Source organism: Larkinella fluvii (assembly GCF_051857545.1).
Classification (GTDB): domain Bacteria; phylum Bacteroidota; class Bacteroidia; order Cytophagales; family Spirosomataceae; genus Larkinella.
On the sequence record NZ_JBPZHB010000002.1, the window covers coordinates 346,029 to 403,699 of the forward strand.

The following is a 57,671-nucleotide window of genomic DNA, read 5'->3' on the forward strand; positions in this document are numbered from 1 at the left end:
TCGAACGAATTGCGGCCCTGACCGACCCGGTGGTTCGGAACCTGCAGATTACGCAGTGTTACTACGAACTTTCGTCGGTTTTTGCCGAACGCTCCGGCGCGGGAGCCAACTGGTGTACCTACGCCACCTGGGCCTCCAAACAGGCCGGACAAACCATCCGCCGGGAGGACGTGGTTCGGGAACTGGAAGCGCGTTTGCGCATTCAGTCGGAAGCCGGTGAGGCCATTCAGAAAATCATTGGTCTGGTGCGGCAACTGGGTGCCAAACAAAAGCCGGATGCCATTCGAAGCGTTATCTGGAACACCGTCGTTATGACCGCGCTCAACCGGGCAAGCGAGGCCGTGAGTCGGGGAAACCGGAAGGTATTTATCGAAATTGGGCGCGAGTTTGCGCGGTTTATGGCGATTTGCCAGCCTGATACGGTTTACGATCCGGCTCATCTCGAACAGTTTTTACGGGAACTCCGGCCCGGCAACCCACCCGAGGGACAGCAATATCTCCGGCAGGCTTTCACGTCGTATTACCAGTCCTGGTTTGAAACCGATCCGAAGCAACAGGCCGAACTCCGGCTGCTGGCGAATCTCCGGATCGGGTTTCACGAACAAACCCGCTTGCAACCCGAAATTGCCGAATCGCTCAACATGGCTCCCATTGATCCGGCGGTGCTGAAAAACCGCCTGATGGAACTCGTGTTTCCGGCGGGCAGTGTGCTGGGCCGAATGCGGTTGCTCTTTCTGGAAACCATCGGTCAGATTGCCCCCCTGGATCGCGCCATCGAATCGCTGGTGGCTGCCATCCATCAGCAGATTCGGCTGGTGGTGACCGAACAACTGATGACGATGTCCTTTCCACCCAATGTACGACTGCGGCTGGGCCGCGATTTGCTGGTGGATTTTCCGGCTTCGCTCCGGCTGATTACCAATCCGGATTTGCAAACGCTGCTGCTCCAAATCGACCCGACGGCCAACAGCTTGCTGGAAACCGGCGCGCGCGACTGGGCCGATCTGACCGAGCGAATTCACTTCATTGCCGACCTCTTCCGCTGCTACCACGAATCGACGGCTCTGTACGAGGCCCCCTTTTCACCCGATCAGGTGGCGGTTTTGGCGACGGGTAAACGACCCACCGGCCGACTTTGAACCTCTGTCCGCCATTGATGGTTATCAAAAGCAGGCAGTCAGGCCTGCTTTTTACATTTTTAGCAACGATTTATCGTCAGAATGCGTAAAATTGCAGGCTGAAAATCAAGTACCTGAAATTAGTAATTCGCTTAATCCAGTTTCAAAATGCTTTTCAACGTCTATCCGCTCTACGACATCGAACCCATTCGGGCGCAGGGCAGCTATTTATGGGACACCAAGGGGGATCGTTACCTCGACTTATACGGTGGTCACGCGGTTATTTCAGTCGGCCATACCCATCCCAAATACGTCAGGGCGTTGACGGAGCAGTTGAACCGGATTTCGTTCTATTCCAATTCCGTACGGATTCGGCAGCAGGAAGAATTGTCGGAAAAACTGGGCACGATGTCGGGCTACCCGGATTACGCGCTGTTTCTGTGCAATTCCGGGGCCGAAGCCAACGAGAATGCCCTGAAACTGGCGTCGTTCCATACGGGTCGGAAAAACGTGGTGGCTTTCAAAAAGTCGTTCCACGGCCGGACCGCCGGAGCCGTAGCGGCTACGGACAACCCGTCCATCGTAGCCCCCATTAACTACAACGAACACGTTACGTTCCTGCCGTTTAACGACATCGAAGCCGCAAAGGCTGGTATTACCGACGAAACCTGTGCTGTCATCATCGAAGGCATCCAGGGTGTTGGCGGGATTCAGGTCGCTAGCAATGCGTTTCTGCAAGCCCTGCGTCAGAAGTGTGATGAAACCGGTGCCATTTTGATCCTGGACGCGGTTCAGTGCGGTTATGGTCGTTCGGGCAAATTCTTCTCCCACCAGTTCAGCGGCATCACGCCGGATCTGATCACGATGGCGAAGGGCATGGGCAACGGTTTTCCGATTGGCGGGGTGCTGATTTCGCCAAAATTCCATGCGACGTACGGTTTGCTCGGCACCACCTTCGGCGGCAACCACCTGGCCTGTACGGCCGGAATTGCGGTGCTGGACATCATGCAGGAAGAAAACTTGATCGAAAATGCTGCCCAAATCGGTGAATATATTATGGACGGCGTTCGGCAGATTGGTGGTTACAAAGACCTGCGGGGCCGGGGTTTGATGATCGGGATTGAATATGATTTCCCGGTCGAATCATTGCGGAATTCGTTGCTGTTCGAACACCGCATTTTTACGGGCGTTGCGGGAAAAAATACCATTCGCCTGCTGCCTTCGCTGGCGCTGGGCCGCGAGGAAGTCGATGTATTTCTGGAAGCATTGAGCAAAGAAGTGCGCGTAGTTTCTTAACCGCTTAAACCTGACTCTGCTACTAGAAATGACCAATTTTTTAGCGTACGACGACGTAACCGATTTGAATGCCCTCATTCAGGAGGGATTGAATGCCAAACAGAATCCTTTTGCCGATCAGTCGCTGGGCCGAAATAAAACGATTGGCCTGATCTTCTTCAATTCCAGTCTGCGGACCCGCATGAGCACCCAAAAAGCCGCTCAGAACCTCGGCATGAACGTGATCATGATGAACGTGGGGCAGGATAGCTGGGGGCTGGAAATGGAGGAAGGAACCGTCATGGACGGCGACAAGGCCGAACACGTCAAGGAAGCAGCCGCCGTGGTCGGCAAATACTGCGATATTGTAGCCGTTCGGGCCTTTGCCGGCCTGAAAGACCGCGAACAGGATTACCGGGAAGTGGTGATGAACCAGTTCAAAAAATACGCCGGGGTTCCCATCGTCAATCTCGAATCGGCCACGCGCCATCCGCTGCAATCGCTGGCCGACTGCATCACCATCGAAGAGTTCAAAGTCCGGAAACGTCCTAAAATCGTGTTGACGTGGCTCCCACATTTCAAACCGCTTCCGCAGGCCGTGGCCAACTCGTTTTGCGAGTGGATCAACCACATGGATGCCGAGTTTGTGGTGACGCACCCCGAAGGCTACGACCTGGCACCGGAGTTTGTCGGCAACGCCCGCGTATCCTATAATCAGGACGAAGCCTTTGAAGGCGCCGATTTTATTTACGGCAAAAACTGGTCCTCCTACCAGCAATACGGGCAGGTGTTGACCCAGGATGCGTCGTGGATGGTGACCATGGATAAAATGAAGCTGACCGACAACGGAAAATTCATGCACTGTCTGCCGGTTCGTCGCAACATGAAAGTAACGGATGAGGTGCTGGACAGTCCGCAATCGCTCGTGATCGAACAGGCCGCCAACCGGGAATGGTCGGCGCAGGCGGTATTGAAAGGCGTATTGCAAGGATTATGAACAGTCTGACCATCATTAAAATAGGCGGAAACGTCATCGACAACCCCGACGCACTGACCCACTTTCTGGCTTCGTTTCGCGGGATTCACGGGCATAAAATTCTCATCCACGGGGGTGGTAAAATTGCCACCCAGGTTGCCGAAAAGCTGGGCATTTCGACTACGATGGTCGAGGGACGACGGATTACGGACCAGCCGATGCTTGATGTGGTAACGATGGTTTATGGCGGACTGGTCAACAAGCAGATTGTGGCGAAGCTACAGTCCCTTGGCGTCGATGCCATCGGGTTGACCGGTGCGGATGCCAATACCGTCCTTTCCAAAAAGCGGGCGGTTGGAGCCATCGACTACGGTTTTGTTGGCGATATTGAAGAGGTCAATTCCGGCCAGATTCAGTATTTTGTCCGGCAGAATCTGACCCCGGTTTTTGCGCCCCTGACCTACGACCGCACCGGAAGTTTGCTCAATACCAATGCCGACACCATGGCATCGGCGATTGCCGTGGACATGGCGATTCGTAACGAGGTGACGCTGGTGTATTGTTTCGAGAAGAAGGGGGTTTTATCCGATCCGGACAACGACGACAGCGTGATTGCCGAACTGACCCCCGAAAGCTACGCCGACTACAAAAGCCAGGGAGTCATCAACAAAGGCATGATTCCCAAGCTGGACAACGCCTTCAAAGCGGTGGAAAAGGGGGTGAAACGCGTCATTATCTGCCACGCCAACCTAGTGGCTGAAGCCGTGAGCGGGAGTGGTGTCGGCACGGTTTTGCGTTTGGGCGTTCCCGCCTAGCCAACCACCCGCCGGATGCCGACGTACCGTTGTTGGTAGTAACTCGCGTGCAGCCAGTCGTAACGCACCCCGCCGTTCCAGGCCGAATGGATGAACTTGATGCGGTCGCCCACAATCTCGACAATCATGCCGACATGTCCGATGTGACTGCTGCGTGAGCTGTGGCCTTTGAAGAAAATAAGGTCGCCGGGGCGGGCTACCTCCTGATCGATTTTGACACCGACGTTGCCCTGAGCGGCACTGGAATGCGGTAAGGTAATCCCGAATTTACTGAAACAAAACCGGGTGAAGCCGGAGCAATCGAAGCCGCGGGGTGACGAACCGCCGGAGCGATACCGCGAAGAAATGTATTTTTTGGCGTAGCCGAGAATGTCGTGAACGAGGGGAATCCGCTCGTAAAAAGCGGTTTGATCGGTGGTATCCGCCGAAACGGGATGGTTTACCGGGTGCTTTTTTGCGATTCGTTTTAGCGGGCGATGGGCTTGAGCAATGCCAAACGAGACAACGCAAAGCGCTGTCAGGAGCACTTTTCTAATCATAAATTAGTAGGTCAAGTCAAGTTTCGATTTCTAAAAATAGAACCGTTTGCTAAAAAGTCCAAACAATTTACTGCTTTTTACACAGTGGTAACAAATAAATAATGGTAGGCTTTTAGATACCAACAGGCGTAGGGGTAGGGCTAAACTGCTGAGGGCAAGCGGTTTTTGAGGCCCTTTAGCGTGGCGGAAATGGAGGAGAACTTGATGCCGCTTACTAAAAAGTCAGTTGGGCTGCATTTCGAGCAAAATGATCTGGGTCCACTGGTTTTTGCCGGTATTATCGTCCGACATCACCACCAGGATTTTCCGGCCATCGACGTCTTCGCCCCAGGCCATGCTCTCCAGGTTGTCGGGCCGAAAACCGTTCCGCCCGTTGAAATCGAAAGCCGGTTTATCTTTCCGTTTGAGGAGTTGCCGACGGGTTTCGTCCACCTGCGCTTCGTAGAGTTTCACGGTGACGGCCTTCGTGGTTTTTTCGTAACAGCGTTCCAGGACCAGCAGCCGGGTTTCGTCGCCCGGAACCGAAATAATCTCCGACACCCCGCCGAGGGCTTCGTTGGAGTCGCTCGGGCAGACATTCCGGTCGATCTCGTAACTGAACTCAGCGTCGAACACCACCGAGCCGTTGCTTTTTTTATACCGGTAAAAATGAATCAGCGGATGGTCGACCCGGGCTTCTTCCCGCGAACCGGCTTCGGGGGCAACCCACAGATACTGCGGAGTTACGGCGAGTCCTTCGATGCCTTTGTTTTTTTTGGGGATGGGCAGGACGTGGGGCAAGGTCAGTCGCCGGATGGAATCGCCCGGCTGCGGGAGCGAATGCGGTTTAAAACCGACGTAGGATTCCTGATCGTTTTCGACGGCAAAAAAATAGGTATCCAGGGAGGCATCATACCGCACGGCTTCGAGGAACAGGCCCGTTTGAAAGTTTGAATCGGGCTTGCAGACCCAGTCGGAAAGCTGATGAATGGTTTTGAAAAGGTGGTATGCTCCCCGGTCTTCGGCCAACTGCCATTCCTGCCGCCCCGAAATGTATTCTATTCCGGAAATATTATGGAGGTTACGGCTGCGGGGCAGTGTCAGGTAGTCTTTGAAAGCAAAAGATAACGTTTGGCTGTGGGCCGAAAGGGTACAGACAAGACCGAAGACAATGCCCAAGAGGTTTTTCATAAAGCAAAGTACGGTGTGTGGTACCAAAAGACAAAATGCAAAAACCGCCCGTCCTCACATCATTATGGGAGGGCCGGGGGCGACGACTTCGGCCTGGGACGCCGGAACCAGACAACGAACGGTGATCGTTGTGCCTTCGCCGGGCTGCGAGCGGATGTCGATCTCACCCCCAAGTCGGGCCATACGCTGGTGCATGTTGGTCAAACCGCTGCCGGTTCGGGGATTCTTCGGGTTAAAACCCACGCCATTGTCGCGGATCACCAGCCCGAGGGTTTCCTGGGTTACCGTCAGATTGATCGTAACCGTGTGGGCGTGGGCGTGACGGACGATGTTGTGCAGAATTTCCTTGTAGATCAGGAAAAAATCGCGCCGGTGCTGGGGGGAGAGCAAACCCGCCGGGAGGTTCTTCTGAAATGTTATTTCCAGGTCTACGGGCGTATGTTCAAACAGATTATAGGCGGTTTCTTTCAGGCGCAGGCTCAACTGTTCCATCGAATCCTGGGTAGAGTTCAGGCTCCAGATGATTTCCCGCATGGCCGACATGACGTTTTGAGTGGTTTCGCCAATGATGGTCAGGGCCGTCCGTACTTTTTCGGGCTGGTGGTCGAGTTGCCGGATGGCCACGCCACTGAGGATGCTGATGCCGCTGAGGTCGGAGCCAATTTCGTCGTGCAGGTCGCGGGCGATGTCGTCGCGAATCCGCTGAAGTTGCTGCTGTTTGCGTTCGTTTTCCTGCAATTGTTCAATGAGCTGAGCCTGAAATTGAATTTTTTCCCGCTCGGTTTGCCGGTTTAGCAACGAAATGCCGACCGAAATGCAGATGGTTTCCAGCACAACGCCAATCTCCATCGGAATCATCGGAAAGGTAAATGGCGCATCCGGCTGGCGGTTGTCCCAGCCAAACTGGTGCATAACCAGGCCCAATAGCGCTCCCGAAACGTAGAACAAGGTGCCGGTAATGAAAAATGATACCACCTGATTTCGCAGCCTAAGAATGCGGGGAACGGTCGCCAGGGCACAAAAGCAGACAAAATACCGGCTTGCGATGTAGAATGCCCGCTGGAATGGGCCATCCGTTGTAGCCGTCAGAAATGTGATGGAATCAAAGACAATCAGCAGCAGAGCCAGGGCGGCAATCGCGTTGATCAGCCGAACGCTCACCCGATCGTTTGTCCGCAGATCCATCAGTGCAATGGCAAAACGGCCATAGATGATGAAAGAAAGGCATTGCACGACGCTTTCGGCCAGCAATGTCCGGTTGGTCAGGTCATCCGGGGCATGGGTGTCGATATAAAGATGACATAAGTCGTTGAGATGGAAGTAGCTCAACAGGCTGATGATGTAGGCACTATAGAGAAAATGAAGCCGCTTTCGGTGCCAGACATACGAAATCAGGGTGTAGATCAGCATCATAAACAACATGCCATCCAGAAAAATACGCAGGGTTGGGTAGTCGGGGAAACGGTTCATGCGGGGTAGAGGCAATCGATCCTACAAACTACACAGGATGGTCTGTTATTTTGCTGCCGTTTACAAAAATGCGTATTTCTACGTAATCGCCAGGGGTTTGTCCCGTCACATGATCATGGGATTGACGGGCGTTCCGGGTGGGCCTACCTTTGGGCTGGTTCTAACAAACGACGGCTTTTCGCCTATATCCCGGCCATGAAACAAGTCCTTTACCTCACACTTTTTGTCGTAGTCATTTTTACCCTGTTTCAGTGTAAGAAAAGCACCGACCCTGTCACCCCCGGCAGCACCACGCCCCCCGGCAGCGGGACATCGGTGACGGGCACCAGCACCGCCCCTCTGGTCAACACGGCCACCGCCCCCACCACGTCCGCTGTGGCATCGACCTCGGCCACGGCATCGGGAGTGATCAGCGGCAACGGCGGTTCGGCCATTAGCCAGCACGGTTTTGTCTACAGCAAAACCAGCCAGACGCCCACCACCGCCGACAGCAAAACCGAACTGGGAGCCACCAGCGGGCCGTTTCCGCTGACGATCACCGGTAAGCTGACCGGCCTGGAAGCCAACACAACTTACTACCTGCGCGCCTATGCCACCAACGACAAGGGAACCGGTTATGGAACCGTGGCCCAGGTGAAGACAGCGGCTGCTACCACGACCGTGCCCGGAGAACTGAGCGGGACCTGGGTTGAACGGGCCAAATTTCCCGCCGATCCGCGCAATGATTTCTGGTTGGTAGCCGTCAACGACAAGGTTTACCTGTTAGGGGGTTACAGTGCTACACAGAGGTTTTACGACGCCTGGGAATACGACCCGGCGGGCAATCGCTGGACCGAAAAAGCCAAAACCGCTTTTACGCAATCGGCCATTTTCTTCCCGCCCATTCGACCGCTGGTTGCCAACGGAAAGATCTTTTTCCCGGCGGGGGTTGGCCCCACACCCGCCGATGTAAAAGCCAACGTCCATGAGTTTGACCCGGTTGCCAATAAATGGTCGGTCAAAGGCGCTTTGCCAGCGGGCTTCGACCCCTTCGGAACAGCCACCTTTGTGATCGGTGATAAGGCCTATTTTGCCGGGCATAGCAGTTCGACCGGTTTTGTCAAGAAAGTGTGGGAATACACGATTTCATCCGACAAATGGACGCAGAAAGCCGATCTGACCGGTCCGCTACAAGGCGGTTCTATCGGAGCTTCTATAAACGGAAAGGGGTTGGTCATTGGAGCCTCTGAGTCAGGGCAGCCGATTTCTACGCTGTCGTATGACCCTGCAACGGACAAATGGACAACCGCATCTACCCGGGATTACCTCGGTGCGGGTGGCAGTTCAAAGTCGCTCGGATTCAGTAGCGATAGAATCGTGGAGTACAACACCTGGACGGGACAGCAATACCGGGATGGCGTGATGCCCATTGTCCTCACGCTGGACCCCCTCAAGGTGACTCCTCAATTAACCAATCTGTTACCCTATCCCAAAGCCTGCGATGCTTATCCGAGAAGCAGTCTGAATATCGTGCACGTTGGTGACCGGATTTTTGCGGTGATTAGCAACACCAAACAGGTTGCCAATCTAACGGCCTGTGATAAGGAGGAAATGGGCAAACTCTATGAGTTTGTAAAAAAATAAGCGACTGACTCTGACCATTCCATCTAACTGATTCCTTCATGAGAACGCGTCTGTTTTCGCTTGTGATTTTCACAAGCCTGGCGATAGCCTTGCTCCATTGCAAAAAATCGGAACCCGATCCGGCGACGCCCGGCGGCACAACGCCCCCCGGCAGCAACACCTCGGTGACGGGGGCGGCCACCATCCCGGTTGTCAAAACCGCCCCGGCCATCACCGGCATTGCCAGCACCTCGGCGCAGGTGTCGGCGGTTCTGGGGAGTAATGGCGGGGAAGCCATCACGCAGCACGGCTATACCTATGCCGAAACCGGAAAGGAATCCAAACAAGTGAGCCTGGGGGCTACGAGCGGCCCCTTTCCGCTGACGGTCACCGCCAAACTGACCAATCTGTTGCCCAATACGGCGTATACCGTTTACTTTTTTGCGGTGAACAAAGTCGGGCAGATCAGTATGAAAGTGGATTTCAAAACCGAAGCACCCACCTCAGCGACGGTGTCCACGGGCGGGGTGGTGAGCAAAGCTAATTTTCCGGGGCAAAGCCGACGGCTGTCGCGCGTGTTTACGCTGAACGGGAAGCTGTATGTGCTGGGAGGAACGGATGAAACCAAATCGCCGAAGGTTGAACTCAATGATTTGTGGGAATACGATCCGGCTCAGGATAAATGGAGCCAGAAGGCGGCTTTGCCGGTAACGAACGGTTTTAATGTGAATTACACGCTTCCCGTCATGTCCATCGGAGGGAAGGCGTATACGATGCTCACGCTTCTGGGGGGAGCCAACATCACGACGTCCACGATGTATGTCTACGATCCCGCAGCGGACAAATGGACACCCAAAGGTTCGGTTCCCTTCATCGGCAACTGGCGGACTACGATGGTGCTGAATGGCAAAGGGTATGTCGTTGGCGGTGGATACAGCAAAACCGGGTCCAATACGGCAACGCTAATAGAACCCGGTAAAGCGGTTTATGAATATGACCCAACCACGGACAAATGGACCAAAAAGAAAGATTTTCCCGGAGAGGCTCGCTTTGGGGCCTATGGGACGGTGTATAATGGAAAAGGGTATATAATGGGCGGGAGTACTGAAAATTTCGGGAGTTTCAAGGATTTGTGGGAATACGATGCCGTTGCCGATGTCTGGACTCAGAAAACCGCTTCCCCGGTGGATATACAGGGGGGGCGTATAGTGGCAAAGCCTACCTGGTGGGTGGAAAGCTGACGTTTGTGCAACAGGCCGATAAATACTTTACCTATGATTTTGCTGCACAAGCGTGGTCAACGGCTCAGGCACCGGATGCCATCTACCGATCGCCCGCTGGCGGAGCAGGATGCACGACGTATGAATTTCAGGTGGAATCTCTTGGCAATAGCGCCTATTTATTTCACCAATACCGGAGCGTTTCGGGGACTCCCTGCACCAATCTAATGGGCCAATTCTGGCAATATACTCCTTAAACGATACATACTATGAAATACGGTTTCAATCAATTTCGACCTGGGTTTCTGGTCATGCTGGGTGTTTTCGCGTTGGCAGGCGGTTGCAAAAAAGACAACGAGCCCACCAGTGGTCTTTCGGCCAAGATTCAAAATATCGTCCCGCAGGCCACCATGGACGATCTGAAAGCCAAGGGGTTAGTTATTAATCAAGGGTCACAGCCACCCAATATCGAAGGTGTTTTTGAAATCAGCCCATACCGGTTGCTGAGTCCATACGGTCCCAACGATAATTTCAGGCAGGGGCGGGTGATCGGAAATTACAAATACCGGTTTTATCAGCAGCAGGGCGATGTGGTTCAGGTCGATTACAAAAACGCTTCAGGATCGGAAACGGGTACGGGCAAGGGGGCTTTGCTAGCCGGATCGGGCAATAAATTCACGCTTTTTCTGGAGACAGCGGGTACGGATTCCGGTATTTCGTTCAAGGCGCTGGACGTCGTATCGGGTGAAATTGGTCCCGACGGTATTCTGAATTTTCAAATCGGATTAACGATGACCCAGAAAACCGGCGACGACAAGAACACCAGGCTGATTCCGATCAATCAGGCCCGCATCTGGGAAGACGGCGACCAACTGGCGAAGAAGGTGACGACGTATTGAAAAACCGCTCTTTATCCTCTCCTGATCATGAAAAACAAAATTATTGCCTCCGTATGGCTACTGGCCGGAATCGTATTGAGTTCCTGTAGCCGAACGCAACTACTGCGATCGACTTTTGAAAATGATGCGGTAGGATCGCAGCCCAATCTGGAACTTCCCGGAGACCCCGTCGGCGATCGGATGCAATACCAAGATGTCATCGCCCCCCGGATACGGGTTCAAAATTCAACTATTGCTGGCGAAAAAGCGTTGCATTTTTCTCAAATACGAGTTGGTACGGTTGTATTTTTACGGCAATGGTAACATTAAAAGTGTTAGTGACATTGCCACAGATGCAGGAACCACCAATGAGAAGCCGATTGATTTAAAAAAGGCCCATGCGGTTTTTGTTGAAATTGACCTGCGTACTAAAAAATATGACTTGAATATTGTTACGGCTGATAACACAATTAATTTGCGCACACAGCCACTTGCAACCCTTAGCGGCACAATGCAAGCCTATCCAATTCCATTTAATCCCAAAATAGCTTTTCGGCTGGATCAAGGCGTAAGTGACTATCGGAAATACATTCTGGAAAGTGTGGAAATCTCACAGGAAAATTAGCAAAGCCGAAGTTAGGCGCATCGAAATTTCCGGTGCGCTCAACTTCGTTTACCGGTTTTCGCTTCCCGCTCCAGCCGTTGGTAAACCGTCTCAAAATTGTCACCGGCTTTAAGCTGGTCGACCAGTTTCATCAATCCATTGCGGCCCACCACCGCCAGCCAGCGGGACACTTCCCGACCGGCGGTCATATACGCCAGCATAACCCGGTTGGAATTGCCCGAAAAAAAATCCTTCAGCGATTCCAGTTCGGTCAGCTTCAAAACCACCTGCTGACCGTGCGATTGCTCCTCCCAGTGATCCTGAAATTCGTCGTGGCGACGCAGGCTGTCGTTGGCCGTTGTAAACCGCTGGTCGATCAGGAGTGCCAGCCCCTCGTTGAACCATTGCGGAATCTGGCGTTGGGTTTTCAGCCAGCCCAGGCGGGTGTATAGCTCGTCGTGGCACATCTCGTGGGCCAACACATCGGGGTTGCGGCCATACGGATTGATGATGATCCACGATTCGCCCCAGGGTGTTCCGAGGCTGCAGCCCGCGCCTTCTCCATCATGGCAATACTGCTGGTATTGCTCGGGCGACTGACAGAAAATCACCGTTGCCCGGCCTTTCGCCGGACTGTTCCACAACTGTTCCAGCCGCTTCTTCGCTTCATTGATTTCAAAAAGCAGATAAACACGCTGGCGTTCCGAGGTGCTGGCGTCGACCCATACATTGGCGGTGAGCCGCTGAAAGTCAGCCGTATATTCCAGAAGTTGACAGCGGAAAATCTGCGGAAAGGCCGCAAAGTACGCCAGCGGCAAAATCAGCAGAAACACCAGAAAGCGGACAAACCAACGCATTGAAATCAGGTTTTGGGTATACGGTTTACAGTATTCGGTTTACGGTTTTCAGTTTAAGGCGGGGAACCGCACCGTAAACCGTAAACTGAAAACCGTAAACCGGTGCCTATTCAACGGTTCCATTGGCCATGATCAGCTCGGCGACGTTCCGCCCGGTTTGCATCGCGGCATTGAGCGACGGATAGGCGGTTTGATCCCCGCATTGGTACAGATTTTCGGCGCGTTTCAGCGGAGCGTGCTGCGTTCCCGGATAGTAGGTTGGGAGGGCTTCCGGAAGGTGGTAGGTTTTCAGCCAGCGCCATTGGTCGACCTCATGGCCAAACCAGCCGACCAGTTCTTTCTGAATCCGTTCGGCCAGGGCTTTTTCGTTTACCACATCCAGTCCGTGCGTACTGACCGAAATCAACGCCTGGCCGTCGGGGGCGTAGGAGGGAGCTACGTCGTTCAGGATGGCAATGTTGTGAAGGGCGGATTGGCGGTTTTCATTCAGCAGCAGCAGTTTTTCAGCACCGGACGGTTTTGCTTTGGGCGATTGGGGGGCCGTAAAATAGGTATTGGTGGTGGCATTGAACAGCCGCACCGGGTTTTCAAGGCCCAGCAGGCGGTTGGCGGCAGATGCATCGACGGCCAACACAATGGTGTCAGCCTGAAGGCTTTCACCGGTTTCCAGCGTGAGCGTAGAATCCCGGATTTGCCGTACCGGCGCATTCAGCCGGATCTGAGCCGGATTCAGTCGCCCGGCCAGTTGCTGCGGAATGGCTTCCATCCCGGCGGCTGGCAGGGCCGCGTCACCCGTATAAAAATTTTTGAAACAGAACTGAAAGAAATTACTCGACGTCGCCAGGGCATCTTCCAGAAAAATACCGCCGAAAAAAGGCCGGAAAAACCGGTTGATGATCTGTTCCGAAAATCCGAAATCTTCCAGAAACGTCTCGGTATCGGTGGCTTCCTGCTGAAAAAAAGCCTCGCTCGAGAGGCCCGACACGTACCGCATCAGTTCGATAATCCGCAGTTTATCACTGAAGGTTCCTGCATCGGAAGCCAGGGTTTGAAACAGGCCCGACGGTTCGCGCAGCGGATTGATGAACGGAATCCAGCCGCCCGCGGGCTGATGGATCAGCGCACCGGAACGAAACGGCTGTAGTTTCAACGCACCGTAATCCAGCAACCGTTGCGCTTCGGGATAGGCTGTCAGCAGGATTTGAAAACCCCGGTCGAGCCGAAAACCGTCGACAACATCCGTCCGGATGCGGCCACCGACGCCGTCGGAGGCTTCCAGTAAGGTGGCCTCGATACCGGCCCGGCGGAGGTAAACGGCGCAGGTCAGGCCGGCCATGCCTGCTCCCACAATGACTACAGAAGATTTGGACTGCATCAGGATTCAGTTCGTTTTTTTACAAAAATACAGCTTACCGGATAGGATGATTACTTTTGTACTTTTAGTTTCTCATCCCCCATGCATTTACTCGTACTGGACAACATCGACTCGTTCACCTACATGCTCGTCGACTACCTGAAACAGGCCGGGGCGACGTGTCGGGTGGTGCGCAATACGGCGTCGCTGGACGAAATCACGGCGGAACCGTACGACGGCGTGGTTTTGTCGCCCGGCCCCGGAACCCCCCGGCAGGCGGGGTGTCTGTTAAACGTGATCGAACACTACCACGAGCAACTTCCGATGCTGGGGGTTTGTTTAGGTCATCAGGCATTGGGGGAATATTACGGTGCCCGGCTGGTCAGGGCGGCCAAACCGATGCACGGAAAACTATCGGTGATTAGGAAATCGTCCGAGGATGCTTTAGTAGCTAATTTGCCGGACGAGTTCATGGTTACCCGGTATCATTCGCTGGTGCTGGTGGAACTGCCCGCCGAACTGACTGAACTGGCCACTACGATTGAAGGCGAAAACATGGCGTTTCGGCACCGGAATCTCCCCCTTTGGGGCATTCAGTTTCACCCCGAAGCGGCATTGACCCAGTACGGATTAGCAATTTTAAAAAATTGGATTACCTTTGTGAAAACAACTAAATAGTGACCATTTCGTTGTATTTTTCCAATTTTTCTACGACAAAACCAAGACCGCTATGAACTATCGTGTTCGGAAAGAAGGTAACTTCCGTTACATTGATGAAGGACAAGGCGACGTATTGCTTTTACTTCATGGATTATTCGGCGCTTTAAGCAACTGGGACGGTGTAATCAACGCCTTCGCCGACCGGTATCGGGTAGTAATTCCGGTGATGCCAATTTATGAAATGCCCATCCGGGAAGCCGGACTGGAAGGACTTGTGAAGTTTATTGAAGACTTTCTGGCTTTCAAAGACCTGGACAATCTGACGCTGCTGGGAAACTCTCTGGGCGGCCATGTCGGGCTGTTGTACACGCTGAAACATCCGGATATGGTGAAACGGCTCGTGTTGACGGGCAGCTCCGGGTTGTTCGAGAACTCAATGGGCGGTTCGTACCCGAAACGGGGCAGCTACGATTACATTGCAGAACGGGTTGCTTACACGTTCTATGACCCGAAAGTAGCGACGAAAGAACTGATCGACGAAGTCTTCGAAATTACCAACAGCATTCCGAAGTGCCTGCGGATCGTGGCCATTGCCAAATCGGCCCAACGCAACAATGTGGCGAAGGAAATCCAGCATATTACCGTACCCACCCTCCTGATCTGGGGGCTGAACGATACCATTACCCCACCGGAAGTAGCCCACGAATTCAATCGCCTGATTCCCAACTCAGAATTGCACTTTGTTGATAAATGTTGTCATGCTCCGATGATGGAACATCCGGATCGTTTCAATACGCTGCTGACCGATTGGCTCATCCGACAACCCCTGAATGCCACCAGCCGGCAGAGCGATCTCACCATTGCCTGATGGAATTAAGAAATTTCCGAAAAGATTTTGAAACTCTAACGGAAATTTCTTAGTTTTCAACTATACTGTTCCAGTTACACGACACCGGAGATCTCTTCCAGGAATTTTCCGGATGCTTTTGAACGATAAACAGGTACAGAGTAGTAAACAACCGACACCGATGCTGGCCTCCGAACTTATAGACCCGATGATACCGGCCCTGAAGCCGACGGATACCGTTGGGCAGGCCCTCGACTGGATGCAGGAACACCGTGTTGGTCAATTGGCCATTGTCGATCACGGCCAGTATAAGGGCCTCGTCAATGAAGACCTGCTGATGGATGTGCCGGATGATACCCACCAGTTGAGTGAGGTCATGCGGCTTTTCGAGCACCTGTCGGTCCATGAATCCCAGCACCTCTACGAACTCCTGAGTTTAATTACCGAACACCGGCTGCAGGTGATTGCGGTGGTGAACGACGAACAGGAGTTTGTCGGGACGGTTTCGGCCATTGAACTCCTCAAACAGTTTGCCCAATTGCTGGGCGTCCAGGAAGCGGGCGCCATCCTGATTCTCTCCATCAACGAACGCGATTATTCGATGGCCGAAATCAGTCGGCTGGTCGAGTCGAATAACGTCCGGATCATCAGCAGCTACTTCGCGGGGGCAGCTTACGGGATGCCCGATAAATCGCGGCTCACGCTCAAACTCAATCGAAAAGACATTACGCCGGTGGTGGCCACACTCGAACGCTTTGGCTACTCCATCGAAGCGGCTTTTGCCAATACCCCCATCGAATCCATCGACCAGGGGCGACTCGATCTGTTGCTCCGGTACCTGGATTCCTAAATCATCCGGCATTCCGTCGGCAGTCGATAGCAGATTCTTGGACTTTTCTCTCATCTTTGCAAATCTGACTGACGAACTGACTGACGATTTTTATGAAAATTGCTATTCACGGACGCAATTTTGCCGACCTGGCTACCCCGTTCATCCAATCCATGTTCGATGAGCTGGCCCGGCGGCAAATAGAAGTGCAGCTATCTGAAATCTACCGTTCGTTCCTGGATTCTGCCGGTATCGCCCACCATTCTACCTTGACGTATACGTCGTACCTCAATATTTTCGACGCCGATTTTGCGTTCAGCCTCGGCGGTGACGGAACGCTGCTCGAAGTGCTCACCCACGCCGGGCCGCGCGGTATTCCAATTGTTGGCATCAATATTGGCCGACTCGGTTTTCTGACCACCATTTCACCCGAAAATCCGGAAATGCTGCCAAGACTGCTGCAAGCGCTGTCGATCGGCGACTACCGGCTCGATGAACGGACACTGGTGAATCTCCAGTCAGACGAAGACCTTTTCGACGGGGTTCCGTTCGGACTCAATGATGTGACCATTACCAAAACCGAAACGTCGTCGATGATCACCGTTCACACCTACCTCAACGGTGAATTCCTGAATTCCTACTGGGCCGATGGCCTGATCATTTCAACGGCTACGGGTTCGACCGGGTATTCGCTGAGTTGTGGAGGGCCGCTGCTGCTGCCACACAACAGCAACTTTATCGTGACGCCCATCAGCCCGCACAACCTGAACGTCCGGCCGATGGTAGTGCCGGATTCGGCGCAATTGTCGTTTGAAGTGGAAAGTCGCAGCAACACGTTTTTGGTTTCGGTAGACTCCCGTTTTCGTACCATCAACACCGGTACCCGTTTGAGTGTCCGGAAAGAAACGTTTGCGGCCAAACTGGTCAAGATGAGCGACGACAGTTTTCTGAATACGCTGCGAAACAAGCTGAGTTGGGGCTGGGATATTCGAAATTAGACCATTAAAAATACCTTTACCGTGTGCTGGAGCCTTCTTTCGCTCAGAATGCGCAACAGTTTTACCGAGCGACCCAATAAAATACCAAAAACGGGCGTTTCAGAGGAGGAGCTTGACCAAACCGGTCAAAATTCCAATCGATGAATCAGAGGCTCCGGGTTTCCGGTGCGGTAGTAAGCAAAGAAACATGAAGAATAACCTACTGATTACCAGTTTGATTGCTGCCACCTGTCTGGCGATGCAACCGGTCGATGCACAGGCGCAAAATGGCAGAAATCCCTTTGTTCCTTATTCGGAAGTGGGTGTGGGACTGGGAACCGCCAGCTATTATGGCGAGATTGCCGGGTACCGCAAACCCCTTAAATCCACATTTCTAATGATGCGCTGGAGCGCGGGGGCCATGTATACCCGGCACTTTACGCCGAAGCTGGCCGCGCGTGCGTCGTTTACCTGGGCGCGAATCGCGGGTGACGATTATACGTACAACCGCAAAGACCTCAATTCCGGCATTGTTCAGTATGCCCGGAACCTGCATTTTCGCAATGATCTGAAAGAATTTGCCCTCTCCGGGATTTATCAGTTTGTGCCGGATGGACGCAATCCGAATTACCGTGCCAAACTGACGCCGTATGTATTTCTGGGGATTGCGGCCGTTGCCCACAGCCCGGAAGCCCGGACCCCGGTTGGTTTCGGCACCACGCCCGATGATACGGAGCAACGCTGGGTAAAATTGCAACCGCTCGGGACGGAAGGGCAGGGACAGAACGGCGTAAAACCGTATTCTCTGGTAACCCTGGCGATTCCGGTGGGCTTTGGGGTGAAATACCGGCTGAACGACCGGTTTGGTCTGGCCGGTGAAATTGGATTCCGCTATACGACCAGCGATTACCTGGACGATGCCGGCGGAGCCTACCCGGATCCGACCATCCTGAAAGACGACCTGGCGCGGGTGATGTCCGACCGCCGTCTGGAGCCGATCGCTGCCCGGAAAGGGGGTGATCGTGTTGCTGAACTACAAAATTACCTGAACACGAACGACCCTATGGGCGTGCTGGCCGCCGACCCTGCCTATGCGACGCGGGGGGCCGACGGGGTTTTCAACGATGGCTATATGACCATTAGCTTTCAGGTACATTACGTTCTGACGCCACGAATTAAATGCCCACCGATCAAATAAATTACCCTTTGTCTGTCTGCCCGTATTTTTTGGTGCCTGATCGTAAGTCGGTCGTCCGTTTTCTGACGGATGGCTGGGTGATAACGGTTTTTTGTCTGGTGATGAATTCTGGCGCATGGGCGCAATCGACCCCTACTTGGGAGGTGGGTGCCGGCCTGGGCGGAATGATTTACAAGGGCGACCTGGCCCCCAGCCTGATTCCGGGAAACATCCGCCCCGCCGGTAATTTGCTGGTGCGCTACAATGTCAGTCAGCCGTTTACGGTGCGGATCAACGCCGGTTTAGGCCAGATTGCCGGGAAAGACAGCCGGTTTAACGACCCGTTTCAACAGGCGCGCGATCTGTCGTTTAAGACCTCGATCCGGGAGCTGAACGTGTTGATGGAATACAACTTCCTGAATTATGCCAGCCAGCGCAAAGTGAAGAACTGGACGCCCTACGTATTTGGCGGACTGGGCCTGTTCACCTTTAAGACCAACCCCCGGAGTCCGGGCTACCAGCGAAAGTCGCTCTTCAATTTCCCGCTGGGCGTGGGCGTGAAGTATGAATTTAAACGACCCTGGAGTCTGGGGCTGGAATACGGAACCCGGTTTTCCGGATCCGATTACCTGGATAATTTCGGAGCAAATACCTTTAGTGATACGGATAAATTGCGGAACGGCGACCCCGTTTCCAAAGATACATACACCTACCTCGGCGTCACGTTGACCTACCGTTTCTACCGGATTACGTGCCCTGAATAACCATATTCGGGACTTTTTGCGTATTTTCGGCCTTCAGCGGATCGAATACAACTCGTTATTGTGAAATCAGGATTTTGGGAAACTATGCGGTGGATCGGCGTCCTAAGCGCTTTGTGGATTGGATTGTCAAATTCAGCTTCGTCGCAAACTGTGGCCTGGGCCGGGTCCGACATTCCGCCGGTCGATTCGATGTGTTATCAGTTTCAGCGGCTTTATACCCAGATTCGGGAAGAAAGTGTGCTACCGGATTCGGCCCGCAAACTCTTTAGTGACATTATGTTTGGCCTGCGCGGCAAATTTCGCACCGCCGAACCTTTCCGGCTCGACAGCGCTCGGCGGGACAGCATTCTTCAAACCGCCTATTTTTCGTTTCCCCTTCGCAACTACTCCCCCGACGCCATTGGTGGTTCACACGGGGAAGGCTACCGGGCCAGGGGCTTCGACCTATTCGATTACAACGTTCGCGGCAGCCACCCCGCGCAGGACATTTTTATCTCCGACCGTAACCAGGACTGCATCGACGACAACACCGACCGTCCGGCCGATGTGCTGGCCATGACCAGCGGGGTGGTGCTGGCCATCGAAACCGCCTGGACGCCGGGGCAGGAATACCGGGGGGGCAACTGGATCTGGATCTATGACCCCATTCTCGACGGGCTATGGTACTATGCCCACAACAACGCCATTGTGGTTCGCCCGGGCGACTGGGTACAATCGGGGCAAAAGATTAGCGAAGTAGGCCGTACTGGTTTCAACGCCTACGCAACCCGTTCGCCTACGCATCTGCACATCATGTACCTGCAACTCCAGGCCGACGGACTCCCGCAACCCCAAAACCCCTACGCGTGGCTGTTAACCGCCAGGAACTTTAATTAATTAAGAGTGAAGAGTTAAGAGTTAAGAATGAAGAATTAAATGGAATGCGTCAGCCAACTCTTAACTCATCACTCTTAACTCTTAACTCTTAACCGTTCAATAATACATCGCTTCGTTTCACTCTTTCATCGGCTGTAGGTAGCTATTCGTCTGGCTGGTAAAGCATTGCCCGATCCCACGGGCGGTTGTGATTAATTTTGATCCATTAATCACCAACAACATTTACTACTGCCATGAAAAAAAATGTTTTAGCACTGGTCATGCTCTTTGCCATTGTTAGCTGTAAAGATTCCAACGAAGTAAAACCGGAGGATTTAGGCTCTTATCTGATTTACACTAGCCTGTCGGCTTCAAAGTTTGACCAGGTAGAGGTGAAACTGGACGGAAAAACCGTCGGACTGCTCTCCAAACCGTATCTGGCCACGACCCAGCAAAGTGTGCCGCCCTGCGGGTCTGAAACGGCGGGCGTCGTTCTAAACATCAGCCGGCCGGTTGGCAGTTACTCGCTCGATGCGGTAGCAACGCTGAATGGCAAGCAGGTGACCAAATGGTCGAGTTCGGTGCGGTTTGAGGTGGGCAGTTGCAAAAGAACCCGCCTGACCTCCGACCTGTAAGCCTCAATCGCGTCTGTCAACCATCTTGACGTACCGCGTACCCATCGTTTTTATCCATACCCGAAAACCAGACGAGCCACACTGCGCAGTGTGGCTCGTCTGGTTTTCGGATAAATCTGAAAAATCATAGGAAGTGATCGGTTCGTTATGACCGCCCAAAAGCCATTTTCATCGGTTCAGGATCGAACCCCATTGTGATACCGCGCCATCCTTTGTACCTTGATTGTCGTCATTCTATTCCATCGCAATGCTTGTTTACCTGCTCTTTCAGCGAAACTATGGCCTGATCCGGCTCCTGATCGGATTGGTGAGTTGCGGTTGGACGGGTGTGGGCGTGGCCCAGCAATTTTCCGACCGAACCTACGGTGTCTACGACGGTTTGTCGTACGTCTATGTGTCGGGTTTGTATCAGGACCGCGTCGGCAGAATCTGGATCGGCACGTATTTTGGACTCAATTATTTCAACGGCGTTCCTCCGATTATCAACCAGCGCCAAATTCCGGCCTTGCCGGACGGGGGCGACAATCTGACCGATGCGCCCGACGGAACGGTGTGGGCCTGCGCGGGAAACCGCCTGTTCCGGATGAACGACATCACCACAACAGGACTGACTATCAAGGAATTTTCGGTCAACTACGGCCGGAAAGAACCCCGGCAGCAAGTGGTTTTTATGACCGCCGACCACGAAAACAAGCTGTGGTTTGCCGCCCGAATGGAATCGGGAAACATTGGTCAGCGGCTGTATTGCTGGGAGAAAGACCGGATGCAGGATGTGACCCGACGGTTTTTTGCCAATCCGGAACAACGGTTTCGGGGCATCCTGACCGATTGGCCCAATCGCCGGATTCTGTTGCTGACCGATGACGGCCGGTTGTGGGAAGTGAAGAACAACCGCCTGACCTTGCTGGTTGACCGGCTTGCCTTGACACAGTTGCTGACCGATCCGGCGGGGCGTTTTTATGCGATGGCCGGGTCGGCGGTTTACCGGATTGAAAACCAGGCGGTGAGCAAATTGTATGATGTGCCGGTTCCGGTTTCCGAAGTATCGCTGTGTGCCATTGGCCTCAATGGCGAACTGGCTTTTCAGAAAACGAAGGGTGATCTCGACATCTGCTGGTATGACGGCAAAACGGTGACCAACTCCCACATCAGCTCATCACCGGCCAACCGGCTGCTGTTCGATCACCGGGGTGATCTTTGGGTCGGCACGGCGCATCATGGGCTGATCAACATCAAAATGAGTGGCTGGCAATATTTTGACAACTCGGAAGGCTGGCTGGAAGAAACCAACAACGTGGCCGAAGACCGGAACGGCGTTATCTGGTTTGGTTCCTGGGGAAAAGGGCTTAGCCGCCTAACTGAGAAGGGCATTGTAGCCGACCGGACGTATCGAAAATCGATGCCAGCCGACTATTTTCAGCCTGCAAGCCGGATGGATGCCGATGGAAACATCATTCTGGTGGCCGAACCGAAAAAAGGAGTTTTCCGCTTCGACGGCCGGGATTTCCGTCGGTTGCCGGGTTCAGATACGGCTACATTACCGTTGGGTTTCTACGACGATGTCCGTCGAAACCGCTATCTGGTGGTTTCCAACACGAATTTGTTCATTTACAACCGCCGGACGCTGGCACTCCTGGATGTGGTGGCAATGCCGCCCGACCAGTACGAAAACATCGAAACCGACCGATTTGGGCGTTTCTGGATTTCTGGTTTAAATAAAACGCTGCTGTGGAATGGTGTCGGCCGATCCTTCCGGCAGCTTACCCAAAAAAACAAAGGGTTACCCGCCCAGACTCTGGCTGAAGTCCGGCGTGATAAACGCGGAAACCTGTGGCTCTCGACGGGGGATGGACTCTGGTTGTACGATTATAAAACATACCGGCGGATCGCTCCCGGCTTCATCCAGCGAACCATTACCTATTGCCGACCCATGGGGCGTTTCCTGCTGATTGGGACGCTGGAAGGCTTGTTTGTGTTCGATATGGAGCGGTTTTATGAAACGGGCGAAGAGTGGCTCGCGTATTTTGACCGGGAAAACGGATTTCGTGGCAGTCAGTGTATTTTCAATGGTATTCTGCTCGATTCACGCGGACGGCTGTGGGTTGCCACGCGCGACCGCATGATGATGATTTCGGAAAAGCGGCTTTTTCAGTTGTTAAAACCGGTGCCAACCCGCATTCAGGCATTTCGGGATATGCGATCCGGACGAATGGTGGAGACGCAAATGGGTGAAATAGCGTTCAAATCCAGCGAAAACGACCTGGAAGTTCAGCTTCAGAAAACCGGCGACACGGATTTACTGGCAAGTACGACTTACCAGTACCGCCTGGAACGTCTGGACGGCAACCCGACAACCCCCGAATGGTCGGAACCGATCCGCGAAAATTCGTTCACCCTGCAAAACCTGGGCGACGGCTCTTATCGGCTGACCCTTCAGGTGCTGCGCGCCGAAGGCCTGTGGAATACCGAACCCATTGTGCAGGAATTTCGCATTGCCCCGCCCTGGTATGCCACCTGGGGCTTCCGAACGCTGGTGATCGTTCTGGTGGTTGGCGGGCTGTTTTACGGGCGTCTGCGGCAGGTGCGGGTGCTGGCGCAACGCCGGTTAAAACAGCTCCAGATTCAGCGACGGGTGGCGCAACTCGAAGTAGAAGCCGCCAACCGGGAAAAGCAGGAGTCGGAAATCCGGCGTCAACTGGCCGAAGCCAGCCGGAAGCGGGCCTTACTGGAGGTGAAAGCCATTACGAATCAAATTGATCCGCATTTTGTCGCCAACTTCCTGACCGCCATTCAGTCGATTACCTACGAGTCGGACCCGGACACGGTGGTGAGTTATCTGGCCAAATTTGGCTCTATTTTCCGGAATCAGTTGATGACCCGCAGCCGGGTTTTCTGGACGCTTCAGGAGGAACTGGAGTTTGTGCGGAATTACCTGGATCTGGAAAAATTGCGGTTTGGCGACCGGATTCAGTTTACCATCGAGGTGTGCGAAGGCATTCCGATGGAGACCAACCTGCCCAAAATGCTGATTCAGGGCTATGTTTCCAACGCCATCAAACACGGGTTGGAACACAAACCCAAAGGTGGAACCGTGCGTCTTTTCGTTTGCCAGTCAGCCGGGTATCTGCAAATTAAAGTGGAAGACGATGGGGTAGGGCTGGTGAAAGCCCGGCAATACCGGCGCCGGAGCACGGGCCGGGGGCTGGCTATCAACCAGGCGGTTTTCGACCAGCTTAACCAGTATAACGCATTGAAAAGTTCGCAGCACGTAATCGATTTGACTAACTTTGAAACCGGCGTGTCGGGGGTTCGGCTGGAGGCTCTTTTACCCCTCCACCCGGTTCTGCCACCGGAAGAGAATGTGGTCGATTCCGACGAACCGGTTGCCTGATTTTTTTAAATGACTCGCTATGAACGCATTGATGGTACGATCGGTCATTATCGACGACGAGCTTCCGGTTCGTCGGACGTTGCGCAGCATGTTATCCTCCGTGCCGGAAGTGAGCGTGGTGGGCGAGGCCGGCAATGTGACGGAGGGGCTGGATTTGATTGCGGAACAAAAACCGGATCTGATTTTTCTGGACATCAAGATGCCCATCCGCAGCGGTTTTGAATTGCTGGATGAACTCACCTTGCAGCAGCAGTTTTACGGCGTTATTTTCATTTCGGGCTATCCCGACGATGCACTCACGGCGGTTCAAAAGGCCGCCCCGCATCTGCACTCGGATTTTGTGGTAAAGCCCATCGATCCGCTGATTCTGAAAGAGAAGTTCCGGCTGTTTTACCACAAGTGGAAGGCCGACAAAGAGCATGAATTTGAGCTGACGGCTCAACTGGAAAGGGCGTTCAGCCAGAACCCGGAGTCGGCGGTTTTGTCGGGTCCCCGGTTTCTGACGTTTCAGAATTCGGTGGCGCTCCACCGCATCGAGGTCGCCGACATCATGTACTGCGAATCGGCCAACAAGCAGATCAACGTCTATTGCTCCAAACAGGAGCACCTCAATGTGCCGAATTTAACGCTCGATGCGCTCGAAAAACTTTTGCCACCGGATCATTTCATCCGGATCGGGAAAAGCCACATTCTGAACCGGGAAGCCATCAGTTACCTCGAAAAAGGCGCCCGTCCCAAATGCCGTCTCGTCCTTGGCCACCGCGTCCGCGAGCTGCTGATTTATGCGAGTAATGTGTGGAAAGTTGAGGAAAGCTATTCTTTGTAAGGAACGAACACTGAATATTGAATAGCGAATATCGAAGTACGGTGCAGGCATGATTTCGATATTCGTTATTCAATATTCAGTGTTCAATATTGGTAATTATTGCCCCAAAAGAATCTTATTCGTCATTTCCTTATCGATCGTGATATAACCGGGATAGTTGACTTTCTTGTTCCCCAGCGCAAGGGTTGGCTTGATTTTGATCGTCAGCATCGACGGTTTGGCGCTGTTCGAACCGCTCATGTTCCGGACCAGGTCCGTGAATGCATCGCGGGTTTTTTCGTCGGTCATCAGTTTGTAGGCATTGGCGTTTAGCTTGATCGGAACGCGCGTTGAGCCGCCACCGGGAGCCACTTCGATGCGCTGGTTGACAAACCCGTTAAAAAGCTCCTGTTCCGCCAGCATAATTTTGTATTCCAATTGGTCGATAGCCGCCGTTTTATTGGTCGGATTGGTGATGTCGATGTTGATCCGGGCGCTCAGCGGAATGCTTTTGGTCATGAATCCCGTGGCCAGTTGCGGATACTTCATGGGATTGAGATCTTCCAGATTTTTCAGTTTCCGGACGTCGATGCCCGACAGGTAAACGCTGTCGGCTGATGTGATATTGAATTTGCAATCGCCCAGGGCTTTGGCCTGCGTGATCTGGCGGTTGACGCTGCATTGGCTGAAAGTCAGTGCGAAGGCGGAAATGGCTACGAAAAACAACAGTTTTCTCATGTACTTGCTATGCTTGATGGATGTTCCCTTTAGATAGACGAAAAAGGGATTGGTTTAGTTTTAAAAATGCCAATTCCCGCTCATTTTTACCGCTATTCGTAACCACAAAATTTTGCTGTCCATTGTTTTGTAGGTATATTTATACGTTAAGCCGAACGGGGCTAGGAAATGACCCGAAAAATTTGTATTTTTACTATCCGAAATCGTCCTTTTAACCGCATTTCTTATAACAATTCCGTAAAACGGAGCTATACTGATTGCATTCTATGACAAACGAATTAATTGAAGCCGACATCACACCCGAAGAACGTTCCAGAGGTAATTACGATGCAGACAATATCCAGGTCCTGGAAGGTCTCGAAGCCGTTCGGAAAAGACCGGCCATGTACATCGGCGATGTTGGTATCAAAGGGTTACACCACCTGATCTGGGAAGTAGTTGATAACTCCATCGACGAAGCTTTAGCTGGTTATTGTGATACCATTCAGGTTACGATTAACGAAGATAATTCGATTACGGTGAAAGATAACGGCCGGGGTATTCCGACCGGAATGCAGACTAAATTAGGTAAATCAGCCCTTGAAGTGGTCATGACCGTGCTTCACGCGGGGGGTAAGTTCGACAAGGATACGTACAAAGTGTCGGGTGGTTTGCACGGCGTGGGGGTTTCCTGCGTGAATGCACTCTCGACGTTTCTGCACGTTGAAGTACACCGCGAAGGCAAAGTGTTCGAGCAGGAATACCACATCGGGCAGCCGGTTTATCCCGTTCGGGAAATCGGCACGGCAACGGATACCGGAACAACAGTACGCTTCAAACCCGATGATTCGATTTTTACTGAAAGCGTTTACAAATACGATACCGTCGCCGGTCGTTTGCGCGAGCTGGCCTTTCTCAACAAACGCATCCGCATTACCCTGACCGATTTGCGTGATATGAATGAACAGGGCGAACCGCTGCACACGGAGTTCTATTCGGAAGGCGGTTTGACCGAGTTTGTGAAGTATGTGGATGAAAGCCGTCCTTCCCTGGAAGGCATGTCGCCCATTTACATGGAACGTGAGACCGGGACAACGCCCGTTCAGGTGGCGATGGTTTATAACATGGAAGCGGGCGAAAACATCTCTTCCTACGTCAACAATATCAACACAATCGAAGGCGGCACGCACGTGCAGGGATTCCGGACCGCCTTGACGCGGATTCTGAAAGGATATGCCGAACGCAATGCGCATTTGTTGGGGAAAAACTCCGGTAAAGTGACCTTCGACGGGAGTGACTTCCGCAAGGGCCTAACCGCCGTTATTTCGGTGAAAGTGGCTGAACCGCAGTTTGAAGGGCAGACCAAGACCAAACTGGGGAATAGCGATGTCGTTGGAGCCGTTAGCTCGACGGTGGCTGAAATGCTCGAAATGTGGCTGGAGGAACACCCGAAAGAAGCCTCGTCGATCGTTCGGAAGGTATTGATTTCAGCACAGGCCCGGATTGCCGCCGATCTGGCCTATAAACGCATCATGACCGACCGCAAGGACTTCATGAGCGGGATGGGTCTGCCGGGTAAACTGGCCGACTGTTCGGATACCAACCCGGAGAATTGCGAAATCTACCTGGTGGAAGGGGATTCGGCCGGCGGTTCTGCCAAACAGGGCCGTAACCGCGCCTTCCAGGCCATCCTGCCGTTGCGGGGAAAAATCTTGAACGTGGAGAAAGCCCTGGAACACAAGATTTACGAAAACGAAGAAATCAAGAACATCATTACGGCGCTCGGGATTCGCTACGAACGCGTCAATGGTGAAACCGTGATGAACCTGGAGAAACTGCGGTATCATAAGGTAATCATCATGACCGATGCCGACGTCGATGGCAGCCACATCCGGACGCTGATTCTGACGCTGTTTTTCCGCCACATGCGCTCGCTGATCGACAATGCGTTTCTGTACATCGCCCAGCCGCCGTTTTACCTGGTCAAAAAAGGCAAGGAAGAACGGTATTGCTGGACGGAGCAACAACGTGAAGCCGCTATTCGGGAACTGGCCGGATCGGGTCGTGAGGAGAACGTGAACGTGCAGCGGTACAAAGGTCTGGGAGAAATGAATCCGGAACAGTTGTGGAGCACGACGATGGACCCCGAGAAACGGAGTCTCAAGCGGGTGACGATCGAGTCGGCCGCCGAAGCCGATCACGTCTTTTCGACCCTGATGGGCGATGAGGTGGCCCCCCGCCGGGAGTTCATTGAGCGAAACGCCAAATATGCAAAAGTAGACGTGTAAGACAGAGCGGGCGAATAGCCCGCTTTTTTTTTGTTCGCTCAGGAACGGTTATCCGGAATGTTCCGGTAAACCCCTGCTGGTAAATACCATAATCCGGAAGAACGACAGAATTTTCTGTTTTAGGGGCGGTTAGAAAAATAACGGATCAAATCGGGTAGGCTTTCGATAAACCAGTGAATGGTAAAATAAACCAGAATTACTGAAAAAAAACGCCAGGGTATTCTCGATTTTAGCCACATAGTACGGAAGGGGTTAATTTGATTTTATTTTTTGGAGTAACGACCATTAGAATTAAGGGCTTGGTGCCACAGGAAATTTTTAATTGCTACCCAAAAGGTTCAATGAATGGCGCATGTTAAAGGGCGACAAAAAGAATTGGATCGTAGGTATACTGCTAAATCTGAGCAGATAGAGAGGCTAAACAACTCATTGCTGCTTAGCATGAAAGGCTGTTAAAGACCTGTTTTATTGGAATAGATCACCCTGAATTAAATAAACAGAATGTAAAAAAAGGCTATGCGGCACTAAAACAGCTTTTTGATGCGGTTCTGGGTGTTCACTATTGGGTTAAAAAATTCCAATTTTTTGCTGGTATTGCCGATAAAACGATTTATTTGATTTTTTATTGTTAAGCTAATCCACTGCATAGTAGATAAATAAATGGTGATAAGGGATAGACCCGAATATCCGGGTTAGTATTCGGCGGAATGGTATGTACTAATCATTATAAGCCAGTCTATTTTGTAGATCAGTCATTATAAAAACCGATACATTGCGTATGCTATTAGATTAATATTATACAATTCCCGTACCAAAATTTCTAAAACACGACTGAAGGTTTCAATTATAAATGAATTATTTTTGCGTATACAATAATAGAAAAGATATAACATGGAAAGAATTGGTGCGAAAAATGCTTCGGCGTTCTTCTTTGCCGTTTTTTTGAGTGGACGACCCTTTTGGTACAGAATCTGTTTGTATGAAGTGACAGACAGGTGCCATAAACTAAAAAGTAGCGTACGAAGTTGTCATACTATGCGTTACTTGAATACAATAAAGTTCATCCCTACCTATGACCGGCAAAAGTCCTTCACAAAAAGATAATATGGAAAGGAAGGGTTCTTTCGGGAATCTTTTCTCGTTTTTCTCAGGGCGTAAAGTAACTTTACCATCCGATTCGGAAGATGGTAAGGCTATGAAAATAAACGAAAAACTGGCGAACGTCATCGACCAGAGCAACTACATCAGCCGTGACCTGAGCTGGCTGAAATTCAATGACCGGGTACTGGATCAGGCCCGCACGCCAGAACGCCATCTACTCGACCGACTCAAGTTCCTGGCCATTACGGCGTCGAACCTGGACGAGTTTTTTACCATTCGCATCGGGAGTCTCTACAATTACCTCGACTACGGAAAAGAGCGCGTCGACTACTCCGGTTTGCGGGAAATTCCTTTCCGAAAAGCCCTGATGACGGCGGCACAGCAGTTCAGCCGGGACCAGCGTGCGGTTTTCGATGAATTGAAGGCGTCGTTCAAGGACATCGACTTTCGGTTTGTCGGACTGAGCGACCTTACCGACGAGGAGCGGGTGAAAGCGGTCGATTATTTCGACCGGACCATTTATCCCATGTTGACGCCGATGGTCTACGACTATACGCACACCTTTCCGATGTTGCTGGCAAAGGTGCTGATTTTCAGCGTCGTAACCCAGGACCCCAGCCGCCCCGTGAAAGCCGGGGATGATGACGAGAACCAGCGGTTATCGTTCGTTCAGATTCCGGCCAATCTGCCCCGTTTCATGCCGTTTGAGCGCAAAGACGAAACGTGTTTTCTGCCGATAGAAGAAATTATCCGTCAGGAAATCAAGAAGTTATACCGGAATGTGGAGATCGATTCGGTTAATCTGATGCGGATAACGCGAAACGGTGATTTCACGCTGGAGGAAAGCGACGATATCGAAAACGATTTTATCGACGAAATCAAGCAGAAGATCAAAAACCGCCGTCTGGGTCGCGTGGTTCGCGTTGAAATCGAACCCAATGCGTCGGAATGGATGGTGAATCTGTTGAAAAAGCGTTGGGAAATTGATGACTACAATCTGTTTGAAAATGCGCAACTGATTGATTATACGAGCCTTTGGCAAGTCGTTCGGCACCCGGAATTTCGCGATGAACTGCCCACGCCCCCGGCCCCCGTACCGGCTTTGGGAATGCGTCGGGAGAAAAATGCAGACATCTTTGAGTTGATGAAAGAGCGGGATATTCTGCTCCATCATCCGTATAACAACTTCGAGCCAGTGATGTCGCTGCTGGAACAGGCTGCCGAAGATCCCAATGTGCTGGCCATCAAACTCACAATCTATCGCCTGGCCAAACGGTCGCGGATTACGGAAGCCTTGCTGAAAGCCGCCGAAAACGGCAAACACGTCTCGGTTTTGTTTGAAGTGAAAGCCCGTTTCGACGAAGAAAACAACATTCGGGAAGCCCAGCGGCTGCAAAAAGCCGGGTGCTTTGTGATTTACGGGATCAGTAGTTATAAAACGCATACCAAACTGCTGCTGGTGGTTCGGAGTGAAGGTTCGCGTGTGGTTCGGTATGCCCACCTGTCGAGTGGAAACTACAACGAAGAGACGTCGAAACTTTACACTGACATCGGTTTGCTGACCACCGACGAGGTGTATACGCACGATATTTCCGAATTCTTTAATGTCATTACCGGACATTCGCTGCCCAACGATTACCAGTATTTGATTACCGCCCCGCGCGATATGCGGAAGCAACTGGTCAAGCTCATCCGGGCCGAATCCGAAAACGCCAGAGCGGGGTTACCGAGCGGTATTTGCATCAAAATCAACTCCCTGGAAGATCAGGAGGTGATTGATGAACTCTACAAGGCGTCTCAGGCGGGGGTGCCCATTCGGCTCATCGTACGCGGTATTTGCTGCCTGCGGCCCCATCGGCAGGGGTTGAGTGAGAATATTACCGTCCGGTCGATTGTCGGCGACTTTCTGGAACATACGCGTCTGTTTTATTTTCACAACAACGACGATCCGAAGATTTACGGCGGCAGTGCCGATGTCATGGTGCGCAGTTTCGATCGGCGCATCGAATCGTTGTTTTTGCTGGTGGACAAACGGGTGAAACAGCAGGCCATTCACCTGCTGGATTACAATCTGCGTGACAACGTCAACGCCTATGAACTTCACGAAGACGGGGTTTATGTACGATGTTGCGTAGAGGAAGAAACCGAGCAGCCGTTCAACATTCAGAAGAAGTTTTTTGAAGTGACGCAGAAAGAAGTCATGCAGGCGAAATTATTCGTGAACGAAAAACCAATCGAGCCTGAGCCACCCCAACCGGAAACGCAGCCGGAAACGGAGGTTCAGACGAGTTGATGCGGTTTACGGTATCCAATTTACGGTGGCTGACGCGTGTGAAGCGTGCGTCAGCCACCGTAAACCGTAAACTGAATACCGTAAACTAATACTTGCAAAACTCCGGTGAGGCAATTTCGAACGCCAGCGTGTTGTGGTCGGGCACAAACCGGTTTTTCTCCAGCGGCCAGCTTGCTCCGCCATCGGTGCTAACCCGAATATCATACGGTTTTTTAACTTGCAGCTTATAGGACACGGTCTTGGTACTTTTCCGATCCAGGGTAACCAGGTCGCGCCAATCCCGTTTCCCGGCGTCACTGTATTGCAAACGGATCCGGGCGGGCAACCTGGATTCGTCCAGTTTTGTGGGGGGCGGACAGGCAAAATTAAAACTTACGGTGATGGGCGGTGGAACCGCTAATTTTTGCAAATCCAGGACTTGTGGGCTGCGGTTGCAGGTTTGCTGGGGCGTGGTTTCAAGCACCGGCTGCCCCGGATTACCGCTGCTGTATGCATCGTTGAAGGCAAAAACCTGCAACCGGACTTTCCGGTTCTGCAAAAGATTCGTCAGGACGATGCGGCTACCATTGTTCAACGGCGTATAAAACGAGCTCAGTTCCTGCCGCGTATCGGCATCGACCACCTTGCAGAGGTACTGGATGTCAACCTGATTCAATTGACTGCTTACCGTAAAAATGGGCCCCTCGTCACAAACCGCCTGGGTCCAGCCAGCCACCCACAAGGCCGGATGCGCGATCGAAAGGGTACACTCCGGTTGTCCGGTGGAAGCATTGCGGGAAACCACTCCCGGTTTTTCCTGCTGCCAGTGGTTGCTAACCCGGTCATAGCGATACAATGGGATTTCGTCGCCCGGCTGAAGCGGGCGACCCAGGGCGGGGTTGATGGTGGCTGGATTGAGCGTCATGACGCAGGAAACCGGTTTCGAAATCTGTTGAACCAGTCGGAATTGGTCATCATGGAATTCCAGCGAGAAAGCCCCCGCAATCTGGCTGAGTTGCAATGGTCCCAACTTTTCTCCGCCAGCAGTGGTAACCGACGACATGATGGTACCGTTCGGCAGAAAATCGGCGGGGTTGTTACCCCGGTTTTCGATGTGGAGCAAAGCCGCCGTCAAAGGGCCGCTCAACAGGGTTCCATCAGCTTCCTTAAAATCAGAACCGGGTTCAATGCGAGCGGTTACATTGTCCTGTTTCTGGTTGATAACGGGCGTCTTGATGGCTAAGCCGGCAACCAGCGGTAGTTCGATCGCATCTACCTGCGTCGCCGACAGGTGGGTGGGCGGGTCACTCAGTTTGAGCCACTTTGGTGACAGGCTGTATCGGCCCGTATCAGCCAGTTTAACCGGCTGAATAATGTCCAAGTAACCCGCCGATTTGGCGGCAACAACAAAATGGAGCGGATCGTTTTTCGAATACATGGCCTCGGGTGAAGCCGCCAGAATCAGCACGCCATCCGCATTTACTTTGTAATTTGTCGTATTGAGAGTTGTCACAATTTGGTCGGCATCGGCCCCGGCCACCGCTAGCTCAATCTCTTTTGGCATCGGTCCTTTCAGACTCCGGAACCGGAACTCAACAATTCCGTTTTCAATGGGGTCTTTAAATCCAATCCCCACATCATCCAGCGGATTCTGGCAGGCATTGCTGAGAAATAGCAGCATTGTCAGAAAAAAAGAAAATACTATCTTTTTCATATATCCAATAATTATTGAAATAATTCAATTTAATTCCTTGGTAATCAGAGATAATAAGATAACAGATTTTCTTTGTTTTTGTCTGATAATTAACGAAAAAAAGAGAGTAACAACGGGATGAAAGACGCTGAACATCGGAGAAAGCACGACATTCACGAACAGGAAATAAACCGTTATCCGATGAGAAAACCGGCTAATTCGCATTCGGGACCGGTCATTCCTTCTTATCTTCACAAGTTTTTTGTAAACTACCGTACACTTCAACTAACCAGCGTATTGAATGAGCCGTTTTACCGGACTGATCGGCATCGTATTGATTTTGGGCATCGCCTATGCCATGTCAAACAACCGCAAAGCAATTAACTATCGAACTGTGGGAGTTGGGTTGTTACTCCAGTTTGGATTGGCGGTTTTTATTCTGAAAACGGACATCGGTCAGCAGATTTTCCAGACATTGGGGCAGTTTGTCGACCGGCTTTTACAGAAATCAGTCAAGGGCGCTGAATTTGTTTTTTCTCCGTTGGTCAACCGCGAGTTGCTCAGCAAAGCATTCGGTCCCGAAAACGGCTTTATTTTCTTTTTTCAGGTCATCCCAACCATCATTTTCGTAGCGGTTCTGGTCAATATTTTCTACCATCTGGGCATCATGCAGCGGGTTGTAGCGGTGCTGGCGCGGTTCATGAAATGGTTGATGGGCGTCAGTGGTGCCGAGGCATTGTCAAACGTTTCGAGTACGTTTGTCGGACAGGTCGAAGCGCAGATCATGATCAAACCGTATCTGAAAACCATGACGCAATCGGAATTGCTGGCGTCGATGACGGGCAGTTTTGCCTGCATTGCCGGGGGCGTTCTGGCGGTCTACATTTCGCTGGGCGTACCGGCACCGTATCTGTTGGCTGCCAGTTTGATGGCCGCACCGGGTGCGCTGGTGATCAGCAAAATCGTTTTTCCCGAAACCGAAGTCTCGGAAACGGAAGGCATCGTGAAGCTGGAAATCAAAAAAAGCCACGCCAACCTGCTCGATGCCATTGCTTCCGGTGCGGCTGAAGGGCTGAAAGTGGGATTCAATGTGATTGCCATGCTGATCGGTTTCATCGCTCTGATGGCCTTGCTCGACAGTATTCTGTTCCGGATCGGGTATTACATTTTCGGATTTCCGAACCTGAGTCTCAACTTTTTGCTGGGCCATGTCTTTTCCGTCTTTGCCTGGGCCATGGGCGTTCCGTCGAAGGATATTCAGGCTGCGGGCTCGTTGATGGGGACGAAGATGGTGGTGAACGAATTTGTTGCGTATCTCGACCTGGTGAAAATCAAAAACACACTCGACCCCAAAACCATCGCCATCACCAGCTTTGCACTCTGCGGTTTTGCCAATTTTTCGTCGATTGCCATTCAGGTGGGCGGTATCGGTGAACTGGCGCCCTCGCGCCGGAGCGATCTGGCCAAACTGGGTTTCAAAGCCCTGATCTGCGGAACGCTGGCGTCGTATATGTCTGCGACCCTCGCCGGTTTGCTGCTCTAAAATAAAACCGCTACAGAACGGCAGGATTTGACTGAAATCCTATAATTTCAGCAGGATTTTCTTGTCTTATTGCTGGCCTTTGTCGGCCTTCCTATCCCTATTGTGATGATTGCCACGAAACTGATCCCCCGCACGGCTTCGGCTCAGGAGCAACCGCTTCTGGTAAAAACAATATTGGCACAGTCGCTCAAATACGAGCCGCAGCGGGAAATTGTTTACCGCGACCTGTTCCGTATGAATTACGTAGACTTCAACCAGCGGGTTCGTCGCCTGGCCAATTTGCTGACTTCCAGCGGGGTGAAGCCGGGCGATACGGTAGCGGTTTTCGATTGGGACAGTCACCGGTATCTGGAGTGTTTTTTTGCCATTCCGTGCCTGGGTGCCATTCTGCACACGATCAACGTGCGGTTGTCTCCCGCGCAGATTCTGTATTGCATGAACCACGCGGAAGACAAGGTAGTGGTGATTCATGAAGACTTCCTGCCGCTGCTCGATGCGATCAAAAGCCAGCTCACGACGGTAGAAACATTCATTCTGGTGAGCGATAAAGTATATCAAAACCAAGAGGTCGTGATTCCGGACGGTTTTGTCGGCGAATACGAAAGTCTGCTGAAAACCGCTTCAGATCAGTATGATTTCCCGGATTTTGACGAAAATACCTGGGCTACGACGTTTTATACCACCGGTACCACGGGCAACCCCAAAGGTGTTTATTTTTCGCACCGGCAGTTGTTCATGCACACGATGGGGCTGGTGACCTACATCTGCGGGTATGAAGCCGTCGCGTTTCATTCGACCCATGATGTATACATGCCCATCACGCCCCTGTTTCATGTCCACGCCTGGGGTTTTCCGCTCCTGGCAACCATGCTGTCGGCGCGGCAGGTGTATCCGGGGCGGTATGAACCCGAAATGCTTCTGACATTACTCCTGAAAGAAAAAGTAACCCTCTCGCATTGTGTCCCGACGATTCTGACGATGCTGGTGAACAGCCCGGTTGCCAAACAGGTGGATTTGAGTCGCTGGAAGGTCATCATCGGCGGCTCGGCACTGACGAAAGGGCTGGCAAAAGCCGCTCTGGAACTGGGCATTCAGGTCTATGCGGGCTATGGACTGTCCGAAACCGCTCCGATTCTGTCGCTCACCTACCTGAATGACACCGAGCGTGCGTTGCCCATCGACGAGCAGGTGGAGTTCCGGACGCGGGCCGGTCGCATTGCGCCCTTTATCGACATCCAGTTGCAGGACGATGAGGGACAGCCGGTTCCGCACGACGGCCATTCGCTGGGCGAACTGACGGCGCGGGGCTCCTGGCTTACGCAGGGCTATTACAAGGAAACCGAGCGGGGCGAAGAACTCTGGCACAACGGCTGGCTCCACACGGGCGATGTGGCCGCCATTACCCCCGATAACTGGGTGATCATTGCCGACCGCACCAAGGACGTCATCAAGTCCGGTGGCGAGTGGGTTTCGTCGCTGGCAATTGAAAACTGTCTGTCACAAATCGAGGGCGTGGGCGAGTCGGCGGTGGTCGGGTTCCCGGACGAAAAATGGGGCGAACGCCCGCACGCCCTGGTGGTGCTGAAACCGGAGTATGTAGGCAAAGTAACGTCTGAAACGATCAAAACCGCCTTGCAGGGTCAGATTTCGAGCGGGGACATCAACAAATGGTATGTGCCGGATCGCATTGTGCTGGTCAATGAAATTCCGAAAACCAGCGTTGGTAAAATCGACAAAAAGAAGATCCGGGCCGAGATGAAAGCACTAATCTTCTCCTGAAAATGACCCTTACAGTGCAGAAAAATCCTGCTCGCTACCGTTCTGTGTTCGGACTCAATGAGTGCATCATTTTTAAAAGTTCATTGACGGTTTTCCAGTTTCGGGTCGTGGCCGTTACCTTGAGCTTGTTTTCAAAAAAGGTATTGCTCAGTTTGGTGTTGCCATAACCGCCCGGGCAATACACGTATATTTCTTTTCCGGAGAGAGCAAACCGGTCAGTGCCAACGGCTAAATCTTTTATTTTGTCAAGATTCAAGGTGTTGGGGGCATTCGATAGAAACGTGACATGAAGCTTATCAACCTCAGTGTGGTCTTCCTGTAGAAAAGGATTTTGGGCAACGATGTCGGCCAATTTGCTCAATGACCGGGTCAAAACCGGCACCTGAAAGCCAAATGTTTCAACAATTTTCTGCTCAATTTGCCTCGCCAATTGCTCCTCATCGGTAGCAGAATGGGTGAAGACGACGTTACCGCTTTGGATGTACGTTTTGACCTGCTGGCAATTCAATTCCCCGAACAAGTGCTTCAATTCGTTCATAGGGACTTTTTTTTGACCACTGACATTGATGCCACGGAGAATCGCAAGGGTGGTTTCCATACAGTGGAGCTAATAAGTTGTGCGTAAAATAACAGGCGCATTTTAGGTAAACCAGTCCAACATTCAAAGAGGAATGAATATCTGTCGAACTCTTTTCCCGCTTCTGTGTTTCTTTTTATAGAGAATACTTATAAATGCAGTACACGTTATCGTAAAACGGTACCATCACTCCTGGTAAATTGTAATGATCGGAGAAAAAGCAGTAACTATTTGCAAATTTGGCCGTTTTTACGAATTATATTTGCATATTTCCGATATATGTACTTAATTTTGTAACGATTAAGGATACAACACTCAAATGAGTAAACGGAGAAAAAACTTCTTTCTGCACCGGTTATTCTGCTGGCTAATGGCGCTGCACATCATCAACATTAGTGTCGATGTGCCCGAACATTTTTCGCCGAGGATGCTTCATGGTGCCCAAAAAGAAGACTTGTCCGTTAACCGGATTGAAAGCATCGGCGAATTGATTCTTGAAAACTGGCTGGGCATTATCGACGCCCTTCCGGAGCAGGACGATGCCAAAGATGAATCTGACGTCGCCAATATTGAACACGATTATTTCTCTGCCCCTCTTTTTTCTTTTTCCTTAAAGCCTGTTTACTGGCATCTGGCTGCCCGACCCGTTGGACTGAAGTCCATTCGTGTGTTTTCGCATGTTCAGGAGATAAACTCCCCACCACCTCAAGCCTAAGGGGTCTTTCCGCTCAGGCGGAGCGCTTTCAATCCAGTACAACAATACCCTGGTTACCTTTTTACTAGAAATTCAGGTCGGACGCTGTTCAGGGATGAGCATGTCCTGACTTCCCTATACGCTTAAACGCTTAACGAGAAATCATATCACAAACATGAAAGGATACATCATTGCCATTGCGCTATCAATCAGTGCTTTTATCACGGGTTGTAGCAGCCAGGCTGAGGAGAAAACCGAGGTTGAAAAACCGGCACTCCCCATTTTTGAAATTACACGACAGTCTACTACGTTGCAACGTGAATACGCCGGCAATGTGGAGGCCGTCCGGAACGTGGAAATTCGTGCCCGCGTTGGCGGGTTTCTAGATAAAATACATGTTGACGAAGGGCGTCAAGTGAAAAAAGGACAATTGCTATTCCAGATCAACCAGGCTGAGTATCAGGCCGAACTGGCCAAGGCAAGAGCCAATCTGAAGAGCGCGATGGCCGAAGCCAAAACCGCCGAGGTGGAACTGGGTCGTGTGCGGTTATTGGTCGACAAGAAAGTGATTTCGGCCTCCGAACTGGAACTGTCGAAGTCTAAGCTGGATGCTGCTAAAGCCGCCATTGAAGAGGCCCAGTCGGCTCAGGAAAACGCTTCGCTGCGTTTGGCTCACGCCAGCATCCGTGCTCCGTTTGACGGTGTGATCAACCGGATTCCGTCTAAAATGGGCAGTTTGATCGAAGAAGGCGCCCTGCTGACTACGGTTTCGGACATTCGCGAAGTCTATGCGTATTTTCACGTGTCTGAAAAAGAATACCTGGAATACATCAAAAAAGGGAAACACAGCAGCAGTGGACAGGAAGTGACGTTGCTCCTGGCTGATGATACCCCTTACAAGCAGGCCGGTAAAATTGAAACGATGGAAAGCGTCTTCGACGATGGCTCCGGTACAATTGCCTTCCGGGCTCGTTTTCCAAATCCTGACAAAATGCTCAAGCACGGTGCGACGGGCAAAATTCGCCTGAAAAATGAGGTGGACAATGCCGTTCTGGTTCCGCAGAAGGCGGTATTTGAAATCCAGGATAAGAACTACGTGTATGTGGTCGATGCGTCCAATAAAGTGAAAATGAGGAGCTTCGTTCCCCAGAGCCGCGTTGCCCAGTTTTACCTCGTGAAATCGGGGCTTGAACCCGGCGAAAAGATCGTCTACGAAGGCATTCAGAACATCCGTGATGGGATGCAAATTGTTCCGCAGGCCCTGTCGCCCGAAAGTTTGCTGACCTTAAACCCCGCAAAGTCCGAGACCGAAGTGGTTGCCAACTAACCGGCTGGACTTTCAATTATTACTACCCACTCTTCGGTACAGAGCAACCTCTGGTCGCATTCGCGATCGGAGGAATGCCTGTACTTTAGATTTATCAGCACAAAACTATGTTTGATACCTTCATAAAACGGCCTTTGCTCTCCGCCGTAATCTCGGTTTTGATTACGTTGCTGGGCGTACTGTCGCTGATGAATTTACCGGTTACCCAGTTCCCCGACATTGTTCCGCCGTCAGTTGTCGTAACGGCTAGTTATACGGGTGCCAATGCTGAAGTGAGCACCAAAGCCGTGGCTATGCCGCTGGAACGGGCCATCAACGGCGTACCGAATATGACCTACATGACCGCCATTTCGGGGAATGACGGCTCAACCTTGATTCAGGTTTTTTTCAAAGTAGGTACCGACCCGGATCTGGCGGCCGTGAACGTTCAAAACCGGGTAACAACGGTATTGGATGAACTTCCCGAAGAAGTGATCAAGGCCGGGGTAACGACGGAGAAAGAGGTCAATAGCATGTTGTTGTACCTGAACCTGATCAGCACGGATTCGACGGCAGATGAGAAATTCATCTATAACTTTGCCGATATCAATATTTTAGCGGAACTCAAACGCATCGATGGTGTCGGTTTTGTCGATATTCTGGGTGCCAGAGAGTATTCCATGCGGGTCTGGCTCAAGCCCGACCGCATGACGGTTTACAACGTTTCTGCCGATGAAGTCATCGCGGCCATTCGGGAACAGAACGTGGAAGCGGCTCCCGGAAAAGCCGGTGAAAGTGCCGACCGCGATGCCCAGGTCTTGCAGTATGTGCTGCGCTACACGGGGAAATTTATTGAACCCGTGCAGTACGAAAACATCGCGATCCGTACCCTGGACGACGGCTCGATTCTCCGGTTGAAAGATGTTGCTGAAGTTGAATTCGGATCGCTGGACTACGGTATTTTGTCTAAAAACGACGGCCGTCCCTCGGCGGCTATCATGTTGAAACAGCGGCCGGGTTCCAACGCGCAGGAGGTCATTGCCAATGTCAAAAAACGCCTGGCCGAATTGAAAGAAACGACTTTCCCGCCGGGCATGACCTACAACTTTGCCTACGACGTGTCGCGCTTCCTGGATGCCTCGATTCACGAGGTCGTTCGTACGCTTTTCGAAGCTTTCATTCTGGTATTCATCGTTGTTTTCCTGTTCCTCCAGGACTGGCGTTCGACGCTGATTTGCGCCCTGGCGGTTCCGGTGGCGCTGGTCGGTACGTTTGCGTTCATGGATGTGATCGGTTTCTCGGTAAACCTGCTTACGCTCTTCGCGTTAGTTCTAGCCATCGGGATTGTGGTCGATAATGCCATTGTGGTGGTGGAGGCCGTTCATGCCAAAATGACGGAAGAACATTTATCTCCACGGGCGGCTACGTTTGCGGCCATGAAAGAAATCAGCGGAGCCATTGTCGCCATTACGCTGGTGATGTCGGCGGTATTTATTCCGGTCGCTTTCCTGTCGGGTCCGGTCGGTATTTTCTACCGGCAGTTTTCGCTAACGCTGGCGATTTCGATTGTGATTTCGGGGATCAACGCCGTGACCCTGACACCTGCTTTGTGTGCCCTCTTGCTACGACCCGTTCACGGGGAGCAAAAGGGCTTGCTGGGGCGGTTTTTTGCTAAATTCAACCGGGGATATGACTCCCTGGCCGGAAAATACCGGCGCGGTTTGCGTCCGTTTGTGAACCGGGGCGTCGTGACCTGGGGCGTTCTGCTGCTTTTTGTGGCCGCTACCTGGGGAATCAACACCATTTTGCCCGCCGGTTTTATTCCGACCGAAGATCAGGGCATGATTTACGTGAACGTGACCACGCCCGTTGGGGCCACCGTGGAACGGACGGAAGAAGTCATGGATCTGGTTCAGCAGGCGGCTTCCAAACTCGAATCGGTCGAGAACGTATCGACGCTGGCGGGTTTGAGTCTGATGACCGACGGTGCCGGTGCGTCGTACGGGATGGGTATGATCAACCTCAAAAGCTGGGACGAACGGAAGGAGTCGGTCGACGATGTGATTGCCTTGCTGGCCGATAAAACCAAAAATATCAACGACGCCAGCATCCAGTTCTTTTCGCCCCCCACGGTACCCGGTTTTGGGAATTCGAGCGGTTTTGAAATCCGGCTGCAGGACCGCACCCGGAGTGACGATCTGCAAAAGACCAAAAAAGTAACCGATGAATTTATTGCCGAACTGGAAAAACGACCGGAAATCAGCCGGGTGTTCACTAGTTTCGACCCCAGTTTTCCGCAGTATGTGCTACACGTCGATCAGGACAAAGCCGCTCAGAAAGGCGTTTCCATCGACAACGCGATGAGTACGCTCCAGACGTTGATGGGAAGTTTTTACGCGTCCAATTTCATCCGCTTCAATCAGATGTACAAGGTGATGGTTCAGGCTGCGCCCAAATACCGGGCCAAACCGGAAGATGTGCTGAACTTGCGGGTGAAGAACAAGCAGGGTGAAATGGTGCCGTATTCCAATTTTATCACGATGGAACGCGTCTATGGACCAGAGCAGTTGACCCGTTACAACATGTTTACCTCGGCCATGATCAACGGCGAGTCGGCACCCGGCTACAGCAGCGGGGATGCCATCAAGGCGATTCAGGAAGTAGCCAAAGAAAAACTGCCGCGCGGTTTTACCTTCGACTGGTCGGGGATGACGCGCGAAGAAGTGTTGTCGGGCGACCAGGCTATCTGGATTTTTGTGATCTGTCTGGTCTTCGTGTATCTGTTGTTGGTGGCGCAATACGAAAGCCTGTTTCTGCCGCTGGCGGTTTTGCTGTCGTTGCCCGCCGGTATTTTCGGGTCGTTTCTCTGTCTGCAACTGGCCGGTTTGCAAAACAACATCTACGCGCAGGTTTCGCTGGTCATGCTCATCGGTTTGCTGGGTAAAAACGCCATTCTGATCGTAGAGTTTGCCAACCAGAAACAGCAGGAAGGAATGTCGATCCTGAAAGCCGCGATGGAAGGAGCCATGTCGCGTCTGCGACCGATTCTGATGACCTCCTTCGCGTTTATTGCCGGACTGATTCCGCTTTGTATTGCTTCCGGTGCCGGTGCGCTCGGTAACCGTTCCATCGGGACGGCGGCTGCGGGCGGTATGCTCATCGGAACCCTGTTCGGACTCTTTCTGATTCCGGGGCTGTATGTCGCATTTGCCAAGCTCGCCCAACTGCTGCAAGCCAAACCGCCCAAAGACGACGGGCTGGATCAGGTTCCGGTATTAACTCAAACTCACGAAAATGGAACGACCGTTCATTCATAAATCAAGTTATCAAAAGTTTGTTTTTTATCTCATTCCGCTTTTTCTGTTGAGTAGCTGCCGGGTTTCTGAACCCCTGCAACTGCCGAAAGCCCGGACGCTGCCCACGTCGTTTACCGGAAATACGGACTCGACATCGGTTGGCAACCTGAATTGGAAAGCGTTTTTCTCAGACCCGGATCTGGAAAGTCTGATCGATACGGCTTTGGCCCGAAACCCGGATTTGCAGATTGCTTCGCAGCGCATCGAAATGGCCCGCGCCAATTTTGAGTACAGCCGGGGGGCGCTGGTGCCTTCGGTCAGTGCCGTGGCTGCCGCCGGGGTCGACCGGTTTGGGCGCTACACCCTGAATGGTGTTGGGAATTTTGACACCAACCTGTCGCCCAACATTGATGGTAAACAGCGCATCCCCGATGCAACGCCGGAATACTTTCTCGGTTTTCGGAGTAACTGGGAGATTGACCTGTGGGGGAAACTCCGAAACCGCAAACGTGCGGCTTACGTGCGTTTTTTGGCGTCCGAAAAAGGGCGTCATCTGATCGTTACCTCACTCATTGCCGAGGTCGCCCGCTTGTATTACGGGCTTCTGGCGTTGGACAGCGAACTGGAGATTCTTCGCGAAAACCAGGCGTTGCAACAACGGGCGTCCGAACTGGTGGTGGTTCAGAAAGCCGCCGGACGCGTTACCGAACTGGCCGTTCAGCAATTCAATGCGCAATTGCTCAACACCCGGAGCCTGGAAGCGCAGGTGCAACAGCAAATTGTGGAGACCGAAAACCAGTTGAATCAGTTGCTGGGCCGGTTTCCGCAACCCATTGCGCGGAATAAAACCATCAGTAACCAGGAAATGCCGACCCAGCTTTCGGCGGGGATTCCGAGTCAGATGCTGCGTCGCCGACCAGATATCCAGCAGGCGGAGCTGGCGATGGAAGCCGCCAACGTTGACGTGGAGGTGGCTAGGGCTGAGTTTTTGCCTTCGCTAACTCTAACGCCTTACGTGGGCCTGAATGCGTTCCGGGCGTCGGTTTTGCTCGATCCGGCTTCGCTGGCAATCGGTGTGCTGGGGGGACTGGCGGCTCCGGTTTTCAACCGTCGGTACCTGAAATCGAACTACTCGTTGTCGGTTGCCCAAAGCCGGGAAGCGTTTTACGGGTACCAGAAAACCGTGCTGACCGGTTTCAGCGAAGTGACCACCAGTTTGCGCGGGATTGAAAATTACCGCAAGGTAGCTGAACTACAGGCACAGGAAGTGGCGGTATTGGGCCAAGCGGCCACGATTTCCGATGAATTATTCGCGACGGGCTATGCTTCGTACCTGGAAGTGATCACGGCGCAGCGCAGTGTGCTGGCGGCTGAGCTCTCGCTGATTAGTACCAAACGGGCGCAGTTCTTATCTGTCATCGACCTGTATCGGGCGCTGGGGGGCGGCTGGCAGTAAACTAAATGTTGTTACACAGGGTTTATCAGAGGAAATCAGAGTTATCAATTTGAACTCTGCGTAACTCTGATTTTCTCTGTGTAACTCTGCGTAATAACCCTTCTCTATTTTGACTCGCATCGGCCTGCTTTCCGACACCCACGGTTTTTTAGATCCGCAACTATTCACCCATTTTGCGGAATGCGATGAAATTTGGCATGCCGGTGATATCGGTTCGGTGAAGATTATCGACGACCTGCGGGCTTTCAAACCGTTCCGGGGTGTTTTCGGCAATATCGACGACCGGGAGGTGACCCACGAGTGTCCCGAACACCAGCGGTTTGATCTGGAAGGGCTTTCCATCTGGATGACGCACATCGGCGGCACACCGCCCCGGTATAATCCTATTGTCCGGCCCGGTTTGATCCAGCATTCACCGGATCTGTTTGTGTGTGGTCATTCTCATATTTTAAAGGTTACCCGCGATCCAAAAATCAATAACCTGCTGTTTATCAACCCCGGAGCTGCCGGGAAACACGGTTTTCATCCGGTTCGAACCGTGTTGCGGTTTACGCTCGACGCGGGTCGGGTCCGGGATATGGAAGTGATAGAATTGGGTAAGCGGTAAACCAGTTGCCGAAAATTAATACTATATTGGCAACTGGTTTACCTGAATGATTGGTAGTTGATGAAAATTGCAGTTTGGCATAATCTGCGGAGCGGGGGCGGAAGCCGGGCTTTGCACCAGCATATTAAAGGGCTTGCCCAGCGCGGTCATTCTATTGAAGTGTGGACGTCGTCGGTCGCCGATACGAAGTTTCTGGACGTGGACCGGTATGTGGCCAAGACGCACATCCTGCCGTTGTCGATGGACATCCGCATTCGGGATGAATACCGGGATAAGCTCTGGGCGTTGAAATTCGAGCCGGAAACCCGCATCCGGCGAATGCTTGACTTTTGCAGCCGCTGCGCCGATCAGATCAACGCGGGCGGTTTTGACGTCCTGTTTGCCAACTCCTGCATCAATTTTTCGATGCCCTACATCGGCCGGTTCGTTACTATTCCGAAAGCCCTGTATCTGGGCGAACCCAACCGTACCCTCTTTGAATCGTCACCGGAATTGATTTGGGAAGGTCTTCCTCCGGCCAACAGAAACTGGAGGAATGCTGACTACCGGAGCCAGTATTGGGACGATATGTTCAAGATTCGTCAGGCACGGGTGCGGGTGCGGGAAGAAATTCAGAACTACCGCAGTTACGATAAAGTATTGGTCAATTCCTATTTCAGCAACGAAAACGTGCTTCGGGCCTACGGTGGCGCGGGGGAGGTCTGTTATCTGGGTATCGACGCCAGCCTGTTTCCCTATCAAAATTTGCCCCGCGAGCCGTTTGTCATGGGCTTGGGGGCGTTTTTTCAGCACAAACGGCCCGATCTGGCCATCGAGTCGCTGGCGCTGATTCCCGAAGCCATCCGCCCGAAACTGATCTGGGTGGGCGACATGGGCGACACGGCGTATGTCGACAAGTTGAAAGACCTGAGCCAGTCGCTGCGGGTGAACTTTGAACCCAGGGAAAAAATACCGCATCAGGAACTGGTGCAACTCCTCAATACGGCGTCCTGTCTGTTGTACACATCGACCCTGGAACCCTTCGGCCTGGCTCCGCTGGAGGCCAATGCCTGCGGTTTGCCGGTGGTCGCCGTAGCGGAAGGCGGAGTCCGGGAAACCGTTATTGGAAATTACAATGGCCTGTTGGTCAACCGCAAACCGGAAGAAATGGCGCGGGCCGTGGAGCGGGTACTGACGGATAGCGGCCTGGCGGATCGGCTTTCGCGCAATGCCCGGCGGATTGTTCAGGAGCAGTGGACATTTGAAAAGGCCATCGACCGGATCGAGGATGCGCTGTTCAACACGATCGGGAAAGAAAAGGATGTGATTGTGAAGTAGTTGAATTTTTAAGATAGTACTTGGTGCTATTCGCTCATCCCTCTAATTCTGCTATTTATCTCTTTAAATGTCATAATTGTAAGTTGTAGAGATGTAAGAAGTTAATTGTTAGCCCACGGTTAAAACCGTGGGGAAATTACCGAAATAGATTCAGTGTTGAGAACCGTTTTAACGGTTTAAGAGCCTCAAAACCGTTAAAACGGTTTCAATCCTTCAATTCATTTCTTCTTCTGAACCCACCGTTGAAACGGTGGGCTTGCGGTTATTATAACTAGTTGATTAACAGTATAAAAAAACGGCAAGGCGATCAATCAATCGCCTTGCCGTAACCCAAAATCGCTATCGAAAACCGTTTACAACGGAATCTGCTCAAAAACCACCGCCGGTTTCTCCGCATCCTTAAACGCCTTGCGCGGGCGGATGTTGAGTGTCTGGAACAATTGCCGATCCTGGTCTTCCTCCGGATTCGGCGTGGTCAGCAATTTGTCACCGGCAAAAATGGAGTTGGCACCGGCCAGAAAACACAAGGCCTGCTCTTCGGTGTTCATCCGAACCCGGCCCGCCGATAAACGTACCATCGCCTTGGGCATGATGATCCGGGCGGTGGCAATCATCCGAAGCATTTCCCAAACCGATACGCGGGGCTGGTCTTCCAGCGGGGTCCCTTCGACGGGAACCAGCGCATTGACTGGCACGGATTCGGGGTGTTCGGGCAAATTGGCCAGGGTGAGCAGCATCCCGATGCGGTCCTGGTGGCTTTCGCCCATGCCAATGATGCCGCCGGAACAGACCGAAATACCAGCCTGCCGAACGTTGCCGAGCGTATCCAGCCGGTCGTCGTAGGTGCGGGTCGAAATGATGTCGCCGTAGTATTCTTCGCTCGTGTCGAGGTTGTGGTTATAGGCGTACAACCCGGCGGTTTTCAGTTTTTCCGCTTGGGTTTCCGTCAGCATCCCGAGCGTGCAGCACACTTCCATGCCCATCCGGTTGACGCCCTGCACCATTTCCAGCACCTTGTCAAAATCCCGGTTGTCGCGGACTTCGCGCCAGGCGGCTCCCATGCAGAAACGTGTGCTGCCCGACTCCTTCGCCCGGTGCGCGGCCGTCAGCACTTCGTCCACTTCCATGAGTTTGTGAACCTTCACGCTGGTGTGATAGCGCGCGGCCTGGGGGCAGTAGGCACAGTCTTCCGGACAACCCCCGGTTTTGACCGAAAGAAGCGTGCAAACCTGCACTTCCTGCGGATCGTGGTGCTGGCGATGAACCGTGGCGGCCCGGTAGATCAGATCAAGAACAGGGGAGTTATAAATATCGGCGATTTCGTCGCGGGTCCAGTCAGTACGAACGTCAGTCATAGCAACAATCTAGAGCTTGTCAGGTAATAAAGCCAAATATAGGGGGTGGAGGAGTTTGGCGCAAACACAAAGCCACTTCAATCCACCGATGTCTACCGGTTTCTGAAACTTACATCCGGGTTGGTTCGGGTTTTAGGGGTGGAATAGGAGCCAACTGCGGAGCCAGTTTGAGCTGTTTTTGCGCCTTTACCACCAGATAAAGCAGGTAACCGACGATGAAAAGCTCGATGCTGTATTCCAGGATATAAACCGGTTTACTGAAAATTTCGCTCACCGTTTGATAATACGGTTGCCCGATTCGCCACCACAGGGACGGATGGACGGCCGCTGCAATGTTGAATACCAGCAGAAAAACCACTGACGTACGGTTCTGAAAGTCGAGCATTTGAAACACCAGGGGCAACATAAACAGGTAGGTGTAGTTGGCAACGGCATTTTTCTGCACCACCGTCATGATGCTGAACGTGGCGATGTAGAACAGCGGAAAATACGTTCGGTAATCGTGGTTTCCGCGTAACCGCAACACCTGCACCCCCACCAGCAGGCAAATGACCAGCCCGGCGTAGTTCCAGACCGACAGTTCGGCATTGATGAAACCGGAGGTAAAAGGATGCAGCAGGGAAGCCCAGTTGGGAGCTTTCAGGTATTTTCCTTCTTCCAGCGGTTGCTCGATGAACAACGAACCGGTTTTAATGTACAGGAAAATCAGAACCGGGATACCCAGCGTGGCCAGACCCGCCATCAACGGAATCAGCCGACGGGTAAGGAGAAAAAATGGCAGAATGATCAGGATAAAAACCGCTTTGGTTGATAGAATGCCCAACGCCAGCAGCAAACCGCAGAGATACGCATTCCCGTCGCGTTGGAGGGCGACAATGGCCAGCAGGGCAAAAATCCAGAGTGCCACGTCTTCCTGCCCGCTCAGAATGGACATCACGAAAGGAACGGGCAACAGCAGGTAAAATAAGACCCGAAAAAGACGTTCAGCGCGCGGCATAACGTCCTCATAGGTTCGGTATGTCAGCCACACGGCCACCAGTTCAATCAGGGTTAAGAACAGCACCAGCGAGCGGGTATTGTCCCAGAAAAGCAGCGGAATTTCCATCCAGAAACCGTAAAAGGGCGAATACGGATTCAGGACATCCCGGTACGGGATTTCCCGCAGTTTGGCTGAGATGCCAATGGGATAATAGTAGTTGGCGACATCTGACTGGGGCGAAAAGTCGAAGAAAACATAAATGACCACAAACGGAACCAGCCGCAACAGAACCCAGAAAATCAACAGCCAGGGCACCTTTTTTTCGTCCAGAAGCGATTCAAGGACCGGGCGTTTGAACCACGCAACCAGCAGCACGGCACTCAGCAGGAAGGCGGTTACGGCCTTTGCGTAAACAATAAACATAGTTGACGTTCTATGAAAAGAAAAACCGCCTTACGAAACCGACGAACGACCCGTCGACCAGGATTGGGGCGGAAAGGATGGGCTCGTGGCCCGGTCCAGTGATTTAAGGTGGTTAAAGGTGCGCCAGACCAACGAAATCAAGAGCCCCACCTCGATGATCTGAATCAGATAATCGGCGGTATTCACCGGGGCGGCAAAAACGGTTTGCCAGTCGTCATAATTCAGCATCCCGACATAGATTACCCAGATGATGGGTTGAATGACAATCAGGAAGTTGAGCAGGATGAGCTGAAAATGGAACGCTTTATCTTCCAGTCGGGCCACTTCAAACAGCACCACGATCATGTACATGAACAGGTAAAAACCGGGGGCGCTGGGTTGCGCCAGCATGAAGATGCCGAACGTTAGGATGTAGAGCGAGGGGAAAATCTGCCGATAGCCCAGGTGCCGGAACCGGATGGCCACCCAGGATGACAACGCCATGGTGATGAAAAGGCTGATCGTGTTGAGCCGCGTCAGACTCATCTGGTTATACAGGCTGCTCAGAAACGGCCGGGTGATGCTGACGATGTTGGGTGTCATGTGGTAGCCGGAATGTTGCAACGGCATCAGAAACGCATCGCCCATCAGAAGATAGAGGATGACGATGGACGGAACGCCAACGATTGCCAGCCCCAGCACGTACTTGAATTTGTTGTCGACCAGAAAGAAAACCGGCACCAGCAGCACGATGATCATGCTTTTGATGACAATCATCGACAGCCCCCAGATGATCCCGATCCACAGGCTGCTCTGCGTACGATGGGTGTAGAGCAAAGTGATGAGACCTACCCCCCAGAACCAGACGTCTTCTTCGCTGCTCAGGATCATGGCGACAAACGGCATGGGCAACAAAAAATACAAAACCGCCATCAGCAGGGAATCCGGTCGGCTGGCCTGGTAATACCGCCAGGTGGCCCAGACGATGGCGAACTCGATGAGCGCCATGAAGGGAATCAGAATTTTGGCATTATACCAGAGGTAAAGGGGCAGACTAATGAGGTAGCCAAACAGCGGGCCGTGGTAGGAGAGAAAATCCCGGTAGACCATTTTGCCCGCAAAAGCCGCAATGGCTTTCTTGTAGAAGAATTCAGTGTCGCTGCGGGGGGCAAAATCCAGGATCAGATACACGATCAGGAACGGAATAACCCGGAAAACGATGAACGAAACCCAGAGCGTCAAAGCGGGCCGTGGGTTCAGGTGGTGGCGGAAAGGAGCGGGAAATCGAATCAGAAGCCAACTGGCCAGGGCGAGAAGTAATGAAACGACGACTTTTACGACTGAAACCGTATCCTCAAAAAATAGCATGTAACGAATGGGTGGTTTTAATTCGGGGTAAAGTTCGGTATTGTCGCTGTGGCTGCCAAATAAAAAAAATCATACTCGGCCAGTCGTAAAAATTGTTGGCTAAATTGTCAGATTTGGCGACCTTTGCAGTAGAACTACGATCTTGACTTGTGAACACCGCCCAACAGGCTATCCAACCGGTACGATAAAACCAAAACCAGCGTCAAGGCGGTTACCGGTTTTTTGGCGAATGTTTCGTTCACTAATCTACTGATTACTAGCTGATCCTTTCTGTAGAACCGCAGCGTGATGAAGTCTGCCTAAGTGACCTTTTTGTTCACTAAAGGCTTTTTGCGATTCAAATTTTCGGTTTTTTGAGAGACGTTGAAGTGCTTCATAAGGATTGAAAGGAAAGTGCAATCGTTTTTTGATGTAAACGAAAATACAAATTTACATAGTATCAAAACCTAATAGTATGTTTTATCTTGCTCGTTTAACGAATAATAATAGGGGCTATAAAGAACCATCCGGCCCTAATTATAAGTCTGATAATGCCACCTCAAGCCGGACGGCTTTTGAAGCAACCTACGGCTTTGGCATTGAAGAATGGTTCCGAAACGAACGGCATTCGTACGAAGGGTATCAGTATGCCTACATTGAAGGATTGGGGCCGGAGCAGAATCTGGAAATTCCCATTCTGTTGTATACCCTCCGTTTTGCTGAAAATGGCAAAGGGTCGGCCAAAAAATTAGTGGTGGGTGTGCTGAGAGAATGGCAGCATATTTCGCAGTGGGAAGCTGAATTGCCGGCCGAAGTGGTGGCCGAATGGTATGAGCAAATGAAAAGCGAACTCGGTGATTTGCTGGAGTCGGTGGCGCCCGAAAAACGCCCGCTCGCGATGAAACAACTGCTCTACCACAGCCAGTATCCCAACAAACCGAAGCCGTTGTTTAACGTCCGGTTTAAACCCGAACAACTGGATTACCGGGTTTCCAAAATCATCGATGCGAGTTCGTTTGGCAAAAACAACTCCTTCGCCATCGAATTGAAAACCGTGGAGAGTTACGACGCCAAAACGCAGAAAATCCTGACCGATCTGGGGCTGGAATAATCTACCGGCATTCTGTCTTCAGTAACGTATACCTAAAACCGCCTTCCGGTTTTTTCAATACCCACCGTCCTTCTGTTTCAACACGCTCGCCTTCGTGCCACGTAATGGCATCGCCGGTGAGCGTGAAGGTGATTTCGTGCGGTTGCGTCACGCCTTCGCCCGAACGCTGCCAGTCGGCCCGGATTTGATTCTTCGTTAACGTTCCCTTCAACAGACCCCGCGCCCGGTCTTTTTCATAAGGCAAAATGGCCAGCTCGCCGGTTACGTCGGCGCCCTGAATGACCAGCCGGAGCAGCGTGGTATCGCGCCCCACCACCTGCCGGTAGCAAACGGTGTCGATAGACGTAACCGTCGAATCAGCCCGGTTTTCCGTCGTTTCCGACCGCCGGGAACCGTCACCGCAGCTACTCAGTATCAAAATCAGGAGTCCTGAAGGCAGAAAATATCGCATGGGCTTTGGGTTTTTCCGCTCAATCGGTCGAGACGAGCCGGATTCACAGACTACAAATTAACGTTATAAGAGTTTTTGTTTTCACACATCACAAAGGTACTGTGGGTGCTTCCAATGCTTGTCACCGAACCAAGTTTATTGAATACAAAATCCTGGTAGTGCTTCATGTCTTTCGCATACACTTTCAATAGAAAGTCGAAATCCCCGGAAATATTGTAGCACTCGACGACTTCTTCCAGTCTAAGAATATCGCTTACAAACTCATGACCTATCTTTTTATCATGCTGCTTAAGCTTGATATTACAAAAAACAATTAATCCGTAATGGAGCTTTTCCGCATCGATGATGGCGATGTATTTTTTAATGTACCCATTCGACTCCAATCTTTTTACCCTTTCAAAAACCGGTGTGTGCGACAGATTTACCTGATCTGCCAATTCCTTAATGGTCACATTCGAATTTTCTCCCAACAGTTTAAGCAACTGAACGTCTATGTGATCTGGTTTTTCCACGGAAAAATCGCCTTTTATGTGTGAAAAAATGAGTTAATAAAAGAAGAAATATCTAATAATGGTACAAATGTAGATTGTTATTCTTAATTAATTGATTAATGGTAGATATTTAGTCTTACTATCTACATTTGTTGAGATTTTTAATCTGGTACAGGGTTCAATTGCCTTTGACAGCACTTTTCTTTCCGCTTGATTAAGCCTACACGCTTCCAGGCTTCCATCCGTTCCTGATTTTACGTTTCGTCCTGTTTTCAGGGCCTGGGTGAGGTGTGTCACGGGGGTTGGTTTTCCGCAACGTGTGGGCGTAGTAAAGTGTTTGGCAAAGAATTCTGTACCCTTATTAACCAACTCATACAAATGCTCGCACACAACCTCGGCTATCCACGAATCGGTAGCCACCGCGAACTCAAAAAGGCCAGTGAACAGTACTGGGCCGGAAAAATTACGCCTGACCAATTGGTCGAAGCCGGGCAGCACATTCGGCGCAACAACTGGCTCACCCAGCAACAGGCCGGCATTTCGCTCATTCCGTGCAACGATTTCTCGTTTTACGATCACATCCTGGATTGGTCACTGACCGTCGATGCCATTCCGGAACGGTTTCGGCCCCTCGCCGAAAAACCGGAAATCCGCGAACTGGACTTGTATTTTGCGATGGCTCGCGGCTATCAACAGGACGGGCTGGATCTCATCGCCCTGGAAATGACGAAGTGGTTCGACACCAATTACCATTACCTCGTTCCCGAATTCAGCAAAGCGCAATCATTTTCGCTGCGTTCCGGGAAAGTCTTCACGGATTTTGAGGAAGCCAAAACCGTACTGGGTCGTATTCCAAAACCGGTTTTGCCGGGGCCGGTAACGTATCTGTTGCTGGGAAAAGAAAAAGAGGACGGTTTTCACCGGCTGGATTTGCTCGAACGACTGCTGCCGGTGTACGAACAGATTCTGAGCCGTTTGGAGGCACAGGGCGCCGAATGGATTCAGTTTGACGAACCGGGTCTGGTGCTGAATGCCGATGAGCAACAACAAACAGCCTACGCCACGGCCTACCGGTTTTTGCGCGAACGGTTTCCAAACCTGAAATTCCTGGTCGCTTCGTATTTCGAGTGTTTTGGCGAAAATCTGCCTCTGGCGACACAATTGCCGGTCGATGCGCTGCACATCGATCTGGTTCGCTGCCCGAATCAACTGGACGACCTGCTGAATACGGATTTTGTGGATCAGAAAACCATCCTGTCGCTGGGCGTAGTGGATGGCCGGAACATCTGGATCAATGACCTGATCCGTTCGCTCAGCCTGATTCGGAAAGCCACTGACGCCCTGGGCCAGAACCGTGTGTGGATAGCGCCTTCGTGTTCCTTGCTGCACACCCCCTGTGATCTGGATGCGGAAACGGAAACCAGCGGTTTAACGCCCGAAATCAAACAATGGCTGGCTTTTGCCAAACAGAAGCTGGGCGAAGTGGTTAAACTGGCAACGATTGCGGCTCAGCCCGACAGCGAACAGGCGAAGAGTTGGCTAATTGAAAATGAGACGGTTCTGGCCGCGCGCCGACAATCCGCGCTGATCAACCGCCCGGGCGTTCAGCAACGGGTGAGTCAATTGACCGACAACGATACGCACCGGAACGCATCCTTTCACCGGCGCCAAAGCCTCCAGCACGAGCGGTTGAATCTGCCGCTTTTCCCGACAACGACCATTGGCTCGTTTCCGCAAACCGACGACGTGCGCATCAACCGGGCGAAGTTCAAAAAAGGGGAGAAGACGCTGGAACACTACGAAGATTTTATCCGGGTTGAAACCGAAAAAGCCATCCGCTGGCAGGAAGAAATCGGTCTGGATGTGCTGGTTCACGGCGAATTTGAGCGCAACGACATGGTCGAATACTTCGGCGAGTTGCTCGATGGGTTTGCCTTTAGTCAGAACGGCTGGGTGCAGAGCTACGGCTCGCGCTGCGTCAAACCACCAATCATCTACGGCGACGTTCACCGCCCCGAACCCATGACCGTTCGTTGGGCCGGGTATGCGCAATCGTTGACCCAAAAACCGGTCAAAGGGATGCTGACCGGCCCGGTAACAATTCTGCAATGGTCGTTTGTTCGGGACGATCAGCCGCGCCGGGATACGTGTATGCAGATTGCTTTCGCGATTCGCGATGAAGTGGTCGATCTGGAACGGGCTGGTATTCAGATTATTCAGATCGACGAACCGGCCATTCGGGAAGGTTTGCCACTGCGTCGCGAAAACTGGGAAACCTACCTGGACTGGGCCGTAAAAGCGTTCCGGGTATCGGCCTCGGGTGTGCGCAACGAAACCCAGATTCACACGCACATGTGTTATTCGGAATTCAACGACATCATTCAGCCCATTGCCGATCTGGACGCCGACGTGATTACCATCGAAACCTCGCGGTCGCAGATGGAATTGCTGGATGCTTTTGTTCAATTCAATTATCCGAACGAAATTGGCCCCGGTGTCTACGACATTCACAGCCCACGCGTGCCGACCACGGAAGAAATCATCGCGTTGCTTCATAAAGCTGCCGATGTGTTGCCGGTTCGGAATCTGTGGGTCAATCCGGATTGTGGACTGAAAACCCGTCGCTGGCCAGAAACGGAACAGGCGCTCAAAAACATGGTGCAGGCCGCCCAAACGGCGCGGAATCTGGTGATTGAGAGGGTGTAACCAAACTTTTTAATAATAAATATTAAATGATGAGTGTTAAATGTAAAAGTGTTTTGAACGCGTCAGCCTACTTTTACATTTAGCGTTCATCATTTTACATTTATTATTATTTCTGTTGTTATAAACACATGGAAACACGAACGAAAAAGCACGAAACCGTCGGTTGTCCGCGTTGTGGAGAAGCTTTTGAATGCAAGGTGGGGAGCATTACCCTCTGCCAGTGCGTGGCGGTTCAGTTGAGCGACGAGCAGCGGGGTTACGTCCGTTCCCAGTTTTCCACGTGTTTATGCGCCGGGTGTTTGCAGGAAGTTCGAACGGAATATAACCAACAAATGCATCAGGAACAGATGGAAAAATTCCTGAATGCGCATTGAATTTTGCCCCTAATTTTGAACCAATGATTCCACTCGAAGAACGAATACAACTTGCCGAAACCCGGGTTTTCAAAGCGGTTTTTCCCAACACCACCAATCATTACGACACCCTTTTTGGCGGAACGGCCATGCAGATGATGGACGAAATTGCGTTCATTACCGCTACCCGGTTTACCCGCAAACGGGTCGTAACGGTTTCATCGGATAAAATCAATTTCAATAAACCCATTCCGGCCGGAACGATTGTTGAACTCATTGGCCGCGTGGCGCATTTGGGAAATACCAGCCTGCGGATCGATGTCGATATTTTTGTTGAGGAAATGTACAGCGATCACCGCGAGCGGGCCGTCCACGGTTCGTTTACGTTTGTGGCCATCGATGAGCATAAAAATCCGGTAAAAATTCTCTGATTTACTTTCCGGTTCCCGAACCGGCTGCGTCCCTGCTGATTTCATTCCAGTTCGGCGGATCGACGCCCAGCAAACTTTTGACGAAAAAATCCCGCCGTTTGCGCTCGCCAAAGTCGCCACCCGCCGTATGGCCCAGACCCGGTAAGGTCACCAGTTCAAAGTTTTTATTGGCTTTGATGAGTGCATTCGCCAGTTGGTAGGTCGAAGCGGGGTCCACGTTGTCGTCCACTTCGCCCACGAGCAGCAACAAATTTCCCTGCAATTTGTGTGCGTTCGTGACGTTGGAACATTCATCGTATTGTGGCCCAATGGGGTAGCCCATCCACTGTTCGTTCCACCACATTTTGTCCATGCGGTTGTCGTGGCAGCCACAGGACGAAACGGCGGCTTTGTAAAATTCGGGATGAAACAGGAGCGCGGCCGTTGCGCTTTGTCCACCCGCCGACGTTCCGAAAATGCCTACTTTGCTCAAGTCCAGGTGATTGTATTTCTGAGCAGCCGCTTTCAACCACAGAATCCGGTCGGGAAAACCGGCATCTTTCAGATTTTTCCAACACACGTCCTGAAAGGCTTTGGAGCGGTTGGAAGTTCCCATGCCGTCGATTTGCACGACGATAAAACCCAGTTCGGCCAGTTCGTGCATCGACACATAATTGCTCATGAACGACTTCGGTACGAACGAACCGTGCGGCCCGGCGTAAATATTTTCGATGACCGGGTATTTTTTGTTGGGATCAAAATTGGTCGGACGAATGATGATGCCCCAGATGTCGGTTTTTCCGTCGCGCCCTTTCGCTGAAAACACTTCCGGCGCTTTCCAGCCCGCTTTTTGCCAGACGCTGATGTCGGCTTTTTCAAGTTCGAGCGCCACGCTGCCATCGGCGGAATTTCGCAAAACCGTCACCGGCGGCAGGTCCACACGGGAATAGGAATCAACAAAATAGCTGAAGTCCGGTGAAAACGTAGCCGTGTGATTGGCGTTTTCGGTCGTCAGGGCCGTCAGGCCGGAACCATCGAAATTGACTTTGTAGTAGTGAACAAAATACGGGTCCTGGTCGGCGTTTCGGCCGCTGGCGGCAAACAGAATCGTCCGGTTTTTGTCGTCGACGTGCACCAGATTGCGAACTACCCATTCCCCTTTGGTAATCTGTTTTTTCACTTTCCCGGTAACGCCATCGATCAGGTACAGGTGGTTCCAGCCGTCGCGCTCCGAAGCCCAGACGATCTCCTGCCCGTCGTTGACATCGTGGCGGGCGCGTTTTCCGCTGTAGTCGATAAACGTGTTGCTGCGTTCTTCAATGAGCGGTTTTACGACGCCGGTGGTGGCGTTGACGTCCAGAATCCGGTAAATCTGGTGGCCGCGCTGGTTGTATTCAAACGTAAACGCGCGGCTGTCTTTGCGCCACTCCAGCCGCGACAAACTGAATTGCTGATTAAACAGCGCATCATCGACCGAAATCTGCTTTTTGGTTTCGACCCAGAAAAGCTGAGGCCGCCGAACCGGCAGCGCATCGCCCGGTTTCAGATATTCGCGGGTTTCCAGTTTGGGTTGAAGCTGGTCGTCCGGCGACGATCGGACGAAGTGAATCAGGCGTTTGGCATTCGGACGAACTTTATTGGTAACCAGCTTCTTCGCATCGGGAGACCACTGGATGTAGCTGGAATAATAGTCGCCTTCCGAGCCATCGTAGCTGAGCTGGGTTTCCTGCTTAGTTTTTTCGGAACGAATGTACAGGTTGTCATTTTTGATGAAGGCGGTTTGGGAACTGTCGGGCGAAAAAACCGGTTTCCCGTCGCGTTCGCTGCGGCTGTTGCCCCAATAGCCGCGGTCGGTGGGTTCGGCCTGGAATGCGCCTTTTTTTCGAAAAGCAAACGCGCCGGTCGACACTTGCCAGGTTGACCCTTCGGCCACAAATTCGAGTTCTTCATCGTCCTTTCCGTAGGTGATGGACGCGAACGGCAAATTGAACGGATCGATTTTTTTACCCGTTGCTTCGGATAATTTTTTCGCCAGTTGTTCCTGGTCGAAGGCGGGTTGGCGCGTCTTTTTCCGGGGATCGACCACCACGAACTCGAGTCCGCGTGCCGTTCGGACCAAATACCAGAGTTTCTGAGCGGGTGTCCAATAGACGTTGTTCGGGGCGTTATAGACTTTATTCCGTAGCGTTTCCTTCAAAGCCGCCGACCGTTTATAATCCTCGAGTTTCCCCTGCGCCCAGGCTGAACCCGCAAAACCGTTAGCCAGCCAGCAAAGCAGAAATAGAAACGATGAACGAACGAACCATCCGGTCGACAGGCGGGTTGGCAGGCGTGGAATTTTCATCAGGGAAAAGATTGGAAGTAGCAGCGGGAATTTTCACGAAAATACGAAAAAACAGAACACCCGGCCATTCCGAGCGATTCGGAAGGACCGGGCGTGTTCAGTCAGAACCTCATGACGCGAGCCGGTAACATCAGCGGTTCCCCTGGCGCTTCGTTATCATAGGTAGGTCGAGCCAAAGGCTTCTGTGCCGGATATACGAGTCAGGGGCGAAAATGGTTGCGTTGGCGTGAAAAAAAGTTTGGGCTGAATAATCAGGCT

General features: G+C 52.1%; 48 protein-coding genes (2 of these 48 cut by a window edge). 33 read left to right on the forward strand and 15 right to left on the reverse strand.

The annotated features are described in order from the left end of the window. The 4 genes from ACS5NO_RS05460 to argB all read left to right on the forward strand — a co-directional run. On the forward strand, window positions 1–1,139 hold the 3' portion of the coding sequence (locus tag ACS5NO_RS05460) for a hypothetical protein (RefSeq protein ID WP_439414196.1). Its footprint begins 19 nt before the window's first position; only the last 1,139 of its 1,158 coding nucleotides appear in the window; the start codon falls outside the window, past its left edge; the stop codon is at window positions 1,137–1,139. Window positions 1,140–1,286: 147 nt separating this feature from the next. Beyond that, window positions 1,287–2,414, forward strand: a complete 1,128-nt coding sequence (locus ACS5NO_RS05465; protein WP_439414197.1) for an aspartate aminotransferase family protein — start codon at window positions 1,287–1,289, stop codon at window positions 2,412–2,414. A gap of 28 nt (window positions 2,415–2,442) precedes the next feature. Beyond that, window positions 2,443–3,390 carry an N-acetylornithine carbamoyltransferase gene (locus tag ACS5NO_RS05470; protein ID WP_439414198.1) on the forward strand — a complete coding sequence of 316 codons (948 nt, stop codon included), beginning with the start codon at window positions 2,443–2,445 and terminating at the stop codon, window positions 3,388–3,390. After that, complete coding sequence (gene argB, locus ACS5NO_RS05475; protein ID WP_439414199.1) at window positions 3,387–4,184, forward strand: acetylglutamate kinase; 798 nt, start codon at window positions 3,387–3,389, stop codon at window positions 4,182–4,184. The genes ACS5NO_RS05470 and argB overlap by 4 nt, the downstream gene beginning before the upstream one ends. Here the strand turns inward: argB and ACS5NO_RS05480 are convergent. The 3 genes from ACS5NO_RS05480 to ACS5NO_RS05490 form a co-directional block, all read right to left on the reverse strand. After that, window positions 4,181–4,723, reverse strand: a complete 543-nt coding sequence (locus ACS5NO_RS05480) for a C40 family peptidase (protein ID WP_439414200.1) — start codon at window positions 4,721–4,723, stop codon at window positions 4,181–4,183. The genes argB and ACS5NO_RS05480 overlap by 4 nt on opposite strands. A 222-nt stretch (window positions 4,724–4,945) precedes the next feature. Then, the gene (locus tag ACS5NO_RS05485) at window positions 4,946–5,893 is read right to left on the reverse strand and encodes an esterase-like activity of phytase family protein (protein WP_439414201.1); all 948 of its coding nucleotides are present in this window, start codon (window positions 5,891–5,893) and stop codon (window positions 4,946–4,948) included. A gap of 54 nt (window positions 5,894–5,947) precedes the next feature. After that, on the reverse strand, window positions 5,948–7,363 hold the full coding sequence (locus ACS5NO_RS05490; protein ID WP_439414202.1) for a sensor histidine kinase: 1,416 nt from the start codon (window positions 7,361–7,363) through the stop codon (window positions 5,948–5,950). A 195-nt stretch (window positions 7,364–7,558) separates the two neighbouring features. Between ACS5NO_RS05490 and ACS5NO_RS05495 the strand changes: the two genes are divergently transcribed. From ACS5NO_RS05495 to ACS5NO_RS05515, 5 genes are all read left to right on the forward strand, one after another. Further along, on the forward strand, window positions 7,559–8,986 hold the full coding sequence (locus ACS5NO_RS05495) for a tRNA wybutosine-synthesizing protein 4 beta-propeller domain-containing protein (protein WP_439414203.1): 1,428 nt from the start codon (window positions 7,559–7,561) through the stop codon (window positions 8,984–8,986). 38 nt (window positions 8,987–9,024) lie between these two features. Then, window positions 9,025–10,206: a hypothetical protein gene (locus ACS5NO_RS05500; RefSeq protein WP_439414204.1), complete on the forward strand. Its 1,182-nt coding sequence runs from the start codon at window positions 9,025–9,027 to the stop codon at window positions 10,204–10,206. Between the two features lie 248 nt (window positions 10,207–10,454). After that, window positions 10,455–11,084: a hypothetical protein gene (locus ACS5NO_RS05505; RefSeq protein WP_439414205.1), complete on the forward strand. Its 630-nt coding sequence runs from the start codon at window positions 10,455–10,457 to the stop codon at window positions 11,082–11,084. Between the two features lie 27 nt (window positions 11,085–11,111). After that, window positions 11,112–11,387, forward strand: a complete 276-nt coding sequence (locus ACS5NO_RS05510) for a hypothetical protein (RefSeq protein WP_439414206.1) — start codon at window positions 11,112–11,114, stop codon at window positions 11,385–11,387. Then, window positions 11,356–11,688, forward strand: a complete 333-nt coding sequence (locus ACS5NO_RS05515; RefSeq protein ID WP_439414207.1) for a hypothetical protein — start codon at window positions 11,356–11,358, stop codon at window positions 11,686–11,688. Before ACS5NO_RS05510 ends, ACS5NO_RS05515 begins: the two co-directional genes overlap by 32 nt. Window positions 11,689–11,726: 38 nt before the next feature. On the opposite strand, the gene ACS5NO_RS05520 is transcribed toward ACS5NO_RS05515, so the two are convergent. Both ACS5NO_RS05520 and ACS5NO_RS05525 read right to left on the reverse strand, forming a co-directional pair. Further along, a complete protein-coding gene (locus ACS5NO_RS05520) occupies window positions 11,727–12,524 on the reverse strand; it encodes a hypothetical protein (RefSeq protein WP_439414208.1) in 798 nt (265 codons plus the stop codon). Between the two features lie 106 nt (window positions 12,525–12,630). Next, a complete protein-coding gene (locus ACS5NO_RS05525) occupies window positions 12,631–13,899 on the reverse strand; it encodes an NAD(P)/FAD-dependent oxidoreductase (RefSeq protein ID WP_439414209.1) in 1,269 nt (422 codons plus the stop codon). Between the two features lie 81 nt (window positions 13,900–13,980). Between ACS5NO_RS05525 and ACS5NO_RS05530 the strand changes: the two genes are divergently transcribed. From ACS5NO_RS05530 to ACS5NO_RS05575, 10 genes are all read left to right on the forward strand, one after another. Then, a complete protein-coding gene (locus ACS5NO_RS05530; protein WP_439414210.1) occupies window positions 13,981–14,556 on the forward strand; it encodes an anthranilate synthase component II in 576 nt (191 codons plus the stop codon). A 52-nt stretch (window positions 14,557–14,608) separates the two neighbouring features. Further along, window positions 14,609–15,406 (forward strand): alpha/beta fold hydrolase, encoded by a 798-nt coding sequence (locus ACS5NO_RS05535; protein ID WP_439414211.1) that lies wholly within the window; start codon window positions 14,609–14,611, stop codon window positions 15,404–15,406. A 160-nt stretch (window positions 15,407–15,566) separates the two neighbouring features. Then, complete coding sequence (locus ACS5NO_RS05540) at window positions 15,567–16,235, forward strand: CBS domain-containing protein (protein ID WP_439414212.1); 669 nt, start codon at window positions 15,567–15,569, stop codon at window positions 16,233–16,235. Between the two features lie 92 nt (window positions 16,236–16,327). Further along, the gene (locus tag ACS5NO_RS05545) at window positions 16,328–17,212 is read left to right on the forward strand and encodes an NAD kinase (protein ID WP_138989542.1); all 885 of its coding nucleotides are present in this window, start codon (window positions 16,328–16,330) and stop codon (window positions 17,210–17,212) included. Window positions 17,213–17,399: 187 nt separating this feature from the next. Continuing rightward, window positions 17,400–18,389, forward strand: a complete 990-nt coding sequence (locus tag ACS5NO_RS05550; protein WP_439414213.1) for a DUF6089 family protein — start codon at window positions 17,400–17,402, stop codon at window positions 18,387–18,389. After that, window positions 18,371–19,132 carry a type IX secretion system protein PorG gene (porG, locus tag ACS5NO_RS05555; RefSeq protein ID WP_439414214.1) on the forward strand — a complete coding sequence of 254 codons (762 nt, stop codon included), beginning with the start codon at window positions 18,371–18,373 and terminating at the stop codon, window positions 19,130–19,132. Before ACS5NO_RS05550 ends, porG begins: the two co-directional genes overlap by 19 nt. Before the next feature lie 123 nt (window positions 19,133–19,255). Next, on the forward strand, window positions 19,256–20,008 hold the full coding sequence (locus ACS5NO_RS05560; protein WP_439414215.1) for a M23 family metallopeptidase: 753 nt from the start codon (window positions 19,256–19,258) through the stop codon (window positions 20,006–20,008). Window positions 20,009–20,241: 233 nt separating this feature from the next. Beyond that, window positions 20,242–20,622: a hypothetical protein gene (locus ACS5NO_RS05565; protein WP_439414216.1), complete on the forward strand. Its 381-nt coding sequence runs from the start codon at window positions 20,242–20,244 to the stop codon at window positions 20,620–20,622. Between the two features lie 247 nt (window positions 20,623–20,869). Next, complete coding sequence (locus ACS5NO_RS05570; RefSeq protein ID WP_439414217.1) at window positions 20,870–24,013, forward strand: two-component regulator propeller domain-containing protein; 3,144 nt, start codon at window positions 20,870–20,872, stop codon at window positions 24,011–24,013. Window positions 24,014–24,044: 31 nt separating this feature from the next. Next, window positions 24,045–24,839 carry a LytR/AlgR family response regulator transcription factor gene (locus tag ACS5NO_RS05575; protein WP_439414218.1) on the forward strand — a complete coding sequence of 265 codons (795 nt, stop codon included), beginning with the start codon at window positions 24,045–24,047 and terminating at the stop codon, window positions 24,837–24,839. Between the two features lie 96 nt (window positions 24,840–24,935). Here the strand turns inward: ACS5NO_RS05575 and ACS5NO_RS05580 are convergent, their stop codons facing one another. Continuing rightward, on the reverse strand, window positions 24,936–25,556 hold the full coding sequence (locus tag ACS5NO_RS05580; protein ID WP_138989536.1) for a hypothetical protein: 621 nt from the start codon (window positions 25,554–25,556) through the stop codon (window positions 24,936–24,938). 266 nt (window positions 25,557–25,822) lie between these two features. Between ACS5NO_RS05580 and gyrB the strand changes: the two genes are divergently transcribed. Then, window positions 25,823–27,823, forward strand: coding sequence for a DNA topoisomerase (ATP-hydrolyzing) subunit B (gene gyrB / locus ACS5NO_RS05585; protein ID WP_114409415.1), 2,001 nt, complete (start codon window positions 25,823–25,825; stop codon window positions 27,821–27,823). Window positions 27,824–28,895: 1,072 nt separating this feature from the next. Continuing rightward, on the forward strand, window positions 28,896–31,217 hold the full coding sequence (ppk1, locus tag ACS5NO_RS05590) for a polyphosphate kinase 1 (RefSeq protein WP_439414219.1): 2,322 nt from the start codon (window positions 28,896–28,898) through the stop codon (window positions 31,215–31,217). 85 nt (window positions 31,218–31,302) lie between these two features. Here ppk1 and ACS5NO_RS05595 read toward each other — a convergent pair whose 3' ends face one another. Further along, window positions 31,303–32,877, reverse strand: a complete 1,575-nt coding sequence (locus ACS5NO_RS05595; protein WP_439414220.1) for a hypothetical protein — start codon at window positions 32,875–32,877, stop codon at window positions 31,303–31,305. Window positions 32,878–33,190: 313 nt separating this feature from the next. Here ACS5NO_RS05595 and ACS5NO_RS05600 point away from each other — a divergent pair, with 313 nt between their 5' ends. Together ACS5NO_RS05600 and ACS5NO_RS05605 are read left to right on the forward strand one after the other, a co-directional pair. Continuing rightward, a complete protein-coding gene (locus tag ACS5NO_RS05600; protein ID WP_439414221.1) occupies window positions 33,191–34,432 on the forward strand; it encodes a NupC/NupG family nucleoside CNT transporter in 1,242 nt (413 codons plus the stop codon). Between the two features lie 105 nt (window positions 34,433–34,537). Further along, window positions 34,538–36,211: a fatty acid--CoA ligase gene (locus tag ACS5NO_RS05605; protein WP_439414222.1), complete on the forward strand. Its 1,674-nt coding sequence runs from the start codon at window positions 34,538–34,540 to the stop codon at window positions 36,209–36,211. A gap of 34 nt (window positions 36,212–36,245) precedes the next feature. On the opposite strand, the gene ACS5NO_RS05610 is transcribed toward ACS5NO_RS05605, so the two are convergent. Beyond that, window positions 36,246–36,809 (reverse strand): DUF1697 domain-containing protein, encoded by a 564-nt coding sequence (locus ACS5NO_RS05610; RefSeq protein WP_439414223.1) that lies wholly within the window; start codon window positions 36,807–36,809, stop codon window positions 36,246–36,248. Between the two features lie 349 nt (window positions 36,810–37,158). Between ACS5NO_RS05610 and ACS5NO_RS05615 the strand changes: the two genes are divergently transcribed. The 6 genes from ACS5NO_RS05615 to ACS5NO_RS05640 all read left to right on the forward strand — a co-directional run bounded on the left by ACS5NO_RS05615 (window position 37,159) and on the right by ACS5NO_RS05640 (window position 45,464). Continuing rightward, entirely contained in the window at window positions 37,159–37,503 is a 345-nt protein-coding gene (locus ACS5NO_RS05615; protein WP_439414224.1) for a hypothetical protein, read from the forward strand. Window positions 37,504–37,657: 154 nt separating this feature from the next. Next, the gene (locus ACS5NO_RS05620; RefSeq protein ID WP_439414225.1) at window positions 37,658–38,809 is read left to right on the forward strand and encodes an efflux RND transporter periplasmic adaptor subunit; all 1,152 of its coding nucleotides are present in this window, start codon (window positions 37,658–37,660) and stop codon (window positions 38,807–38,809) included. 107 nt (window positions 38,810–38,916) lie between these two features. Continuing rightward, window positions 38,917–42,105 carry an efflux RND transporter permease subunit gene (locus ACS5NO_RS05625; RefSeq protein WP_439414226.1) on the forward strand — a complete coding sequence of 1,063 codons (3,189 nt, stop codon included), beginning with the start codon at window positions 38,917–38,919 and terminating at the stop codon, window positions 42,103–42,105. Beyond that, window positions 42,083–43,540, forward strand: coding sequence for a TolC family protein (locus tag ACS5NO_RS05630; RefSeq protein WP_439414227.1), 1,458 nt, complete (start codon window positions 42,083–42,085; stop codon window positions 43,538–43,540). The genes ACS5NO_RS05625 and ACS5NO_RS05630 overlap by 23 nt, the downstream gene beginning before the upstream one ends. Window positions 43,541–43,649: 109 nt before the next feature. Then, window positions 43,650–44,147 (forward strand): metallophosphoesterase family protein, encoded by a 498-nt coding sequence (locus tag ACS5NO_RS05635; RefSeq protein WP_439414228.1) that lies wholly within the window; start codon window positions 43,650–43,652, stop codon window positions 44,145–44,147. Between the two features lie 60 nt (window positions 44,148–44,207). Continuing rightward, complete coding sequence (locus tag ACS5NO_RS05640; RefSeq protein WP_439414229.1) at window positions 44,208–45,464, forward strand: glycosyltransferase family 4 protein; 1,257 nt, start codon at window positions 44,208–44,210, stop codon at window positions 45,462–45,464. Between the two features lie 353 nt (window positions 45,465–45,817). Here ACS5NO_RS05640 and bioB read toward each other — a convergent pair whose 3' ends face one another. The 3 genes from bioB to ACS5NO_RS05655 all read right to left on the reverse strand — a co-directional run bounded on the left by bioB (window position 45,818) and on the right by ACS5NO_RS05655 (window position 49,568). Then, window positions 45,818–46,819: a biotin synthase BioB gene (bioB, locus tag ACS5NO_RS05645; protein ID WP_150875963.1), complete on the reverse strand. Its 1,002-nt coding sequence runs from the start codon at window positions 46,817–46,819 to the stop codon at window positions 45,818–45,820. A 109-nt stretch (window positions 46,820–46,928) separates the two neighbouring features. Then, a complete protein-coding gene (locus ACS5NO_RS05650; protein WP_439414230.1) occupies window positions 46,929–48,221 on the reverse strand; it encodes a hypothetical protein in 1,293 nt (430 codons plus the stop codon). A 30-nt stretch (window positions 48,222–48,251) separates the two neighbouring features. Beyond that, window positions 48,252–49,568 carry a hypothetical protein gene (locus ACS5NO_RS05655; protein ID WP_439414231.1) on the reverse strand — a complete coding sequence of 439 codons (1,317 nt, stop codon included), beginning with the start codon at window positions 49,566–49,568 and terminating at the stop codon, window positions 48,252–48,254. Between the two features lie 454 nt (window positions 49,569–50,022). On the opposite strand from ACS5NO_RS05655, the gene ACS5NO_RS05660 reads away from it, so the two are divergent. Next, window positions 50,023–50,658, forward strand: coding sequence for a hypothetical protein (locus tag ACS5NO_RS05660; protein WP_138989521.1), 636 nt, complete (start codon window positions 50,023–50,025; stop codon window positions 50,656–50,658). A 1-nt stretch (window position 50,659) separates the two neighbouring features. Here ACS5NO_RS05660 and ACS5NO_RS05665 read toward each other — a convergent pair whose 3' ends face one another. Together ACS5NO_RS05665 and ACS5NO_RS05670 are read right to left on the reverse strand one after the other, a co-directional pair. Beyond that, the gene (locus tag ACS5NO_RS05665; RefSeq protein WP_439414232.1) at window positions 50,660–51,109 is read right to left on the reverse strand and encodes a hypothetical protein; all 450 of its coding nucleotides are present in this window, start codon (window positions 51,107–51,109) and stop codon (window positions 50,660–50,662) included. A 50-nt stretch (window positions 51,110–51,159) separates the two neighbouring features. Continuing rightward, the gene (locus ACS5NO_RS05670) at window positions 51,160–51,621 is read right to left on the reverse strand and encodes an Lrp/AsnC family transcriptional regulator (protein WP_439414233.1); all 462 of its coding nucleotides are present in this window, start codon (window positions 51,619–51,621) and stop codon (window positions 51,160–51,162) included. A gap of 357 nt (window positions 51,622–51,978) precedes the next feature. On the opposite strand from ACS5NO_RS05670, the gene metE reads away from it, so the two are divergent. From metE to ACS5NO_RS05685, 3 genes are all read left to right on the forward strand, one after another. Then, window positions 51,979–54,306 (forward strand): 5-methyltetrahydropteroyltriglutamate--homocysteine S-methyltransferase, encoded by a 2,328-nt coding sequence (gene metE, locus ACS5NO_RS05675; protein ID WP_439414234.1) that lies wholly within the window; start codon window positions 51,979–51,981, stop codon window positions 54,304–54,306. Window positions 54,307–54,434: 128 nt separating this feature from the next. Further along, window positions 54,435–54,680 carry a cysteine-rich CWC family protein gene (locus tag ACS5NO_RS05680; protein ID WP_439414235.1) on the forward strand — a complete coding sequence of 82 codons (246 nt, stop codon included), beginning with the start codon at window positions 54,435–54,437 and terminating at the stop codon, window positions 54,678–54,680. Window positions 54,681–54,703: 23 nt separating this feature from the next. Beyond that, a complete protein-coding gene (locus ACS5NO_RS05685; protein ID WP_212768191.1) occupies window positions 54,704–55,090 on the forward strand; it encodes an acyl-CoA thioesterase in 387 nt (128 codons plus the stop codon). 1 nt (window position 55,091) lies between these two features. Here ACS5NO_RS05685 and ACS5NO_RS05690 read toward each other — a convergent pair whose 3' ends face one another. Both ACS5NO_RS05690 and ACS5NO_RS05695 read right to left on the reverse strand, forming a co-directional pair. Continuing rightward, a complete protein-coding gene (locus tag ACS5NO_RS05690) occupies window positions 55,092–57,413 on the reverse strand; it encodes a S9 family peptidase (protein ID WP_439414236.1) in 2,322 nt (773 codons plus the stop codon). A gap of 251 nt (window positions 57,414–57,664) precedes the next feature. Continuing rightward, window positions 57,665–57,671 carry the 3' end of a PDDEXK nuclease domain-containing protein gene (locus ACS5NO_RS05695; protein ID WP_439414237.1) on the reverse strand. The gene runs 1,142 nt beyond the window's last position, so only the last 7 of its 1,149 coding nucleotides appear in the window; its start codon lies off the right edge, out of view; the stop codon is at window positions 57,665–57,667.

What these genes read in the sequence shown, in the direction of transcription:
- ACS5NO_RS05530 (WP_439414210.1), top strand. Translation starts at nt 13,981, where the DNA reads ATGCATTTACTCGTACTGGACAACATCGACTCGTTCACCTACATGCTC.
- ACS5NO_RS05580 (WP_138989536.1), bottom strand. Translation starts at nt 25,556, where the DNA reads ATGAGAAAACTGTTGTTTTTCGTAGCCATTTCCGCCTTCGCACTGACT.
- ACS5NO_RS05480 (WP_439414200.1), bottom strand. Translation starts at nt 4,723, where the DNA reads ATGATTAGAAAAGTGCTCCTGACAGCGCTTTGCGTTGTCTCGTTTGGC.
- ACS5NO_RS05665 (WP_439414232.1), bottom strand. Translation starts at nt 51,109, where the DNA reads ATGCGATATTTTCTGCCTTCAGGACTCCTGATTTTGATACTGAGTAGC.
- ACS5NO_RS05470 (WP_439414198.1), top strand. Translation starts at nt 2,443, where the DNA reads ATGACCAATTTTTTAGCGTACGACGACGTAACCGATTTGAATGCCCTC.
- ACS5NO_RS05630 (WP_439414227.1), top strand. Translation starts at nt 42,083, where the DNA reads ATGGAACGACCGTTCATTCATAAATCAAGTTATCAAAAGTTTGTTTTT.
- ACS5NO_RS05625 (WP_439414226.1), top strand. Translation starts at nt 38,917, where the DNA reads ATGTTTGATACCTTCATAAAACGGCCTTTGCTCTCCGCCGTAATCTCG.
- ACS5NO_RS05650 (WP_439414230.1), bottom strand. Translation starts at nt 48,221, where the DNA reads ATGTTTATTGTTTACGCAAAGGCCGTAACCGCCTTCCTGCTGAGTGCC.
- porG (WP_439414214.1), top strand. Translation starts at nt 18,371, where the DNA reads ATGCCCACCGATCAAATAAATTACCCTTTGTCTGTCTGCCCGTATTTT.
- ACS5NO_RS05520 (WP_439414208.1), bottom strand. Translation starts at nt 12,524, where the DNA reads ATGCGTTGGTTTGTCCGCTTTCTGGTGTTTCTGCTGATTTTGCCGCTG.
- ACS5NO_RS05690 (WP_439414236.1), bottom strand. Translation starts at nt 57,413, where the DNA reads ATGAAAATTCCACGCCTGCCAACCCGCCTGTCGACCGGATGGTTCGTT.
- ACS5NO_RS05535 (WP_439414211.1), top strand. Translation starts at nt 14,609, where the DNA reads ATGAACTATCGTGTTCGGAAAGAAGGTAACTTCCGTTACATTGATGAA.
- ACS5NO_RS05605 (WP_439414222.1), top strand. Translation starts at nt 34,538, where the DNA reads ATGATTGCCACGAAACTGATCCCCCGCACGGCTTCGGCTCAGGAGCAA.
- ppk1 (WP_439414219.1), top strand. Translation starts at nt 28,896, where the DNA reads ATGACCGGCAAAAGTCCTTCACAAAAAGATAATATGGAAAGGAAGGGT.
- ACS5NO_RS05600 (WP_439414221.1), top strand. Translation starts at nt 33,191, where the DNA reads ATGAGCCGTTTTACCGGACTGATCGGCATCGTATTGATTTTGGGCATC.
- ACS5NO_RS05505 (WP_439414205.1), top strand. Translation starts at nt 10,455, where the DNA reads ATGAAATACGGTTTCAATCAATTTCGACCTGGGTTTCTGGTCATGCTG.
- ACS5NO_RS05490 (WP_439414202.1), bottom strand. Translation starts at nt 7,363, where the DNA reads ATGAACCGTTTCCCCGACTACCCAACCCTGCGTATTTTTCTGGATGGC.
- ACS5NO_RS05540 (WP_439414212.1), top strand. Translation starts at nt 15,567, where the DNA reads ATGCTGGCCTCCGAACTTATAGACCCGATGATACCGGCCCTGAAGCCG.
- ACS5NO_RS05485 (WP_439414201.1), bottom strand. Translation starts at nt 5,893, where the DNA reads ATGAAAAACCTCTTGGGCATTGTCTTCGGTCTTGTCTGTACCCTTTCG.
- ACS5NO_RS05620 (WP_439414225.1), top strand. Translation starts at nt 37,658, where the DNA reads ATGAAAGGATACATCATTGCCATTGCGCTATCAATCAGTGCTTTTATC.
- ACS5NO_RS05615 (WP_439414224.1), top strand. Translation starts at nt 37,159, where the DNA reads ATGGCGCTGCACATCATCAACATTAGTGTCGATGTGCCCGAACATTTT.
- ACS5NO_RS05660 (WP_138989521.1), top strand. Translation starts at nt 50,023, where the DNA reads ATGTTTTATCTTGCTCGTTTAACGAATAATAATAGGGGCTATAAAGAA.
- ACS5NO_RS05575 (WP_439414218.1), top strand. Translation starts at nt 24,045, where the DNA reads ATGGTACGATCGGTCATTATCGACGACGAGCTTCCGGTTCGTCGGACG.
- ACS5NO_RS05495 (WP_439414203.1), top strand. Translation starts at nt 7,559, where the DNA reads ATGAAACAAGTCCTTTACCTCACACTTTTTGTCGTAGTCATTTTTACC.
- ACS5NO_RS05525 (WP_439414209.1), bottom strand. Translation starts at nt 13,899, where the DNA reads ATGCAGTCCAAATCTTCTGTAGTCATTGTGGGAGCAGGCATGGCCGGC.
- gyrB (WP_114409415.1), top strand. Translation starts at nt 25,823, where the DNA reads ATGACAAACGAATTAATTGAAGCCGACATCACACCCGAAGAACGTTCC.
- argB (WP_439414199.1), top strand. Translation starts at nt 3,387, where the DNA reads ATGAACAGTCTGACCATCATTAAAATAGGCGGAAACGTCATCGACAAC.
- ACS5NO_RS05565 (WP_439414216.1), top strand. Translation starts at nt 20,242, where the DNA reads ATGAAAAAAAATGTTTTAGCACTGGTCATGCTCTTTGCCATTGTTAGC.
- ACS5NO_RS05550 (WP_439414213.1), top strand. Translation starts at nt 17,400, where the DNA reads ATGAAGAATAACCTACTGATTACCAGTTTGATTGCTGCCACCTGTCTG.
- ACS5NO_RS05570 (WP_439414217.1), top strand. Translation starts at nt 20,870, where the DNA reads ATGCTTGTTTACCTGCTCTTTCAGCGAAACTATGGCCTGATCCGGCTC.
- ACS5NO_RS05500 (WP_439414204.1), top strand. Translation starts at nt 9,025, where the DNA reads ATGAGAACGCGTCTGTTTTCGCTTGTGATTTTCACAAGCCTGGCGATA.
- ACS5NO_RS05465 (WP_439414197.1), top strand. Translation starts at nt 1,287, where the DNA reads ATGCTTTTCAACGTCTATCCGCTCTACGACATCGAACCCATTCGGGCG.
- metE (WP_439414234.1), top strand. Translation starts at nt 51,979, where the DNA reads ATGCTCGCACACAACCTCGGCTATCCACGAATCGGTAGCCACCGCGAA.
- ACS5NO_RS05610 (WP_439414223.1), bottom strand. Translation starts at nt 36,809, where the DNA reads ATGGAAACCACCCTTGCGATTCTCCGTGGCATCAATGTCAGTGGTCAA.
- ACS5NO_RS05640 (WP_439414229.1), top strand. Translation starts at nt 44,208, where the DNA reads ATGAAAATTGCAGTTTGGCATAATCTGCGGAGCGGGGGCGGAAGCCGG.
- ACS5NO_RS05685 (WP_212768191.1), top strand. Translation starts at nt 54,704, where the DNA reads ATGATTCCACTCGAAGAACGAATACAACTTGCCGAAACCCGGGTTTTC.
- bioB (WP_150875963.1), bottom strand. Translation starts at nt 46,819, where the DNA reads ATGACTGACGTTCGTACTGACTGGACCCGCGACGAAATCGCCGATATT.
- ACS5NO_RS05680 (WP_439414235.1), top strand. Translation starts at nt 54,435, where the DNA reads ATGGAAACACGAACGAAAAAGCACGAAACCGTCGGTTGTCCGCGTTGT.
- ACS5NO_RS05655 (WP_439414231.1), bottom strand. Translation starts at nt 49,568, where the DNA reads ATGCTATTTTTTGAGGATACGGTTTCAGTCGTAAAAGTCGTCGTTTCA.
- ACS5NO_RS05545 (WP_138989542.1), top strand. Translation starts at nt 16,328, where the DNA reads ATGAAAATTGCTATTCACGGACGCAATTTTGCCGACCTGGCTACCCCG.
- ACS5NO_RS05595 (WP_439414220.1), bottom strand. Translation starts at nt 32,877, where the DNA reads ATGCTGCTATTTCTCAGCAATGCCTGCCAGAATCCGCTGGATGATGTG.
- ACS5NO_RS05510 (WP_439414206.1), top strand. Translation starts at nt 11,112, where the DNA reads ATGAAAAACAAAATTATTGCCTCCGTATGGCTACTGGCCGGAATCGTA.